The sequence below is a fragment of the Thermoplasmataceae archaeon genome (assembly GCA_038729425.1).
Classification (GTDB): domain Archaea; phylum Thermoplasmatota; class Thermoplasmata; order Thermoplasmatales; family Thermoplasmataceae; genus B-DKE.
In genome coordinates this window covers 22,571-80,241 of record JAVYSB010000006.1, presented here as the reverse complement: position 1 = coordinate 80,241, position 57,671 = coordinate 22,571, and the positions used below count along the sequence as shown (strand labels likewise).

Annotated in this window: 60 protein-coding genes, 2 tRNA genes and 1 rRNA gene (1 of these 63 cut by a window edge); 30 read left to right on the top strand and 33 right to left on the bottom strand. The window is 45.3% G+C overall.

Annotation, left to right across the window (positions count from 1 at the left end; all coding sequences use genetic code 11):
- Positions 1-1,664, bottom strand: partial view of a hypothetical protein gene (locus QW597_06455; GenBank protein MEM0156218.1) — the 5' portion only. It extends 100 nt beyond the left edge of the window; only the first 1,664 of its 1,764 coding nucleotides appear in the window; it begins with the start codon at positions 1,662-1,664; the stop codon falls past the left edge of the window.
- A 331-nt stretch (positions 1,665-1,995) separates the two neighbouring features.
- On the opposite strand from QW597_06455, the gene QW597_06450 reads away from it, so the two are divergent.
- The gene (locus QW597_06450; GenBank protein ID MEM0156217.1) at positions 1,996-2,529 is read left to right on the top strand and encodes a hypothetical protein; all 534 of its coding nucleotides are present in this window, start codon (positions 1,996-1,998) and stop codon (positions 2,527-2,529) included.
- 110 nt (positions 2,530-2,639) lie between these two features.
- The gene (locus tag QW597_06445) at positions 2,640-2,981 is read left to right on the top strand and encodes a hypothetical protein (GenBank protein ID MEM0156216.1); all 342 of its coding nucleotides are present in this window, start codon (positions 2,640-2,642) and stop codon (positions 2,979-2,981) included.
- A 225-nt stretch (positions 2,982-3,206) separates the two neighbouring features.
- Here QW597_06445 and QW597_06440 read toward each other — a convergent pair whose 3' ends face one another.
- The gene (locus QW597_06440) at positions 3,207-3,476 is read right to left on the bottom strand and encodes a hypothetical protein (protein MEM0156215.1); all 270 of its coding nucleotides are present in this window, start codon (positions 3,474-3,476) and stop codon (positions 3,207-3,209) included.
- 458 nt (positions 3,477-3,934) lie between these two features.
- Here QW597_06440 and QW597_06435 point away from each other — a divergent pair, with 458 nt between their 5' ends.
- Positions 3,935-4,843 carry an ABC transporter ATP-binding protein gene (locus tag QW597_06435; protein MEM0156214.1) on the top strand — a complete coding sequence of 303 codons (909 nt, stop codon included), beginning with the start codon at positions 3,935-3,937 and terminating at the stop codon, positions 4,841-4,843.
- A gap of 1 nt (position 4,844) precedes the next feature.
- Positions 4,845-5,939, top strand: a complete 1,095-nt coding sequence (locus QW597_06430) for an ABC transporter permease (GenBank protein MEM0156213.1) — start codon at positions 4,845-4,847, stop codon at positions 5,937-5,939.
- 291 nt (positions 5,940-6,230) lie between these two features.
- Here the strand turns inward: QW597_06430 and lysS are convergent, their stop codons facing one another.
- Complete coding sequence (lysS, locus tag QW597_06425) at positions 6,231-7,748, bottom strand: lysine--tRNA ligase (GenBank protein MEM0156212.1); 1,518 nt, start codon at positions 7,746-7,748, stop codon at positions 6,231-6,233.
- 8 nt (positions 7,749-7,756) lie between these two features.
- Positions 7,757-8,353 (bottom strand): orotate phosphoribosyltransferase-like protein, encoded by a 597-nt coding sequence (locus QW597_06420; protein MEM0156211.1) that lies wholly within the window; start codon positions 8,351-8,353, stop codon positions 7,757-7,759.
- 255 nt (positions 8,354-8,608) lie between these two features.
- Here QW597_06420 and QW597_06415 point away from each other — a divergent pair, with 255 nt between their 5' ends.
- The gene (locus QW597_06415; GenBank protein ID MEM0156210.1) at positions 8,609-9,673 is read left to right on the top strand and encodes an NAD(P)/FAD-dependent oxidoreductase; all 1,065 of its coding nucleotides are present in this window, start codon (positions 8,609-8,611) and stop codon (positions 9,671-9,673) included.
- Between the two features lie 529 nt (positions 9,674-10,202).
- Here QW597_06415 and QW597_06410 read toward each other — a convergent pair.
- Positions 10,203-10,634 (bottom strand): HIT family protein, encoded by a 432-nt coding sequence (locus QW597_06410; GenBank protein MEM0156209.1) that lies wholly within the window; start codon positions 10,632-10,634, stop codon positions 10,203-10,205.
- A 303-nt stretch (positions 10,635-10,937) separates the two neighbouring features.
- Positions 10,938-11,222 carry a ferritin gene (locus QW597_06405; protein MEM0156208.1) on the bottom strand — a complete coding sequence of 95 codons (285 nt, stop codon included), beginning with the start codon at positions 11,220-11,222 and terminating at the stop codon, positions 10,938-10,940.
- Positions 11,223-11,552: 330 nt separating this feature from the next.
- Between QW597_06405 and QW597_06400 the strand changes: the two genes are divergently transcribed.
- The gene (locus tag QW597_06400; protein MEM0156207.1) at positions 11,553-12,884 is read left to right on the top strand and encodes an MFS transporter; all 1,332 of its coding nucleotides are present in this window, start codon (positions 11,553-11,555) and stop codon (positions 12,882-12,884) included.
- A 68-nt stretch (positions 12,885-12,952) separates the two neighbouring features.
- Here QW597_06400 and QW597_06395 read toward each other — a convergent pair whose 3' ends face one another.
- Complete coding sequence (locus QW597_06395; GenBank protein ID MEM0156206.1) at positions 12,953-13,261, bottom strand: hypothetical protein; 309 nt, start codon at positions 13,259-13,261, stop codon at positions 12,953-12,955.
- On the bottom strand, positions 13,258-13,431 hold the full coding sequence (locus QW597_06390) for a hypothetical protein (protein MEM0156205.1): 174 nt from the start codon (positions 13,429-13,431) through the stop codon (positions 13,258-13,260). The genes QW597_06395 and QW597_06390 overlap by 4 nt, the downstream gene beginning before the upstream one ends.
- Before the next feature lie 183 nt (positions 13,432-13,614).
- Between QW597_06390 and QW597_06385 the strand changes: the two genes are divergently transcribed.
- The 3 genes from QW597_06385 to QW597_06375 all read left to right on the top strand — a co-directional run bounded on the left by QW597_06385 (position 13,615) and on the right by QW597_06375 (position 16,420).
- A complete protein-coding gene (locus tag QW597_06385) occupies positions 13,615-14,451 on the top strand; it encodes an Mrp/NBP35 family ATP-binding protein (protein MEM0156204.1) in 837 nt (278 codons plus the stop codon).
- A 49-nt stretch (positions 14,452-14,500) separates the two neighbouring features.
- Positions 14,501-14,998, top strand: a complete 498-nt coding sequence (locus tag QW597_06380) for a hypothetical protein (GenBank protein MEM0156203.1) — start codon at positions 14,501-14,503, stop codon at positions 14,996-14,998.
- 66 nt (positions 14,999-15,064) lie between these two features.
- Positions 15,065-16,420, top strand: coding sequence for a hypothetical protein (locus tag QW597_06375; protein ID MEM0156202.1), 1,356 nt, complete (start codon positions 15,065-15,067; stop codon positions 16,418-16,420).
- On the opposite strand, the gene QW597_06370 is transcribed toward QW597_06375, so the two are convergent.
- From QW597_06370 to QW597_06360, 3 genes are all read right to left on the bottom strand, one after another.
- A complete protein-coding gene (locus QW597_06370) occupies positions 16,404-17,135 on the bottom strand; it encodes a protein phosphatase 2C domain-containing protein (protein MEM0156201.1) in 732 nt (243 codons plus the stop codon). The two genes, QW597_06375 and QW597_06370, sit on opposite strands and share 17 nt — an antisense overlap.
- Entirely contained in the window at positions 17,132-18,022 is an 891-nt protein-coding gene (locus QW597_06365; protein MEM0156200.1) for a VWA domain-containing protein, read from the bottom strand. The genes QW597_06370 and QW597_06365 overlap by 4 nt, the downstream gene beginning before the upstream one ends.
- 198 nt (positions 18,023-18,220) lie before the next feature.
- Positions 18,221-21,141 (bottom strand): 23S ribosomal RNA (locus tag QW597_06360).
- 371 nt (positions 21,142-21,512) lie between these two features.
- Here QW597_06360 and QW597_06355 point away from each other — a divergent pair.
- Positions 21,513-22,115, top strand: coding sequence for a DUF99 family protein (locus QW597_06355; GenBank protein MEM0156199.1), 603 nt, complete (start codon positions 21,513-21,515; stop codon positions 22,113-22,115).
- A 7-nt stretch (positions 22,116-22,122) separates the two neighbouring features.
- Here QW597_06355 and QW597_06350 read toward each other — a convergent pair whose 3' ends face one another.
- Both QW597_06350 and purM read right to left on the bottom strand, forming a co-directional pair.
- Positions 22,123-22,473: a hypothetical protein gene (locus QW597_06350; protein MEM0156198.1), complete on the bottom strand. Its 351-nt coding sequence runs from the start codon at positions 22,471-22,473 to the stop codon at positions 22,123-22,125.
- Between the two features lie 82 nt (positions 22,474-22,555).
- The gene (purM, locus tag QW597_06345; GenBank protein MEM0156197.1) at positions 22,556-23,572 is read right to left on the bottom strand and encodes a phosphoribosylformylglycinamidine cyclo-ligase; all 1,017 of its coding nucleotides are present in this window, start codon (positions 23,570-23,572) and stop codon (positions 22,556-22,558) included.
- A gap of 243 nt (positions 23,573-23,815) precedes the next feature.
- Between purM and QW597_06340 the strand changes: the two genes are divergently transcribed.
- The 3 genes from QW597_06340 to QW597_06330 all read left to right on the top strand — a co-directional run bounded on the left by QW597_06340 (position 23,816) and on the right by QW597_06330 (position 24,634).
- On the top strand, positions 23,816-24,247 hold the full coding sequence (locus tag QW597_06340) for a ferredoxin family protein (protein MEM0156196.1): 432 nt from the start codon (positions 23,816-23,818) through the stop codon (positions 24,245-24,247).
- Positions 24,248-24,357: 110 nt separating this feature from the next.
- Positions 24,358-24,430, top strand: a tRNA-Gln gene (locus QW597_06335).
- A gap of 9 nt (positions 24,431-24,439) precedes the next feature.
- Positions 24,440-24,634 (top strand): MoaD/ThiS family protein, encoded by a 195-nt coding sequence (locus tag QW597_06330; GenBank protein MEM0156195.1) that lies wholly within the window; start codon positions 24,440-24,442, stop codon positions 24,632-24,634.
- Here the strand turns inward: QW597_06330 and cca are convergent, their stop codons facing one another.
- Both cca and QW597_06320 read right to left on the bottom strand, forming a co-directional pair.
- A complete protein-coding gene (gene cca / locus QW597_06325) occupies positions 24,635-25,930 on the bottom strand; it encodes a CCA tRNA nucleotidyltransferase (GenBank protein ID MEM0156194.1) in 1,296 nt (431 codons plus the stop codon).
- The gene (locus QW597_06320; protein MEM0156193.1) at positions 25,927-26,292 is read right to left on the bottom strand and encodes a nascent polypeptide-associated complex protein; all 366 of its coding nucleotides are present in this window, start codon (positions 26,290-26,292) and stop codon (positions 25,927-25,929) included. Before QW597_06320 ends, cca begins: the two co-directional genes overlap by 4 nt.
- A gap of 112 nt (positions 26,293-26,404) precedes the next feature.
- On the opposite strand from QW597_06320, the gene QW597_06315 reads away from it, so the two are divergent.
- Positions 26,405-26,477, top strand: a tRNA-Phe gene (locus tag QW597_06315).
- A 59-nt stretch (positions 26,478-26,536) separates the two neighbouring features.
- On the opposite strand, the gene QW597_06310 is transcribed toward QW597_06315, so the two are convergent.
- A complete protein-coding gene (locus QW597_06310; GenBank protein ID MEM0156192.1) occupies positions 26,537-27,601 on the bottom strand; it encodes an isocitrate/isopropylmalate family dehydrogenase in 1,065 nt (354 codons plus the stop codon).
- A gap of 202 nt (positions 27,602-27,803) precedes the next feature.
- On the opposite strand from QW597_06310, the gene QW597_06305 reads away from it, so the two are divergent.
- Entirely contained in the window at positions 27,804-28,427 is a 624-nt protein-coding gene (locus QW597_06305) for a helix-turn-helix domain-containing protein (protein MEM0156191.1), read from the top strand.
- 90 nt (positions 28,428-28,517) lie between these two features.
- Here QW597_06305 and QW597_06300 read toward each other — a convergent pair whose 3' ends face one another.
- From QW597_06300 to QW597_06245, 12 genes are all read right to left on the bottom strand, one after another.
- Complete coding sequence (locus tag QW597_06300) at positions 28,518-28,829, bottom strand: hypothetical protein (GenBank protein ID MEM0156190.1); 312 nt, start codon at positions 28,827-28,829, stop codon at positions 28,518-28,520.
- On the bottom strand, positions 28,826-30,091 hold the full coding sequence (sat, locus tag QW597_06295; protein ID MEM0156189.1) for a sulfate adenylyltransferase: 1,266 nt from the start codon (positions 30,089-30,091) through the stop codon (positions 28,826-28,828). The genes QW597_06300 and sat overlap by 4 nt, the downstream gene beginning before the upstream one ends.
- A 9-nt stretch (positions 30,092-30,100) precedes the next feature.
- A complete protein-coding gene (gene aprA / locus QW597_06290; protein MEM0156188.1) occupies positions 30,101-31,927 on the bottom strand; it encodes an adenylyl-sulfate reductase subunit alpha in 1,827 nt (608 codons plus the stop codon).
- Entirely contained in the window at positions 31,928-32,392 is a 465-nt protein-coding gene (aprB, locus tag QW597_06285) for an adenylyl-sulfate reductase subunit beta (GenBank protein ID MEM0156187.1), read from the bottom strand.
- Positions 32,393-32,397: 5 nt separating this feature from the next.
- Positions 32,398-32,562 (bottom strand): hypothetical protein, encoded by a 165-nt coding sequence (locus QW597_06280; protein ID MEM0156186.1) that lies wholly within the window; start codon positions 32,560-32,562, stop codon positions 32,398-32,400.
- Between the two features lie 282 nt (positions 32,563-32,844).
- On the bottom strand, positions 32,845-33,492 hold the full coding sequence (locus QW597_06275) for a helix-turn-helix domain-containing protein (protein ID MEM0156185.1): 648 nt from the start codon (positions 33,490-33,492) through the stop codon (positions 32,845-32,847).
- 121 nt (positions 33,493-33,613) lie between these two features.
- The gene (locus QW597_06270) at positions 33,614-34,780 is read right to left on the bottom strand and encodes a CaiB/BaiF CoA-transferase family protein (protein MEM0156184.1); all 1,167 of its coding nucleotides are present in this window, start codon (positions 34,778-34,780) and stop codon (positions 33,614-33,616) included.
- Entirely contained in the window at positions 34,767-35,816 is a 1,050-nt protein-coding gene (locus QW597_06265) for a hypothetical protein (protein ID MEM0156183.1), read from the bottom strand. Before QW597_06265 ends, QW597_06270 begins: the two co-directional genes overlap by 14 nt.
- Before the next feature lie 490 nt (positions 35,817-36,306).
- A complete protein-coding gene (locus QW597_06260) occupies positions 36,307-37,725 on the bottom strand; it encodes an MFS transporter (GenBank protein MEM0156182.1) in 1,419 nt (472 codons plus the stop codon).
- 186 nt (positions 37,726-37,911) lie between these two features.
- Positions 37,912-39,057 (bottom strand): M20 family metallopeptidase, encoded by a 1,146-nt coding sequence (locus QW597_06255; protein MEM0156181.1) that lies wholly within the window; start codon positions 39,055-39,057, stop codon positions 37,912-37,914.
- A complete protein-coding gene (gene menC / locus QW597_06250; protein MEM0156180.1) occupies positions 39,047-40,144 on the bottom strand; it encodes an o-succinylbenzoate synthase in 1,098 nt (365 codons plus the stop codon). Before menC ends, QW597_06255 begins: the two co-directional genes overlap by 11 nt.
- A gap of 77 nt (positions 40,145-40,221) precedes the next feature.
- Positions 40,222-40,830, bottom strand: a complete 609-nt coding sequence (locus tag QW597_06245; GenBank protein ID MEM0156179.1) for a helix-turn-helix domain-containing protein — start codon at positions 40,828-40,830, stop codon at positions 40,222-40,224.
- Between the two features lie 369 nt (positions 40,831-41,199).
- On the opposite strand from QW597_06245, the gene QW597_06240 reads away from it, so the two are divergent.
- From QW597_06240 to QW597_06170, 15 genes are all read left to right on the top strand, one after another.
- Positions 41,200-41,550: a TusE/DsrC/DsvC family sulfur relay protein gene (locus QW597_06240; protein ID MEM0156178.1), complete on the top strand. Its 351-nt coding sequence runs from the start codon at positions 41,200-41,202 to the stop codon at positions 41,548-41,550.
- Positions 41,551-41,850, top strand: coding sequence for a hypothetical protein (locus QW597_06235; protein ID MEM0156177.1), 300 nt, complete (start codon positions 41,551-41,553; stop codon positions 41,848-41,850).
- Entirely contained in the window at positions 41,850-43,031 is a 1,182-nt protein-coding gene (locus QW597_06230) for a hypothetical protein (protein MEM0156176.1), read from the top strand. The genes QW597_06235 and QW597_06230 overlap by 1 nt, the downstream gene beginning before the upstream one ends.
- The gene (locus QW597_06225; protein ID MEM0156175.1) at positions 43,028-44,101 is read left to right on the top strand and encodes a hypothetical protein; all 1,074 of its coding nucleotides are present in this window, start codon (positions 43,028-43,030) and stop codon (positions 44,099-44,101) included. The genes QW597_06230 and QW597_06225 overlap by 4 nt, the downstream gene beginning before the upstream one ends.
- Positions 44,102-44,134: 33 nt before the next feature.
- On the top strand, positions 44,135-44,896 hold the full coding sequence (locus QW597_06220; protein MEM0156174.1) for a respiratory nitrate reductase subunit gamma: 762 nt from the start codon (positions 44,135-44,137) through the stop codon (positions 44,894-44,896).
- Entirely contained in the window at positions 44,893-46,278 is a 1,386-nt protein-coding gene (locus QW597_06215) for a (Fe-S)-binding protein (GenBank protein MEM0156173.1), read from the top strand. Before QW597_06220 ends, QW597_06215 begins: the two co-directional genes overlap by 4 nt.
- A gap of 3 nt (positions 46,279-46,281) precedes the next feature.
- Entirely contained in the window at positions 46,282-46,659 is a 378-nt protein-coding gene (locus tag QW597_06210; GenBank protein ID MEM0156172.1) for a hypothetical protein, read from the top strand.
- Positions 46,660-46,664: 5 nt separating this feature from the next.
- Complete coding sequence (gene cobA / locus QW597_06205) at positions 46,665-47,435, top strand: uroporphyrinogen-III C-methyltransferase (protein MEM0156171.1); 771 nt, start codon at positions 46,665-46,667, stop codon at positions 47,433-47,435.
- A 64-nt stretch (positions 47,436-47,499) separates the two neighbouring features.
- Positions 47,500-48,186, top strand: coding sequence for a bifunctional precorrin-2 dehydrogenase/sirohydrochlorin ferrochelatase (locus QW597_06200; GenBank protein MEM0156170.1), 687 nt, complete (start codon positions 47,500-47,502; stop codon positions 48,184-48,186).
- A 207-nt stretch (positions 48,187-48,393) separates the two neighbouring features.
- On the top strand, positions 48,394-49,056 hold the full coding sequence (locus tag QW597_06195; protein MEM0156169.1) for a GPR1/FUN34/YaaH family transporter: 663 nt from the start codon (positions 48,394-48,396) through the stop codon (positions 49,054-49,056).
- A gap of 212 nt (positions 49,057-49,268) precedes the next feature.
- On the top strand, positions 49,269-49,433 hold the full coding sequence (locus QW597_06190; GenBank protein MEM0156168.1) for a hypothetical protein: 165 nt from the start codon (positions 49,269-49,271) through the stop codon (positions 49,431-49,433).
- A 97-nt stretch (positions 49,434-49,530) separates the two neighbouring features.
- Positions 49,531-50,331: a hypothetical protein gene (locus QW597_06185; protein MEM0156167.1), complete on the top strand. Its 801-nt coding sequence runs from the start codon at positions 49,531-49,533 to the stop codon at positions 50,329-50,331.
- Between the two features lie 72 nt (positions 50,332-50,403).
- On the top strand, positions 50,404-51,606 hold the full coding sequence (locus tag QW597_06180) for an MFS transporter (GenBank protein MEM0156166.1): 1,203 nt from the start codon (positions 50,404-50,406) through the stop codon (positions 51,604-51,606).
- A 44-nt stretch (positions 51,607-51,650) separates the two neighbouring features.
- Positions 51,651-52,001, top strand: coding sequence for a hypothetical protein (locus QW597_06175; protein ID MEM0156165.1), 351 nt, complete (start codon positions 51,651-51,653; stop codon positions 51,999-52,001).
- A 61-nt stretch (positions 52,002-52,062) separates the two neighbouring features.
- Positions 52,063-52,494 carry a hypothetical protein gene (locus QW597_06170; protein ID MEM0156164.1) on the top strand — a complete coding sequence of 144 codons (432 nt, stop codon included), beginning with the start codon at positions 52,063-52,065 and terminating at the stop codon, positions 52,492-52,494.
- 81 nt (positions 52,495-52,575) lie between these two features.
- Here QW597_06170 and lipB read toward each other — a convergent pair whose 3' ends face one another.
- From lipB to QW597_06145, 5 genes are all read right to left on the bottom strand, one after another.
- Positions 52,576-53,244 (bottom strand): lipoyl(octanoyl) transferase LipB, encoded by a 669-nt coding sequence (lipB, locus tag QW597_06165; protein MEM0156163.1) that lies wholly within the window; start codon positions 53,242-53,244, stop codon positions 52,576-52,578.
- On the bottom strand, positions 53,210-54,529 hold the full coding sequence (gene lpdA / locus QW597_06160) for a dihydrolipoyl dehydrogenase (protein ID MEM0156162.1): 1,320 nt from the start codon (positions 54,527-54,529) through the stop codon (positions 53,210-53,212). Before lpdA ends, lipB begins: the two co-directional genes overlap by 35 nt.
- A gap of 12 nt (positions 54,530-54,541) precedes the next feature.
- On the bottom strand, positions 54,542-55,699 hold the full coding sequence (locus QW597_06155) for a dihydrolipoamide acetyltransferase family protein (protein ID MEM0156161.1): 1,158 nt from the start codon (positions 55,697-55,699) through the stop codon (positions 54,542-54,544).
- Between the two features lie 4 nt (positions 55,700-55,703).
- On the bottom strand, positions 55,704-56,672 hold the full coding sequence (locus tag QW597_06150; GenBank protein MEM0156160.1) for an alpha-ketoacid dehydrogenase subunit beta: 969 nt from the start codon (positions 56,670-56,672) through the stop codon (positions 55,704-55,706).
- The coding region (locus QW597_06145) for a thiamine pyrophosphate-dependent dehydrogenase E1 component subunit alpha (protein ID MEM0156159.1) at positions 56,669-57,671 on the bottom strand (1,003 nt) is incomplete at its 5' end. The genes QW597_06145 and QW597_06150, both read right to left, overlap by 4 nt.

Genomic DNA, 57,671 nt, shown 5'->3' with positions numbered 1-57,671 from the left:
AGAAATTTACTGAGTGGCTCCACATGTATCAATCGGAGTATTGAACTCATAACCTCTCTTGCCCCCTTCGGATCTAAGCCCTTTGCAACTTTTGGCATCCGCTTCAGGATCTTTACGACCCGATCATGTCCCAGTACTTCCATCACTTCGCTATTGAAAACAGCATTGATAAACTCAATGATTTTCTCCAACCCCGGCTTATCGTCCAGGAACCCGTTCAGATACTGCCAGAGAACCTTCTCCTGTTCGGCATTCTCCAGTATCATCGCAAGGGTCTTGATTCCACCCTTTGGCAGTTTACCGTCTCGGACTATACTAATAAATGTCTTCATCATGATCTCGCTTGTCGAGATCACCTTGCTGAAATCTTCAACGGATAGGTCGACAGCCATGATCCTTTCCACGGTGCATCTGGCTAGATCCAACGCCGCATCACTCTTCAGTGTATTCAGCAGATCTTTCAGAACCACGGTCAGATAATCAACACCAGTTCCTGAAAGAAGCATCAGATCCAGCATACGCTCTGAGACCTTTTTCCTGGCATCTGGAGAACCCTGCAAACTCCTAATCCTATCAGCGTAGAAGGCGGAAACAATTCGAAAACCATCTCCATTCGAATCCAGGCTTGAAAAAAGGCTTTTTAGCAGCCTTAGGTATTTCCCCTCCCTCTGAAGTTCAATTTCTGAAGCTTCCAGCGCCACTTTGATCTTGTCCAGTAACGCCGCATTGCTACTCAGAAAGGAATCTGAAAGAGAAAGGAAGAGCCTGTGAGGGGCCGCTATCTCCCGATCAATCCTTGTAAAATTATTTTGATATGCTGAGATTTCTGCGTGCTTTCCTGAGAACACCAGGGACGCCACATAATTTGAAAGAAGGGCCGCGGCCTCATTTTTGCTTGGAATATGCGTAAAAGTGCCATCAAGTGAAACAATGCTGTAACCGTCAAACTCTTCCTGGCTGGCAGAAGATACCAGAGATATTGAAAACGACAAGTCATCTCTAACATTGTATAGCGAGGTTGAGTGTGAAATGTATCTCAGATCCATCGGAAAAAGGCGGAGCAGGGTCCAGATAAGTTCATACTTTGATTCAGGTCCTTCGGTAACAACCAGGAGGCGTATTCGGGGGAAGACCAGGTTAATGATCATCGCGTAAAAAATGTCAGTAAGCGAGGTCAGAGTCAATTCATTCTTGAGAGTGTTGGCGCCCGCGTCCTTACCCCCATCTTGGGATGGCTTGAATCTGACCTTTGGCAGCTGGTAGAAGTCTCCATCCTTGGTTCTCAATTTTTCGAGGTCCTTGAGGCTGCTCACCGAGTGTAGCAGCACACTATCCATGGAGGCAAAATCCCCCTTGATGGAGTGAAGAGCCTCTCTGTCCAGAATTATGAAATGGCTCATTAAGGCGCCTTCTCTCCCCTGCAGATCCTTGCCAATATTCTTTACCAGATTTAGACAGTACCGGCCAGCACCAATCTGAAAGAACCTGATACCCTCCTTGAATTTCACATTGCTTATGGAGACTGGAAGATTCCATCTCTGCAAGTACGATATTTCCTCTCCCGTAACACCTGAACTAGTCGATATCAACTGATGGCCCAGCTGTCCCTTTTTTTCCACCCATCCAAAAAGGGCCTGATCGCACTCCGGTCCCTCTGACACCAATTTCATACCTCCCCTGCATGGCAAATAAAATGTGACTGAATTGGTATGTAAATACGATTACCAGCGTAAAAAGTATCACAAATTAAGTTGGAAAACGACACCGCCAGATACATTACCTTCACCGCTTGCTGGACCATAGAGCCAGCGTTCTAATCTAAGCTTATGCGTGACTATACTTTTAAGCTATTAATAATTTTGATTAAAACTTCTTCAAGGTTAAAATGGTTTAAAATTGGAATTCGATGTAGAGGCTTAAATCTCTTGAGAAAATTCATATAGAAACGTCTGATATATTTTAAGTAGATTTTATATCTTATAGAGGTGAACTAAGATGTTGTTCGACGGCGACGAAAGAAGTGTTTATCAGGAACACAGTGTTGTTTTGGATGATGACAAGAGGAAAGCCGGTACGCTTATCCTCACGAATAAGAGACTTGTGCTAGAAAAGGTCACGATTGAGAAACATCTCATTGGAAAAGATAAGAAAAATGAGATCATTGTTTTCGTCACACCATTGACAGAGATCATGAAGGCAGACGTTATAACCAAACGCTTCGGTAAGCCCATTTCGTTCAAGATAACTCACTCAGGGCATGATTCCATGTTTACGGTCTCTGATCCAAATGTCTGGTTAAATCAAATACTTAAGGCCAAAAGTGAGGTTGGAATGCTGCATCCTTCCGTACAGCAACCGGGGCAAGGGTATGGAGTGAACATAAACCTGAGTTCACCGCCTCAAGGTGTTCCTCAGGCATCATCAACGCAGACCATAGAGAGACAGGTGATCAAGATCAGATGCAGATACTGTGGAAGCCTTTATGACGAAGTCGAAACAAAGTGTCCAAATTGTGGAGCTGGGAGATAACATAGCGCTCGCCTACGCAATTGTGCCCTGACAACTATGACCGCGCCCAGTAACGGTTATGTCAAGAGCATTTCTGAAAGGTTCTTATGTGTGTTCGCGCTATTTGAGCCATGAAGTTTGAATTTGAAGTTTATGGATCAGTCGAAGACCTGCTCATGGTGGCGGCAAACAGTTTTTCCCTCGGCATGAAGCAGATCTCAACGTTGTTCGTATATGGGGGTCATGTAATTTCTTACAGCCCTACACTTGCTGGCGAGAAAGATGAGTCACTCTGGATCGTAGCACTTGCAAAAGGTTCTCTGCCACTTGGGCTTATCGAATTTGACCCGGAGACGAAACAGATTGCAAAAATACTAAAACCTACAAACCCTGAAAAAAGTCACTTTCTCGTGGTGAAACCTGAAAGATCGACCATACTTGAGAAGGCCATGGAGTCGTTCGGAAAAAAGTAGATTTGGTAATCCAGAAAGGGCAGATATGTGTTGGTTTCCGACTTTTTCACATTACTTCATCATCCTTTTCCAGATATAGACCTTGTTCGCCAATCTTTCAGATCTTTTTATGTTAAAAGCACCATAGGTGTTGTGACCCAAAGAAGTTGTGACGCATTCTCTCCTTCGTCCAGGCCTTAAGTTATATGGGCTCATTGCAGGCGTTCAGTTCTTCAGATCTCTTTGTTAAACTCCTTCGCCAGTAGGCCGTAATATAGCTGATCGAAATATTCGTTCCTGAACATGACGCGTTGCCGGAGGTTCCCCCAGCGTAAACCCAAGCTTTTCCAGGAGTCTGGTTGAAGGCTTTTTCAAGACGTTCCATAACGTGAGTCTGACCCTGTATATTTCTTTATAAACTGCAATCCCAGCATTACCCTCAAGCGGTTGATTGCACGCCCATAGGCCAAGGTCGTAGTATTCCCTGAACATGACGGAGAATACCGCCACCTTCACAATAATTATTCCACTCAGTGCGAATGACCATCACATAGTTAACATACCCATAAGAATCCCGCCTATACTTCTTATAGAAAGCTGATACCAAGTGCAATGGTATCGATCTATTCCTCAGCACACACTGGAGGTATCCACGTGCCAAGGAATGTCTGAAAAATGTCATTGTCAATTTCGAAAGGCCAGAAGTTCCTTAAGAAAACAATCCGCATCTGAGAACATTTTTTTCTGACAGTCCCATTTACCCTCAATTGATTATTGACCCATATTGCATCTGAAAAGCGCCAGCGCTATTCTTAAAAATACTCATTTACGTGGGTACAGTAATACCGTTACTCTCATGAACTCGCTGGTGAGATGATTTTGTATATTACAAGATGATACAAATCTTCCCCAAACTCACGCCTGCTGAATGGGAGAACAAAGGAATATATATTACTCTATAATAATCACGAATAATGAGGGAAGTAGCCATTGCCGTGGAGGATCTACATAAAAAATATGGGAGAATCAAGGCAGTTGATGGCCTCACATTCAATGTTTTTAAAGGAGAGGTGTATAGTTTACTTGGACCAAACGGAGCGGGCAAAACCACAACCGTAGAAATACTGGAGGGTATTAGGGAAGCGGATATTGGGAGAATATCAGTGCTTGGACTGGATCCCCGACAGAGCGCATCACTCCTGCACAAAGCTGTTGGGATAATGCCTCAGGATTTCCGGTTTATGGATCGAATTACTCCCAGGGAAGCCATTTCATATTTCTGCTCACTGTTTGGTGTTCCTAACAGGGCTGAGGAGTTGTTGAAACTTGTTGAACTAGAGGATTCTGGGAACGTCCATTTCACGGACCTTTCCGGAGGCCAGAAACAGAAAGTTGGTATATGCCTGTCCCTAGTTAATGATCCTCAGATTGTCTTCCTTGATGAACCAACGACAGGGCTCGATCCTCAGGCTAGAAGGAAGATATGGGACCTTATTAAGAAACTCAGATCTGAACAAAGAACTGTCATATTGACCACACATTACCTAGAAGAGGCGGAAATGCTTGCTGACAGGGTCGGCATCTTGGACCATGGTAAGATGGTAGTGGAGGGAAGCCCGGACGAGATAATAAGGAAAATGGGAAGCGGAAGAACGTTACATATCCCAAACACCGCCGGCCTTGCAGATTACCTGAAGAACGATCTGAATCTTAAACTGACTGTTTCTGGTGGTGATCTTGTTATTCCCATGAATAACAACCACGATCTCATCAATGTGCTCTCATATGCTGAGAAGAAAGGGATTGACTTAGCTCGGCTTTCCCTTAAAGAAGACACACTTGAAGACATATTTGTCAACCTTGTAAAGGAGGATCAGGATTAACATGAAACCAAAGAATGTGGCTGCTGACCTGAAAATATATTCAAAGAATTATATAAGGAGTGGGTCTGCTGTATTTTTTGTATTCATATTTCCTGTAATACTGATGTTGATATTTGGTTCGATATTTTCAGGAACATCAAGTTCACAGGTCCCCTTGTATGTGCAGAATCAGGGTACTAACAACCAGAACGTGTCTGAATTTTTGTCCCTGCTCAACCAAACTCAGGTTGTGAACGTCCACATGGTTTCATCGGATGTTGACATACACACATACATTTCCCAGAATTCTATTTCAGCGGCGCTCGTTGTTCCCGCGGGCTTCAGTCAGAATTTGTCCACGAATCATGCCAGGTTGATTCTCTATGATAATCCGGCAGTCTCGACCAGCGGTGCTGTCCAGCAAGCAATCGGCGTTGCGATTCAGCTTATGAACAACAAAATTACGAACAAGACAGATGCCATAACACTTATGACCAACACTTCGTTAACGTCCAGGTCAGCGAGTTATGTGGACTTCCTTATGCCAGGCCTCATCGGATTCGTTGTCCTTATCTCGCCCATGTTCTCAATGACATATGTTGTCAGTTCATACAAGAGAGACAAGATCTTCCGGCAGCTTTCCCTAACACCCCTTACGAAGTCAGAGTGGTTTCTTTCTAAATTTGCTTGGTACCTGGTGGTGTCTGCTCTATCCGCTGTTGAAATTGTTGCAATTGGCACTTTTGTCTTCAATGCAAGTATGGCAATCAACCTGTTTGTAGCCGCGTTCATCGTCATTGGGGTGTTCATGTTCACGTGCCTGGGAATACTTGCAGGCGCAATTGCGAAGACGGAGGAGGGAGCCTCTGTTGTCGGGAATATAATCACGTTTCCGATGATGTTCCTTGCAGGAACTTTCTTCCCCATATCCATCATGCCTTCTTGGCTTCAGACTGTTGCTCATGTGCTGCCGCTTTATTACATAATAGACGGTCTGAACTCCGTCACTATATACAGTAATTACTCCTCTGCCTGGTTCGATCTTGCCGTGAGTCTTGCTGTAGCGTTGGTAATCTTCGTCCTGTCTATATGGAAATTTAACTGGAAGGAGCAGTAAACCCATTCAACATTTTTTTTTAATTCGATTTTAATGAATCTCTGGGTCCGTAAAAGGCCTATCCGCAGCATATATTTTGGAAATGCATCCGAATCGTTCCTTCACTTCCCCGTATGGTCTCATCTCCCAACGGCTGCTTCCATCGAAACGCGATATTCTCTGCATATCACATCTTGCTATTCTAATTTCCTTTGGTCAACCTGCGAGAAATTGTGTTGGAAAACACGCATGCCCTGGAAACAAAGACGAAGCATTTCATGGAACCCATCTTTCTTTGAGAGTTGAAAGAATTCAGTACGTGAGGGATCTCTCAATCCGTTTCCTTACAAAATCCTTTTCAAGATTCGATAAAAAGTATCCAAGCCTAGGTCCCCTCTCCTTATTGATGAGTATTTTGTAAAAGGAACTGAATCCATCTTGCGGCTTCACTTTACGCTCACTTATTATCTCATATACGAGATTGTGGAGTGATTCCGGCTCCCACGAAACACCGTCCATCTTCTCCGAAAAGTCCTTCAGTACTCCCTTCTGAGTTTCATCCAACTTGACCTTAGTATCCACGGGCTGCAATCTGAACTTGATTTCATCAGGAGCATAAGTATCGAGCCAGTTGTTCAGCGTCACAATCCTCTGTTTCATTCTTTTTCCTATAATGTCGTTCGGATATCCATTTCTCTTAAGGGCTTTCAGCAGTTCCTCGTCTTTCCTGTAAATCTGTATAAGCGTTAGGAGGTGCCGATATCCAATGGTTTCGGGTTGCTTCACTTCGCCGGAAACTGTGGATAATTCATAAACCCTCCTAAAATCCTCGTCCGAAACAGTATCCTGCCCAAAGTAAGCCCGTTCGTATTTTTCAAACTCATCGATCAGATTCAGGATCCCGAGCTGTGGATCGAAAGTAATGTGCCTGCCAGGATTATTGCGCATAATTAGGAAACGCAATATTTCTGGTGGTGAAAATTTCATCATCTCAGATGCCGCTATAGCGATGCCAGTCGATGAATGCATTGCCCCTTTCCCCTTAAGCAATATGCGCTCATAGATCAATGGCACTGGTGCCGGATGCCCCAATACCTCTTCCGCTATGCGCTTTCCGGTGTCATATGACCCCCCGGGTGCCCCGTGATCCTTCCCGAACGGCTCAACCGTAACATTCAGGGCAAACCACTTTGCAGGCCACTCGATCCTCCAGGGCAATTTTCCATCATCCTTACGGATGTCCGATTTGCCACTGTATCCACACGTGCAGTGGTAACTTATATATGGGTTTTCATAACCGTCAACAATCGGGCCCTTCAGCCTGCCACATCCCTTGCATATAGGGTTGTAGGGAAACCAGTTCTCTTCAAGCTCCCTGCCAGAAACTTCCGAAAGGATTCTTCCTACTTCTTCCTTATGCTTTATGACCATATCAGTTGCAGCCGCAAACACTCCGGTGGCGTAGAGATCATGAGTTCTTATTACATCCACCCTGATATTAATCTTGTCTAGAGTGTCCACGAATGGCTTCAGAAAATATTCGGAATATGTACCCTCGCCATCTGGTGCAGGTATCTGGTATAGCGGTTTCCCAACGTGTTCCGCATAGGATTGCGGAAGGAATGGATAGATCTTCCTGAGCGGGTCGATGTCGTCACACAGATATATGAAGCGTGCATCCAGTCCTGCCGTCAAGGATGCCTTGAATATGGCGTCGCCAGTCAGGATTTCACGCATATTTCCAACGTGTATTGGACCTGAAGGGGAGATCCCGGTTGACACAAGTTGCTTGCCACTTAGCTTCGAGGCAATAACATCTGCCCAGTGCATTATCTTACCTATTGATTTCCCACAAGCGTCGCTCTGAAGAGAGATCTGATTTTTATGCCCAGGAGCTCATCGGTATTGAGTTTGGAAGCAAGTACAATTCCAAGGACAACCTTCCCACCCTGACCCTGAACATCCATTATGGTCCTCTTAAGCGTTTCACCGGTGTCAGTTACATCATCCACTATGACAACCTTCTTTCCCTTGACCCTGGCGAAATTGCTGCTGAAAAATCCCTCCTGCCTTGAAGGGTGTGGCCTGTATACTATGAGTTCCTTGTCAAGGAGAGTTGATGCAAGAGTGGCATAAGGAATACCATTGATGGATATTCCTAGGATTGAGTCATACTCAAAATCATTTGTAGCAGCCTCCTCCTCGATGATGTCTGCCATTATTTCCGCAATGGACTGCATCCTGCTGCCATAGACGCCCACACTCCTCCACCCAATTCTAACGTCCTGGACCCTGCCTTCCTGGAGGAATTCCTTTCCAAGAAGCCAAGTAACGGTATTCACTGATAAATGCAGCTCAGTCGATATTTCCTTATCTGACATTCCCTTCGACTTGAGTTCAAGGGCTCGTTTGTAGAGTTCTTCAAGACTTTTCATAACTCACACCATCGACAATTTCTTATTTTCATTTGCAAATAATCGCCGAGTATTATAATCTTAGCGATGCCACATTAATGACGACAGAATGCAGAGGAGTAGGAGTGCCTTCGTATATACTTCGTGCCATGGCAGTATTCCATACTACTGCTTAATGCGATAATATATAATTGCCAGTTTCTTATTGCTGTGCTACGACGACGTATTTTATCATCGAGAAAGATCAACAACATATAGTTCGCTCCAATGAACCATATGAGTGACAGGATGATATCATACAAACCTGAAAAAAAGGACCTAGTGATTATAGGAGCCGGACCTACCGGACTTTTTGCCACATTCTGCGCAGGATTGAGAGATATCGACAGTGTCACGCTAGAGGCAATGGATTCTACCGGTGGCCAGTTGACTGCCCTGTATCCGGAAAAAGATGTGTACGATGTTCAAGGAATTCCGAAAATTAAGGCGGAACAGCTTGTTAGGGACATGACGCGACAGGCCGAGTTTTTTGGAAGTAAAATTTTGTTGAATTCAAAAGTGACAGACATAATTTCCAGGCCTGATTCAATGTACGATGTTGAGGTCAACGGAAAGATAGTGTTCACAACAAAAACCATCTTAATCTCATCTGGAATCGGGTCATTCGATCCCGTGAAACTTGGAGTTGAGGGGGAAGACGAATATCGTGGAAAAGGCGTCGTTTACACCGTGAGAAATGCCGAAGATTTCAGAGACAGAAAGGTGGTAATTGTAGGTGCAGGTGATTCTGCATTTGATTGGGCTGAAGAGCTGTCCGCTGTTGCTAGCAAAGTTCACATTGTGCAGAGGGGTACAAGGATAAGAGCAGCAGAGAGAACGGTCAAAGCTGTCCTGGATAAACCCAACGTCACGCTCAACATGAACAGCTCCCCCATTAAAATCCTGGGTGATGCAAAAGGTTTGCGAAATGTTGTGACCAGAAACGCCCTGAACGGTGAAACCACCGAGTACGAAGCTGACAGGATTTTGGTTGCAATAGGACTTCGCAGCGCACCCGTATCTTTTAGATCGATCTCTCTTGACGTGGACGGTAAATTTATTACTGTGAACGAGAAATTTGAAACTAACCTGAAAGGCATTTATGCTGTCGGCGATGGATCAAAGGCAAAAAACGCGCAAAAGGTTCTGTTAATCGCTGTTGGTGGTGCCGAAGCCTATATGGCCATCAACAATATCAAGAAATATCTAGACCCGAAATCATCAATATTTGGCGGGCACAGTTCAAGCATGACGGGGCAGCCTGAGGCGATCGAAACGCAACATACCACGACCCGCCAATAAGATGCCAGCTTATCTTTAACCATGCTTTCATAAGATATGCATCACAAAACGATTTGAAATCCATTATCTGACAGACAACATCTGCAGATTATGCTCTATTCAGGTTAGGCCAGAGCACCAGAACAGAATTTACTATTCCTTGCTTGTCCATTTGCTCTTTTCTTCTTTTGCTCGTTACCTGCAGGGGTCAATCGTATTCATAGCAGTAATATTAGAGTGCAGGCATATCTGTTCAACTGCTTTTGGAACTCCTTAGTAACAAGTCTTCTGAGTTACCGATGCGAAACACATATCTTTAGCTATTCAAGCGAAAACCATATGGTTTAGGGTATTTATCCAGATCAAGCGGGGTGTGTCACATATTCTATGACATCAATGCTTCAGTGAACCTGCCAGAACCCATGTATAAACATACTGTCGCTGAAATATTCCCATCATCATGATACTTTACCAATGACAAGCCGCACGCCAGTATAGGTGGAGTGAGGAACTACAGGAAGCAGGGAAAACAATTGTGCTGAATGTGCTCTTATTTTAACATATCTACGCGCCTAAGCTCGGCCCGTATCTTTGACGCGGTCTCTCTGAGTTCTTCAGGGCTTGCCCGCTTCCTGTTCCAGCTAAGGTTGGAATCACACCATCTTGGAATTATATGCACGTGATAATGCATCACAATCTGGTTGGCGCACGGGCCATTATTCTGACCTACGTTTATGGCATCCGCGTTCATAGCGTCCTTTACGGGCTGGCAGAGGTCCTTGACGACGCGCTGGACTTTCAAGAAATCCTCGGGGTCAATATCAAGGATGTTAACAAAATGCTTTTTCGGTATGACAAGAAGATGCCCCTCATCAACTGGCGCATAATCCAGGAACGCCATAGTATCATTGTCCTCAAAGACGATCTCGGCGTTCCTTTTCTGAACTATCTCCCTGCAGAAGACACATTCCGTGCCGGACATACGAGGTGATATTGTTGACATTAAATAAAACATTTGACAATGGCAACGCATCTATCAGTTCATTGGGCAAGTTTCATCCATCTCGCTGCATTGTGATTCTGAGACTTTAGGAGAATTCCAGATATATGCGTCCATGACTCAGGTGTGGCAGGAACTTAAGCAATTAGAGGTGATAGGGCCTGGAACAAGATTTGCGAGATTGTAATGAAGACTTTGCGCCCGTGCGAATTGTTCATACAGCGAAGGCTGTTGAATTATTCAAGCAACACCAATGGCGGGTACTTGATTGGTAGAAAGATGACCCTAGTCTCCAAGTTCCTGAATTCTTTTCTTGCTGTACAGGATCTCTTTAAGCTCTTTGTCAAGCTCCGGATCATTTCTTCTGAGAAATTCTAGGATCAATGAAAAATGCTCCTTTTCGTCGTCTCTGTTATGGGCCATAACGCTTTTCAGCTCTTCGTTTTCAGTCGCGTCTACGCGCTCATCGTAGAACATAATGGCTTCCATTTCTTCTATAAGGGACTGCCTGGCCCTGCTCAAATCGTTCATTTTTTTGCTAAGGTTTTCTGATACCTCAAATCTCGGCATTCTATCACTTCACTGAGGAGAGGTTGACCATGGGTCACACTCTTCCTCCATCATGTAATCTGATTTTAGCTATATACGTTACTGTTAAATCAGAACATTATTACTAAAGCAACGCTGTATTTTTTTCTAGGATACAATGACCTTTCTTTGTCTAGTACAAGAAGCAACTAGTGCTTAAATAATGAGGATGTGGTTTTTCTGATCTAAGTCAGTCAAAAAAAACATCGGAAAACGGCCCTGAACCGAGAGAACGCCGCAGATATAGATCCTTAAGGAATAGGTTTCTGGTTTTTATCCTGCATTTCGATACTTTATCGGAGATGGCTTGCGATGGATGATTGTACGGAAAATCCTTATACTTTGTCAGCGGAGCAACTCTCGCCATACAGGTGGGTAATGGCCGCTGTTGCAGGGCTGGTAATGACTACTAGTTTCATCTCACTGACGTCTTTCAGTATTGCCGCCCCATCCATAGCAATAAACCTTGGCGTCGGAAGCAATACAATTGAGGTCTATGGAGTGGATGCTTTTTCCATAGGTCTTTTTGCGGCATTTTTTGTCGGGCATGGGGGGATTTTTGATACCAGGCTGAGAACTGGGGTTCTGCTTGCCCAGGCCGTCCTTATAATTCCTCAGTTCCTAATACCTATCGCCAGTGACCTTTACACATTAACCCTGTTGAGATTTTTCCAGGGGCTTACCATAATGATGATAGCACTCTTCACGATTCAGCTTTCTGGATGGTTCAGGCAATCTGAACGTGCCAGATCTTTAGCCTTCACCCTCGGAGCCGTTCCACTGGGAAGTGCCGTTGGCGCCCTTCTCTCCAGAATATTCGACTCAATGAGCTGGCAGGAAACTTACTACGTTACGGGAGTGGTCATGCTAGCCGGCGCAGCGGTGTACTTTGCTTTTGCCAAATCCCCAAAGACGCAATACTGCCTCGTGAAAAAGGCAAAATCCAGAACCCAAGGCGGAGCCTGGGAAAATCCTATGACATGGGTAATGGGAGCTCTCCAGATTCCACTCACATGGACGCTGTTCACCATTGGTGGTTTTCTGCCTACATTTTCCAACCACATCGGTTATGATTTTCAGCAAACAAACTATCTTATTATAATATGGGGGACTGCGAGCTTTGTCACCGCATTTATCGGTGCCATTGCAGGTGACTTGCTGGCAAGGAAAGGAAGGACGAACCGCGAGATATTTGACGCAAGGGTTAGAATAATTGCGGTGGCAGACTGCCTGATGGGTGTAGGCGCACTTCTTATAGTAACAGTGGGAGGATTATCCTTCCAAATCATGGTACTCGCGATCCTGGTGAACGCATTCTTGATGATGATACCCCCTAACCTGTGGGCATCCACGACAAGCGTGTTTCCACTAGCAATGATGGGCGCTGGAACGTTCGGGATGGGCCTCATATCGAATTCTGCAGACGCTATCGGGCCACTTGTATCTTCATTTCTTGTGCCTGATTTTGGGTGGGATGGTGTCTTCTTAATAATGGCAATTATGTCATTTGGCGGCGCCGTACTCAGCTTAATGGTGCTGAAGATGAACCTGAAGCTTGCCCCAGATTCCCAGAATCCTGAACTCCGGAAGTCTGCCTGGAATAAACTCGTGAACACGCCCCTTGATTCAAATTCTGGGAAATAACCTGCGAAACTGTGGCCTGTGACTTATTCCTTGGAGAAAAAAAAGGATCGCTATCAACTTCTAGGCCATTATTTACTGCTCGTAAGTTCATCAACAGCCCTGGCGCTGTGTGCATAATCATCCACTATGATGGCCAGGTAAATGTATGAGTATAAAATCAGTATGAATGTCACAATAAGAAATATTATGGAAATCCAGCTGTTGAACAAGGAAAGCAATATTGTGATTATGGCTGGGAAAATTATCAGCATACTCAACTTCAGGGAAAGTGATGCGTAGTGCTTGTTTCCTATAATCCCTGAAAGATTGAGCCCTGTTGCCATGAAGGAAGGCACGAACGTTGCCACATCAAGTATACTGGAATAACTGGGCATCATTTTCCAAGAATTCTCCTTGCATATTCCATGATCCTGGGGTCCAACATTTTTATCGATTTGTTCACTGCCTCTACCTGATCAATGTTTTCTACTGTTATCTTCCCTTCCTTTACCAGCCCGTCCGCAACCTGATATTGTCTTATGAATGTTCCGAACCTGACTTTTTCCATTCCAATATAAATTGTAAGAATGCTATTTAACGATTTCCTGTTAATTGCCCTTAGACTTTGAGTAAAGTTTCTTCCCGTGTAACCTCATACCAAAATTTCCAGGCTTATTTTTCTGAAGGCGAATGATCTGACCTGCGATCATATGAGCGGTTAAACCTAAATCATAAGATGAAATTCAGTTCCATGACCAGTGGAACAATTAAAGTAAATAAACCCCCCCCTCCACCTATTGTCGGACCGCCGCCAAAGTCTACCAAATACAAAGACGTGAAGCACACTATCATGGTGATGAGCGGCAAGGGAGGAGTCGGAAAATCTACCATAGCAGTTAACCTTGCAGTTACACTTGCCAGGCAGGGATTCAAGGTAGGAATTATTGATGCCGACATAAACGGGCCAGATGATCCCAAGATGCTTGGTGTAGACAAGGAAAAAGTATACGCCGATGATAGTGGCATTTCTCCTGTGAACACTAAATATGGCGTTAAGGTCATATCCATGGGGTTTTTGCTGCCTAATGAGGATACGGCAGTCGTCTGGCGAGGAGCCCTCCGGCATAAAGCAATACAACAGTTTTTGGAGGATGTGGTATGGAAGGATACAGATTATGTTATACTTGATCTTCCGCCAGGAACTGGCGACGAGGCCCTAAGTATTGCGCAGATCGTTCCGGAAGTTGAAGGTGTCGTTATCGTGATTACCCCACAGGAAGTTGCGTTGCTTGATGCAAAGAAAGCCATAAACTTCGCCGATCAAATGAAAATCAAGGTCCTGGGGATCGTCGAGAACATGAGTGGTTTCATCTGCCCGCACTGCGGAAAAGTCAGTTATATCTTCAAGACAGGTGGAGGCGAGAAAGCAGCAGAGACTCACAGAGTACCGTTCCTGGGAAGAGTCCCCCTCATTCCGGAAGTGGTTGAAAAGGCAGATGAGGGTATACCAATCGTTGAAACCAACAAGGATATGGAAAAGATCTTTTCCGAGATTTCCGCAAAGATAATTGAGCAGGAAAAAAAGTGATTCCTGCTCACTACCATCAATTTTATAATATTATACGTTCTTAAACAAAATGACTGCCATGCAGAATGAGCTTGTCTTCAGCCTTGAGATTGCTCTTGTCGCCATCTGGTTAGCGGCTATCCTCACTTATCCGGTCTTTGCCAGCTCATTTGTGACAAAGGCTCAGAAAATTGCTCCCGGGTCCATAAGAGAGGTTATAGGAAGAATATCCCATTTGGTTAGAATATTCGGGCTGGTGAATCTCATATTCTTTCTTGCTGTAGAGCTGTATCCGGCTTACTCCCTTGCCCATGTATGGTCTCTTCTGTTGTCACCAGGGTTTGATATTGTACTCATATTCATGCTCATGGTTTATCCAGTCCTGGCTGAAGGATTTGTGAACCCATCATTCAAGAGGTATTCGGTTATATCCGCATACAGGGAAAAGAATCCTGAAGGGAAGTCCTTTGTCCATGAAACTGTGCTTGAGCAGAGAATGCGTATTTCTACCACCATTTCCGCCGTGATCGCCGTCGCGCTGATAGTTGTCATTTCATATTTCTTTTAAGCTGGAAATGATTGCACAGCAGATATAGGAACAAATTTATAGCTTTAGGTATAGTCGGTGATAACCATGGCCGAAAATAGAAGTCCTGCAATTCCTGATTCCAAAGTTGCTAAGCAATCAAGAGGGGCCATGGTCTACATTCAGTTCAGTAAAGAAGTTGAATCTGATTCGGAGCAGGTCGTCTCTCTTAAAACTAACAACATGGTAAATCGTGCTGAACTTGCTGTTATTCTTCCTGGAGGAAAAAAGAAGCTCTTCCATGGAAAGGTGAAATCCGGAAGGTGCGTTATCAGTTTCTTTCCAGGAACGTTGGGGGAGGCGCAAGCATCGCTTGCTGCGTTTGGAAAAGGAGAGATGGTTTATCTTGAGGATTTTACATTCTTAATTAAGGCGCCTGATGCTTCCCGTGGTCCAAAAACCGAAGTTTCACCTGTAATATCCGAAGTAGGTGCGGCGCCCATCAGGAAAAATATAAAGCTGCCTGATGGTTTTAGAAACGAGATAATTAAGTCGTGGCCAAATTCCTCGACATATTCACAGGCACTGCAAAACCTCTCCTTCAGCGTTTCAGAGAAATACGCCGAAATAAGATCGGGCAACCTGGTCCGCAACCAAAACGTGAAGTTTATCTCGTACATACTTGGTTCCGGTAATTTTGGGACTGTCTTCAAAATAAATACCAACTCGAGGGATTATGCGCTTAAGTGTTTCACGCGGGCCGCACCTGACCTCGCTGAAAGATATTACCTTATAAGCGAGTACCTGTCAGGCATATCCCTGCCGTTTCTCGTGGGTTTCAAGTACCTCTCTTCCGCAATAAGGATGATTAACAAGCCTGCGACATATTACCCGATTCTGCAGATGGACTGGGTTGAGGGTGTAAGCCTTAACTCTTTCATTGTGTCCCATCTAAACGACGCAAAATACCTCAGATCCGTTGCGGACGAATTCCTGAATTCCGCAATTGAACTGCGAATGTACGGAATAGCACATGGGGACATATCAGGTGATAACATAATCATAGACCCGTCTGGGAAGGTCCGGCTCATAGACTATGATGGGATGTATGTTCCCCCATTCAATGGAAGGATCGCTCCAGAAAAGGGCCATGAACATTTCCAGCATCCTCTGAGAGGTGATCATTATGGCGAGAACCTTGACAATTTTTCTGTGCTCGTTGTATACCTCTCCCTGTATGCCTTATCAAGGGATCCTTCCCTGTGGAAATATAACGGATACGATGGAGATAAGCTAATACTGGATGCGAAGGATTTTATGGATCCTTCCGGGTCAGAGGTGATAGACGAACTGAAAGGGATTGGAGGAAAAACGAGGAAACTTACAGATATCCTTGTCCAGGCCTGCGGGAAGGATCCGCTCTGGGAAGGGACAGAACCATCCAGGATCAGGAGTCTAAAGTAATCATTGCCATTGTGATATCGTCGTTTCTCATCTCCCGCTTTCTCCGCAGATCATCGAAAAATTCCAAGTAGTCTCCGCAATCCATGAGTGAGTCCCATGCGGTTTCACTGTTCTCAAGCATCCACTTTGCCAGTGCGTCAGTCGCCAGTATGATGCTGTCCCCCGGGCTCAGATCAAATGAAAATGTTGAGAATTTAGGTTTCTTCCACCTGAACTCTCCAGTGAAAGGAGCACCATAACCACTCCACAACAGATTTGGTGTGTTTCCGAATTTTGATGGATCGTCAATGGGAAAAGATTTTAGAACGCTGTCATGATGGAAAAAAATGCAACTGTCCCCCACAGCTACCACATCTATCCTGTATTTACTTTCGATACGAAATGCGTCCATGCCGAGAAAGGTTGAAAATGATCCTTTGACTGCCTTGTTCTTTACAAAAAGGCTGAGTTGGTCCCAATTTATGTCCCTGTACCATGAATCCCTCGAACTGCTGATCAGCGAGTGTAGAGTATCTTCAGTAATTTCAGCCACCCTAGTCTCCTGGTTCACGAATGTTTTAACCAGATTCCGGGCCCATATGCCAGAAAAAACAGAGTCACTTGCTCCGTCTGCAATAGCGTATCTATTTCTGTCCCCGGAAAAGTAGAAAGCGTCCTCGTACTCCCGTTCGTCATTTCCCAGCTTTGGCCTATGAGCCTCTGTGACAAGGTTCATTTCATCAACGTAGAAGCTGCGCGAGTGCCTATATCAAGCAGTTTTATAAGATCCTCCAGCTGGGCATTGAATACATATCCTCTTGCCCCTGTGGATACCTCAGTGTACTCCTCCTTCGCTATTGCTATCATCCCTTCTGGAAGTTCCGAAGACATCTCAAACAGGATTCCTGCATACTTATCTTCGGGGAGGACATGAACGCTTGACGGAAAAGAAACAGGTTTTGTGCGGTTTTCTGAAAGATGACAATTCCATATCAGGACCTTTCCATCGTTTGTGGACACGGACTTCAGCTCCTCCATGGCATCAACGGGGTTGCCATCTGTGGCCTCACCGTCTGTGAGATTTATCACTATTGGTGGAAATGAATCAGAATGGCTTGAAGCCCATTCCCTTGCCCACTGTGTTGCCAGATCAATTGCTTTGACCATTGGGGTATCACTTGCAGCCACAGGCTCGAACCATACAGGGAATTCATAATCAATCTCCTGGCCATCGATTGACTGCTTTCTAGTTTCCGTCTTCAGTATTCTGGATTCCATTTCATTGATCGGAACCACGGTGGCACCCGAAAGCATCGATGTGGCTTCACCTCTTCTTGCTCCGTAGCCGATTATACCTATGTCAAAGTAGTGCCTGACACCCTCAGACTTGGTGCATCTGTTGATTATTTCCCCGATCTGCCTATTTATTGCGTCAGCTGCCTCTGCCGCCTTCGATCTGCTACCGCCACCGAGTTTGTGGCTCATTGACCTGGACTGATCTATCATGAATATGAAAAGTCCAGGATTATTCCTGCTTATTTCCGAAGAATATGTCATGTTTTCCACTACCATTATTCCCTTTATAACACTATTGGTGCAAAGATACGTGACAATGTCCGACATAAATAGAAAATATTGATTATTACTAACAAAACCACACGGCATTGAAGTTCAATGATACTTTGATCTGAAGTACAAAACCGGGGCCATTTGGATTTAACATACAGAATATGCTGAACACAATCATCAATTGCTGATTCAAAAAAAAATAAAAAATAACGCTTGGTATGATAACCAACCAATAATCAGGTCTCTGAAGCATGGATTGTGCATTCGACCGATTAGTAACTGTGGACTGAATACCTCGCAAAAGCTCGGTACTTACATCCCAGTTCTATCAACCTCCTCTTTTAGGAGTGGTCTCAAACGATGTCTATTTTCAGGGGCGGCTTCAAGCTTAGATGCTTTCAGCTTTTATCCGCGAATGACGTGGCTACCCGGCATTGCCTTGCCAGACAACCGGTAAACCAGAAGTCACGAACCCCCGTTCCTCTCGTACTAAAGGCTCCTTCCCTTCAGACATCGAGCACTCCCACGGAGAAGCAACCCTACTGTCTCGCGACGTAGTGAACCCATCTCAGGATTCCTTTTAATGGGCGAACAGCCCCACCCTTGGCACCTTGTTCGGCGCCAGGATAGGAACAGACGACATCGAAGTAGCAAACCCCCGGGTCGATGTGAACTCTTGCCGGGGACAACTCAGTTATCCCTGGGGTAACTTCTCTCTTATCACCCGCCTCCACTAAAGGGGGACAGGGTGGTTCGTTAGACCATGCTTTCGCATCTGCGTTCCTTATTGTCCGGAACACAGTCAAGTTAGCTTTTGCTCTTACACTCTACGGAGGATTACTGACCCTCCTGAGCTAACCTTTGGGGGCTCCTGTTTAATTTTTGGGAGCGTGGCGCCCCACCCAAACTGCCCACCAATAGTTGTCCCTCTTTCAAGGTTAGTAACGCAATTCCTAAAGGGAAGTGTTTCATCGTTGCCTCCACCAAAGCCAAAACTCTGGCATCGACGGCTCCTTCCTACACTACGCAATAAAAATCGTATTACAGCTACAGGCTGCAGTAAAGCTCCACGGGGACTTCGCTTTCACGTGGGAGAGACTGGATTGTGCACCAGTGCATCAATTTCACGGGGCTGAACGCGGGGACAGTGGGACTCTCGTTGAACCTTCATGCAAGCCGCCAATTAAGCGGCTAGGTATTACGCTACCTTAAGAGGGTCATAGTTACCCCCGCCGTTTATCGGCCCTTCTTCCTCTTGTACGAGGCTTTCAGGTACCGACACTGGGCAGGTTTCAATCGCTATACACATCCTTACGGACTAGCAGCGGTCTGTGTTTTTGGTAAACAGTCGGGGTCCCCTTGCCACTGCGACCTATTCCATCACGGGATAGGCACTCCTTCTACCTAAGATACGGAGCTATTTGGCCGAGTTCCCTCGCGTCCATTATTCCCAAACGCCTTGGACTTCTCATCCAGGGGCACCTGTGTCGGTTCTTGGTACGATCTTGAGCTTGACCCGTATATACCTTTCACGGACTCCTGGAATAGAGTGAATACCCAGAAGGGTACTCGTACACTTTCGCAGGTTTCTCGTCATTACAACTCTCCCCCCGTTTATATGCACGACCACGTTGACTCCCATGGTCTCCCTATCCGGAAGTTTATACATACGGCAAAACACTCAAGGCACTGGAATATTAACCAGTTTCCCATTCGGTCATCTCCTGTTAAGGATGACCTTAGGATCGGCTAACCCTCGGCTGACGAACATTGCCAAGGAACCCTTAGCCCTTTCGGCGGAATTGATTCTCACAATTCTTGTCTGCTACTTTTGCCAGGATCCACGATACCGTGCGGTCCACTCCTCCTCTCAGAGAAACTTCTGCCCACACGGTACGCCCCCCTACCAGATCACCTTTCGGTGCTCGAAGGTCTCGGTAACTGACTTTAGCCCCTTCCATCTTCGGGACATGTAGCCTCGGTGAGTGAGCTGTTACGCACTCTTTAAAGGATGGCTGCTTCTAAGCCAACCTCCACACTGTCTTTGGCCACAAACCCCTTTAATTCGCACTTAGTCAGTTTTAGGGACCTTAACCCTCGTCTAGGATGTTCCCTTCACGAGTGCAGGGCTTATCTCTGCACTCTAGCATCCAGCTTCTACGATCTCAACAAGTTCGGAGTTTGATAAGTCGGCGCAGTCTTTCGACTGCTAACCAACTATTCAGTCGCTCTACCTCGCTGAGCATCTCCACTGAAGTCTACCTGCGGGTAGTATCGAGGGGAACCCGCTATTACCGGCCTAGATTAGCCTTTAACCCCTACACCCAAGTCATCCAAACGATTTGCACATCAGAACTGGTTCGGTCCTCCACCCTACTTTCGTAGGGCTTCAACCTGCTCAGGCGTAGATCGACCGGATTCGGGTCTTCCACAAGTGACTAAACGCATTTACTACGTCATCCCTCCATTGCTGTGCGGATATTTGCTTTCGCTACGGCTACTCCTTAAAGGATTAACCTTGCCACTCGTCAAAACTCCCTGGCCCGTTCTTCAACACGGATAATAGAACACCGGTCCACCGTCGTTAACGGTATCACCCCTTAAGTGCCCTATAAGTTTTTCACTGCCTGGTTTCAGGTACTTCTCACCACCCTTTCGGGTTACTTTTCATTTTTCCCTCACGGTACTTGTTCGCTATCGGATTTGGAATGTATTTAAGGTTGGGTGTTAGTGCCACCCACATTCCCGCGCGAAATACGACGCACGGTACTCTGGATACTTCTTCTTATGACCTTCGACTTTACTTCTACGGGACTATCACCCTCTGTGATCCAACTTTCCAGATGGCTCGAATTAGGTCGGTAGGTGTTAAAAAAAGTCCAAACTCCACATCTCCTCCTTATTACTGAGGAGGATTCGGTTTGCCTTTTGCCGGTTTCGGTCGCCCTTATTAACGGCATCTCTATTGATTTCTTTTCCTCCGGGTACTAAGATGTTTCAATTCCCCGGGTGCCCTCTCCTTACGGAGTGTCTTTGAGACAGGAAGTCCCATTCGGAGATCTTCGGATCTAAGGCTCCATGCGCCTCCCCGAAGCTTATCGCAGCTTGGCACGTCCTTCATCAGCTTCCAAACCAAACCATTCCCCAGGCAGTTTAGCAGTTTACACAATCCATTTTGCTGTTACTATTATTGGTTGGCGTCACCGGTTCTAAAAAAGAACCTCATACCCTTCCCCTCTAAGTATTACTCAGAAAGTGCATTAAAGCGTGTAAGCTTGGTATATCTTTGCCTGATATAAGCGTTTTGGTAAGAGTACCGGAGAAGCTGTGCGTTACGAATCTCGGCGTTATTCATGACGATATAAAATGTCAAAGATTAACTGGAAATTGGTGATTAAATAAATGGGCAAGGAGGATCAAGTAGATTATTTGGATGAAATTTTTACATCTACTGTCTTTTGAATGATACGTTACAATAGGTCCGGATAACTGAAACATTATGGCCTATTCATCTTCTATTAGAGAGACAAAAATTCAGGCGTAAATGAAAGCAGCAAAGATGTTATTAACCAAACTTCTCATACTAATAAATATGAAACCCAACTTCAGGGCGGTTGGCATTGACGACGGTTCATTCATGAAAGGAAGGGACAAAAACTGCATGATAGCTGGAGTACTGATTAGGGCAGATTCACTCGTTGAGTCCGTTTCTATCCGCCCTATTGAAGTGGATGGCCTTGATTCAACCGAGACGATCATTGAAATTGTGAATGGTGATTTTAAGAGAAATGCGTCCATAATAATGGCATATGGCGTTACATTTGGTGGCTTCAATGTTGCTGATCTCTTCCGCATATTCAATGCAACTGGTATTCCGGTGATTTCTATAACTAGAAAAAGGCCTGATCTCGAAGCTATTGCAGATGCCATTGAAAAAACGCAGGACAACTGGAGGCAAAAGATAGACGTAATGCAGAGATACTCCCCAGAGGAACTGTATCTTCCCAACCGATCGGTATTGTTCATAAATCGGGCTGGAACAGAACAGAGATCAGCGATGGTTTATATCAAAAAATTGACAAGGACCGGAAACATTCCAGAACCTCTTCGCCTAGCAAACATGATAGCAAAATCCATTAAAAAATAGGAAGAGATTACTCTCTGTACATGTCCATGTTGAGCTCAGGCACTGCTTGTTTCTTTATTTCCGGAAGGTTTTTCATGACGTCATCCAGTTTTTCTTCCTCAACCGGTATGTATTTCATCTTCCCAAGGGACATGTGATAAGAGCCGGGACAGAGCGATCCTTCCTTCACAATTATAGCGTCTGCATTCAGCGTTAGAATTGCTGCCATCGCGCGTTCTTTTCCGCCGTAGGGCGATCCAAAACCTGGATTTTCATATTCCTTAATTTCCTTCGTCTCATCATCAATCTGGAATATGGAACTTCCGTATTCCAGCGGAGTGATCATATTGTCCTCATCTACTACTGCTACAATTTTCATAGGAAAATAAGGTAAACCCTGGATTTAACCTAAATGTTATATCGTATACTACACAAAAATAATAATAAATTATAGTGGTGAATCAGTAATACTCGGCAAGTTCAACCGAGAATTTTGGAATACTGATTCCCGTTCCTGCTTCCACGTGACCAATTTCTTTTATGGAAACCCTGCTTTTCAGGGTATTAATAAAGTCAAGCCTGCTCTCCGGATCGATTATAACCACATACCCTGTACCCATGTTGAAGGTTTCGTACATCTTGTCGTAACTGAGACCGCCGAGTGACATGAGTTGCTTGAAGACGTTTGGTGGATCAACCGGGTCTTCTATGACATAGTGCATATCCTTCATCCTCGGTAGATTCTTGAATCCACCGCCGGTTATGTTTGCCATTCCGTGAATGTTAACAATATTCAGAATGTCAAGGATCTCTCTTACATAAATCCTTGTTGGCTCAAGCAGAACATCAGCAGTCTTCTTATTATCCCCAGGAAACTGTTCATCCATGCTAATTGAATTCTCTCCAAGAATATGCCTGACGGTGGTAAATCCATTGGAGTGCAAACCACTGCTTTGCAGGGAAAAGATCAGGTCACCAGGCTTTATATTCTCACCGTTCACAATCTGGCTCTTTTGCACTATTCCAAGAACCGCACCAGAGATATCAATGCCCTTGACGAGATCTGGCACGATGGAGGTTTCCCCACCGACTATCGTGATGTTCGATATCTGCGCCCCCACGTTGAAGCCAGTACCGATCTGTCTTGCGACCTCACTGTTGGCCTCATTAAGTGCAATGTAGTCTACCATGGCAATGGGTTCTGCCCCTACGGTTATTGCATCATTTACGTTCATAGCAATGCAATCTATACCCATTGTATCCCATCTTCCTGTCTCTTCAGCAATCAGGACCTTGGTCCCTACTCCGTCGTTGTTGAACGAAACTGCAAAATTTCCGAGGTCGATCAGAGCTGTGAAACCACCGATGCTTCCTACGGTTCTGAAGTCCTCTCTCTTGAACTTTAATTGTCTGATAAGGGAGCTCACAAACTCTCCCTGCTGCTTTCTGTCGATTATTCCACTCTTGACTGTGGGCATGTATATATATCGCATCATGGGTTAAATTTTTATCATATCATAAATCCAAGAGCCTAGAAGCAGCTCTGGTCCATTTTTTAATGGCTGAGGCCAATAAATTTGCATCATTCTGCCTTTCCTGAGATGACACTGGGCCATTACGCAAAAGTGACCAAACCGGATTAATGATAAATTTTCGGTTCATTATGTAAGATACTTAACAAACATTTTATAAGTTCTTTGGAATCTCTGATTGGTGATAGTTTGGTAAAAGTTGAAACACTTGACTACAAGCCGAAACCAATACAAGAAAATTTTATGGATGATACCAAGGATTACCCCATAACTGGCAAACACCATGATCACGAGGTAAGAGGAGAGGGAATAAAGAGAACCGATGCTGATGGAAAACCCATGCCCATAAGCTTGGGTATACACGGCACAAAGGTTGCTGTCGACTGGGATGCTTGTGTTGCGGACGGGGCATGCATGGATGTCTGCCCGGTAAGTCTGTACGAGTGGGAGCTTAACCCCGGCCAGATGGGAACAGGAAATGACAAAGACATATCAAAGGATAAGTCCCTCTTTGCGAAATACAGAACCGACAAATGTGACCCGGTGAGGGAGAGCGAGTGCATATTCTGCATGGCTTGCGAGAGCGTCTGCCCAACCAGAGCCATAAAGATAACTCCATAACTACAAATTTATCTTGGAAATTGTTTCCGATCGGTGCCTCGCGTCGCAGCGGGGAGACATTTATTTTGGCAAAGGATTAAGAGTTCTGTTACTATTCATTTTATCGGGATAGCCCCGTGGTGTAGTGGCCAAGCATATCGGACTTTGGATCCGACGACGGCAGTTCAAATCTGCCCGGGGCTGTGAGACAGTATGATAAGGATAGTAGGAAGAAACAGGGAAACTTATCCTATACAGGGACAGACCACGGTAGGAGAACTGGCTTCGCAGCTGCGTATTACAGAAAGCGCTTACATAACCCTAAAAAATGGAGTTCCTGTAACTTCCGATGAACCGGTTTCAACCGAGGACGATATTGTATTCATGGAAGTTTTTTCCGGCGGATAACTATATTATCCTTTTAGAATAGAACCTGTCTAATACTTCCATCCTAATGTTATCCATTAATGGATCATGTATTTCTAGCCCTTCTTTTAAGCGGGAAAGGTTCTTCCCGATAGAGAGTTCGTCAATGTGACTACTAACGAAGTCGGCTATGCTTTCTGGAAGTGCTCTGACCTCAACCCATATCCTGTTTCCCCTGATGTATGGACCACGTTCCGCCGTGCATCTATATTTCTCGATAAAATCAATAACGTTTGGAGAATCTGCGGGAGGGCCCTCCTTGAAAATTATTTCCGGACTAAAAGGATTCCTGCATTCAATCAGAACCTGTATCTGGCCGTCAGTAGCGATCTCGGAAGAGAGAGGATGAAAACCGCCTGATTCGAGCAGGGTCAGTAGTGAATTTCTGAACTTGACTGCCTGCGGAAATATGGTATCGTCCACCACATCTGGCCTTGGAAGGGTAAATACCCTGATGGCTGTGCCACGATCAGCATACTTCGGCCTCTCAATCATTTTCTTCTGATCAAAAAATGAGGCGTTTGGTTGGAACAGGAAAAGTTTTGACGCTACCTTCATTGTTGACAGACTTTCTTCGCTCAATGCTGCCGCAGCGTTCCTGCTACTGTCAACGGGATCGACGATAAAAACTGGAGACTCCGGGATATTATTCTTTCCGACTTCGCCCACCATAAGCCTCCCAGAGAGTTCAGCAAATTTCCTGACTACATTCTCAAAGGAGCCATATTTCCATACTAGGAGTTCACAGACATAACCTGAGAAACCTGATACCTTTACTTCAGAACCGTATATTCCAAAGTGCTTCATGAACAGCTTGAGAAGGATGACTTCATCCTTCATGCCTTCAGACAGATTTCTCAAGACGAATTCTGTATGAAGGGGGGTTCGATCTACGGAACTTATTTTCTTCTCTCCCGGGTTCAACCTGTAACTTGGCACAATGTCCATTTTGAATCCTTTATAGTGACCGGTGACGTACGGATGCTCGGCGTACTTTTCCACCCCGTCCTCAATTATGAGCTTCCCTATGGAAACCCCCATTTTTTCCATTTCGCGTTCCTTGTATAGCCTTGAGAATCTTACGAAAATGTCAATGTCCGCTGACTTCAGGTTAGTACCCTTTGCCGCCGACCCAACCAGAACTGGGTCTGCATCAATACCCATGTTTCTGCAGTATTCAGAAATCCTTTTGCCCACCTCAAGGACAATTAATCTTATCCTTTCGCGCTCCCCTTCATCGGGTTTATTCCTCAAAAGTATGGAAGAGTAATCTATCATTGCCCGGTCAGGTCAATTATAGCCTGTGCGGGCTGGCCATTTGCCCTTTTAAGTGCTTCAATTGCTTTTTCTCTACTTACCCCCGTCTGGTCAGTCACCAGTTTCAGGTCATCTTCGTTGTATTGGGTGGAGGGTATTTCCCTATCTGCACTGGACTTTGCGACTTCTTTCATTGTCCCCATTATCTGGAAAGTCTTCTCCCCGCGAGCTTCAATCACCATTACCTGAGCGTTTGAAATAACGTAATCCTTGGACGTACCCTTGAGTATGACTGTTTTTACATCAGGCATGTCCTCAGATTTTATGCCCATCTGTGCCATCATTCTTTTCATTTCTCTGGAATTCATTTTTCCCGGAATCATGATAAAAACAAATCACGAATGTGAATATATAAATTTCACCTAGGCGACAGATAAGGCGGAATTTCGTGGCTTAATGACAAGTTAAATAAACCACAGAAATATAGAGTGTAAGGCCTTGATAGCTCAGTAGGGAGAGCACCAGACTGAAGATCTGGGGGTCGCTGGTTCAATTCCGGCTCAAGGCATTTTACCTAGGACTCAATAACGTATGCCTGAGACAAATAATTTATACAATTTTTGCAGATTATTCCTTTTCCATTTCTTTCAGCAGCCGGTCTATAAATGCCGCCGTGCTCAAGCTGCCAGCCATATCTGGCGTACGAGATCCTTCTGAGATTAACCTGAAAAGGGAGCGTTCTACAATGTCGCTCACTTTCTTGTATCCAAGCCACTCAATCATCATGAGGGTAGAAAGGATCATCGCGGTTGGGTTGGCGATTCCCTTCCCAGCTATATCAACAGCGCTTCCGTGTACAGGCTCAAACATTCCTTTTTCATTCGATAAATTTGCACTAGAAGCAAATCCAAGCCCACCGACAGTTGCAGCACCGAGGTCCGATAGGATGTCGCCGAACATATTCTCGGTGACCACAACATTGAGGTCCCCGGGATGAAGGATCATGTACTGTGCCATGGCGTCGGCGTACATATATCTGGTTTCCACGGACTGAAATTCCTTTGCTACTTCTTTGAAAATGGCCCTGAAAAAGGCGAATGACTTGAGTACGTTGCTCTTATCAACGCAGATGACTTCTTTCTTTCTGTCAGAAGGTTTTCCGGAACTCTTCAGCGCCACATCAAATGCGAATCTAGTGATCCTCTCTGTACCATTTCGCGTTATGATCTGGTTGTCGACCGCCACACCTTCTTTCAGCACCAGACCTCCGAAATGACTTGAATATAATCCTTCACTGTTTTCCCTCACAATGGTATAGTTAATTGAGCCGGAAGTATCCACACCGCGTAAAGCTGAGGATACACCAGGCAGCAATCTTATCGGTCTTATGTTCGCAAAGAGCCCAAGATTGAACCTGAGACCGAGAATTACATCCAGGCCCGCCTCAGTTCCGTCCCTATTCCTGATTCTGGGATCACCCATGGGTGCCTTGAGGATGGCCTTGAACTTTTCGGCTTCTTCCAAGATCTTTTCTAACGTCCATTTTCCACTTTTCACTGTCTCTGCCCCAATATCATAGGAAATAACATTCAGATTCAGGCCATAATTTTCCCTGAGGACCTTGAGTATCTTTATGGAGCTGCTCATTATCTCTGGTCCGATCCCGTCCCCCTGAAGAACCATAATCTCCATGAATGTCTATCAATTTCATCTTATTACAGCTTACGTTTTTCTCTTGTAATTGCAGGGTTGCCAGAAACTTCGTTCGAACACAAAATCGAAAGATAGTGTTGATGCCCATTTAGACTTTCAATGGTTTTGACCTACGTCGTCATGTAATACCCTCACATATAAGGGACAAAGAATACCTTTTATGTCGTAATACTAAGGCATTATGATAGAACTCAGGGGACTCAAGCTGGGACAAGTTGAGGCAGTTATAGAAGTGATCAGGGAAGATTGCGCCATTTCCCGGGCATTATCTGATGCCAACTGCCATACTGAGAGAATCAATATAGGACCTAATACAACTGTCCACAAGATATCTTTCGATGGTGACGGCCTTGATATAAAATCATGCCTTACTCGAAGGAAGATTAAGTACAGAAACGGTGGCGTCAATTCTCTGTGGGCAGAGGTCGATAGTTGCTCTACCTGTGCTTTCTTCGCCAAGTCATTTGCCGCGATACTCGGAACCAGAAGCCTTGGCAATAATACAGTTCAGTATCGAGTTCTTTTGCCTTCAATGAAAGACTTAAAAACTCTGGAGTCCAACTTAAAGAAAGAGGGGATAGATTACAACTCAATAAATGTGTATCCGTATGTCCACCAGGAACTGACTGAAAGGCAAAGAAGCATTCTGAGAATCGCCATGGAGCATGGATATTTCGATGAGGATAATAGAACATCTTTGACTGAACTGGCAGAAAGGCTAGATATGGCGCCTTCTTCTTTATCTGAGATCCTGCGGAGAAGCATGAAGAAAGTCGTCATGTTTTACTTCGACCATTTGCCATAAATTCAGCCATATTGTACAGTATTACTTTTAGAAAAAGGCCTCGGTTCCCCGTTTTCAGGGAAACCGATTCATTAAAATTTAGGCTCAGGACTATTTCTTTGCCAGGAATCTGTCTATTACTTCTGGCCCTGTTGACCTCATATGAACTGCCAGATCGAAGATCTTGTCCTTTGCTGCTTTTGGAAGCAGCTCTATGGAATGAGTCGTTGAAGAGTCGTATTTGGCAGAAGGATACTGCTGTTGAATTGAGTTCTTCTGGTCCTCAGTACAGTTAATCTCAAGCAGCATCATGCCAGCGAACTTCTCTCTGGCCATCTCTGCCAGGCCAGCTTTCTTCAAGGCTTCCAGTCTGTCATCGTTTATCCACACATTTATTTTGATGGCGTTTTTGTCGGCGTTCATTTTGCAATCACTTCCATCTGATTCAGCGAGAAAACAGGCTGCCTGACTTTAAGGTACTGCTCAGACACAAATGGAGACCCTTGTCCATATTTTGCAGCGCTTTCCATTACGACATCGAATACTTCTGGTCTCATGACCTTCCTGGTAGGCTTGACTCCATCGGTAAGGATGCTTCTTATGACAGTGCCGCTGAAGCTCTGTGCCTTTGAGTCATGACTGCAAAGTGCAGAGTTTGTAACCTCAGCACATTCCGGACAGTACCAGTTTTCCATGAGGAATACTGGCTTAATGGACAGCTTGTCCCTGTACTGCTTCAAAAGATTTTGTGCATCGTATGGTTTATAAAAGTCACCTACTCCCGCGTGATCTCTGCCGAACATATGGTGGGTGCAGCCAAGATTTGTCCTCAATATGGCATGGAATATGGCCTCTCTGGGCCCAGCATATCTCATGTCCCAGAGCGTAAACGTTACCTTGTGCACGTTATCCCGAAAATACCCATATTTTCTCAGGGCGTCCTGTGAAAGTAGTATTGCCTCATCAATGTAGTCTCCTACCCTCTTCTCCCCTATTATTGCATTGACAAGCACGCCAGTCTGCAGGTTATCTATTGGCATATCCTCATTAGCAGCGAACCAGGCCTGCTTCATGAGCGTCTCATGACCAGTGTGTGGAACATTTCTTGTCTGGTGTGCGACCACATGTTTCCACCCCTTTTTCTTGAATTCCTCAATGTGCTGTTTTGGAGTTGCCCAATAACTCCTGAATGGTTCATTGAAGACCGGCTCATTAATAAGCGTAATTCTGCCACTTATGAACCTATCCTCATATGATCTCGTTCTCTTCACCCCAGGATGTTTTGCGTCCTTTGTACCATACGTCTTTTCAGCCATACGCTCGGTGTCGTACTTATAAATACTTTCAATGTCGAAGACCGCCATTGGTGATTCCATGTAATCCAGAAGCACGCTGTCCCCCTCTTTCAAACCGTACTCCTTGATCTTCTGAGAAGACATATCAAATACTATGGGGATACTCCAGAGTGTCCCGTCAGGAAGTTCCATGTTGTCGAGGACTCCGTCGACTTCATCCTGATTCATGAAACCAGACAGGGGAGTGAAAAAGCCGTATGAAAGGCTAATTATCTCATGGGCTATCTCTCTCCTCACTGGAATCCTTTTCATATCCGCCGTTCTGCTTACCACGTTTGCGGTCTCCACTCTCTCTACTATTGGTTTTCCATTATGCCCTATATAGCTCATATTTCTACCTCATTCTCCAATTATGGTTTGCACTGGCACTTTCTGCAGTGACCATTTGTCCTGATCACCGTCGTACTGAGATACAACGAACACATGCCAGTTCTCATCGTCTATCTTCGGGAAATCTGACCTGTAATAATATCCGGGCCATCTTGTCTCTTCTCGGTACAGCGTGTGCTGCAACACAGCATCAGCAGTCACTACCCTGTGATGAAGTTCCCAAGCTCTCTGAAGCTGGTGAAGGTCCTCTGCACCCAAGAGCTGCAGGTCCTCCTTTAGCATGTTCAGCATCATTATCCCCCGACTCATTCCCTTCGCATTCGCCCTGTAAAGGGTTGAAATACCTCCTGCGTACTCGTCCATGATCTTCTCAAGCCTCTTCAGCCCCATACTTGGGTAGAGATAATACGGTGAAACCGATCCTTTGGAGATGAACTGCCTGCCAATCTCGTATGTCTCGAATGGCTGGAAAATTTCTGTCTTGTAGGCCTCTATTTTGTCTTTATCGACTTCAGGCAGCCTAGCGTCGGTGTCGCTTATAAATTTCACTGCGGATTTCCCGGCTATTCTTCCCTCTGTGAACGACCCTGATGAGAATTTGTGAGCTGCCCCGCCTGCCGCATCGCCTGCGGCAAAAAGTCCTGTAACCGTTGTCATTCTGTTGTATCCCCACTGGTAATCCCTTGGTGCCAGATCGGAAGGCCCACTTACCCATGTACCTGCGTTGCACGCATGAGAGCCCATAATGTAAGGTTCTGTCGGAACCAACTCGGAGGGCATTGTTTTTGGTTCTATATTCTGAGCCGCCCATATTCCAGCCTGACTTATTGTCATATCAAGGAAGTCTTCCCACCCGGCTTCCTCCTTTTCCCTATTATCAAGAACTTCTTCTGTGTGCATCAGAATTGGCCCTCTTCCTTCGTTTATCTCGTCCATCATCAGGTCGTTTCTCAGGCAGGTAGGCATGGGCTTAAGATCAGCATACTTTCCATATTTTGCTCTGAGTTTATCCCTATTAGTGTCGTAGGTCTCCCCGTATACGTTTGTGGCCTGGGATTTAAGGTGCAGGAACCACGCACCTACTGGACCGTATCCATCTTTGAATCTAGACGGCACAAGCCTGATCTCCATCTGCACCATCTTTGCACCTGCCTGTATCGGCAGCGCATATGCTGATCCCGTACTCCATGGAGAATACCATGTCCTTCCCCAACCCTCTCCTACTGACCTAGGACGGAATATATGAGTTGCTCCACCAGATGCTACTACCGTTGCCTTGCTTCTGAATATGCAGAAAGATCCATCTCTGACATCGAACCCAACCGCTCCAGCAACCCTGTTCTTCTCTGTGGAAGACATCATCAGATGCGTGATCATTATCCTGTTGTATACCTCTGTTGCAGCCTTCTTCGCAGCTTCGGCAACTATGGGTTTATAGCTCTCTCCGTGAATTAGAATCTGCCACGGGCCCTCTCTCTTATAATGCCCTGTCTTTTCATCTTTCATTATGGGAAGCCCCCACTCTTCAAAGAGATGAACAGTTGAATCCACATGCCTTGCCACATCGTACACGAGATCTTCTCTGATCATTCCCATGAGGTCTCCCCTGACGTACCTCACGAATTCCTCTGGCGTATGCTCTCCCCACCTCATTCCAATGTAGGTGTTTATTGCGGAAAGCCCCATTGCAACCGCTCCACTTCTGTCAATATTTGCCTTTTCAGCTATAACAATCTTTAGGTTCTTCCCCCAGTACCTTGCCTCATAGGCAGCTCCGCATCCAGCCATTCCGCCCCCTATGATGAGAATGTCTGAGTCCACTTGTTTTACTTGCATTTACTCGCCCCCTATTCCCTTTATACCAGATTTTCTTGTTGGCAGGGGTTTTCCCGTCATAAGCCTCTCTGGTTCCTCAGAAAGCTCCTCTCCATCGATTTTGTTATTTTTATCATCTGTAGGTTCCGGGAGTCTTATAGCACCCCATGGGGTGGTCCTGATGGCAAACTCAAAACTTTTCTGAATACTCTGGTCTCTGTATTTTATCTCCCATTTGATGCTGTTCCTTGTCTCGTCCCTGTCAGCCTTTATCTCTGCCCCCAGTGGAGCTACGTCGGCGTAGGGCCGTATCTCACAAGCTTTCTCTGGGCATGCTTTGACGCATGAAAGGCATTCCCAGCACATGTCTGGCTCTATGTTGTAACCTTTTTGAAGTTCCTTATCCACGCGCATTATATCGCTTGGACAAATTTCTTCACATTTTCCATTGTTCTTGCATTTTGCAGCAACCACGAAAGACGGCATATTTTTCACCTATTCTCGACATAAAATGTCGTGGATGGAATGCACACAAAGATCTCAGCAAGATGCAGAATTAGATCGGTGGCATCCAGTCTCGGGTTGAACACCCCAGTCTTCGAACCATGGAAGGAGATGTTCTGGACTCTATTCTGAAATAGCGAGAATTCCATCATGCATTACACCCGTCGGTATCATTCTGAAATCCGTAATAAAAATCAAACCTCTCAGGTGAGGTATAACCCTCTAGCTCCAAGATCATGTGCACGTGCAATAAAATGCAACTATATCCTGATAATGCGTAATAAGCGGCGAACATTGCAAAGTGCGATATGGTTCTGGCGCAGCCCTATATTCTGGAATCAGAGATGCCCTTGGAAGAGCTGGCTTTAAAAACGATCCGCTATAGATATAAGATCCGAATTTCTTGAAATTATTAGGAACATCAAAAAAGGTGATCAGCCGAATATCATCTGCATTATTTTTCTTTCGGCGTTTCTCATGTGATATAGAATGGTCGGCTTCGAGAGGTTATAGTCACGTTTCATGAGATCAAGGTCGTACATCCTTGGCCATTCGAAAAATCCATGTTTGTAAGCAGCTTTTATGAGATCCCTCTCCGCATTTGTGAGGCTTACAGTGCCAAGTACCCCCCACTTTTGCGTGACGTCGAGAATAAGTCTCTCTCCTCCGACCTTATCGAAGAAAAAATCATCCAAATTGTTTCCGTATCCCAGCGAATCTTCCAGGGCAGAGGGGGATCTATCAGACAGGGACATAAAATTAAGAACCTCAATATCGCCCCTGGCTAACAGGGGGAATGAGGGTACCGCTCCACTGTCCACTATTGCCTTGATTAGTCCATGACCACGTTTTATACCCTGGAGCAAAATGATTCCGTTTTCGGAGTGAATTTTATAAGACACAAAATCGTTCAGAAGAAGCGGTTCCAACTCTTCACTTTTTCGGGAGTTTACTATGGAAAAAACGTAATTTTTCCCACCGTCGAGTGGGGCAGCATAAAGGGATATTACAGTCTCGCCGAGTGCTTCAGAAACTTTTGCCAGTCCGCATTCGCTTTTAACACTGAAACTGCCGTAGATCATTAATAATTTATATTATACCTAATCGTTTATTAATCTTTCTTAGGATCGACAGTGGAAATCGCAATATTACAGGGGAGATAACCCAAAGCACTGAGTTCAAATATTCTGGAAAGAAACAAAATCACAGATTATGAACTCGCTTTTGTTCAATTATACCTGCAAAAGCAACTGCCCCAATATTTTTCAATTTTTCCATATCCAGCTCAGAATACCCCAATTCCCTTAGTAATTCATCCGTATCCTGCCCTATATTTGGAGGGTCCCTTGCGATGTGTCCACCCCCAGGAATGGCTGGCACCCTGATTCGATCTCCCAGGTAATCCTCAACCACCAGATTATTTGCCGCCTGCTCGTCTGAAAGCAGGTCCCAAGGCCTTTTTAGCTCAGAATATGCAATGTTGTTTGCCTGCAGAAGGCGAATTAGATCAACTTTCTTCATCTTAGTAGTTCTTTCTGCTATCAGGGCGAGAAGATCTCTCCTTTTTGTAAACCGATCTTCATTTCTTTCCAGGTCTGACCTCTCGCAGATACCAAGATTCATTTCTCTGCAGAACACCTTCCACTGGGCGTCCGTTGTAACTGCAATGAAAACCTGGTTTCCATCACTGGTATCGAAGAAGTCGTATATTGCCCATGCAAATCCCTCCTCATTGATTGGTTTCAATGCCCTGTGGATGATCTGGTATGTTGCAATATGCTGCCCCATGAAGAACATTGCAGTCTCGAACAATCCGATATCGATGAACTTCCCCTTTCCAGTCTTCTCCCTTTCCATAAGAGCGTCCAGAGCCTGGATAACGCCGAACATGGCCGCCCCCATATCAATCATGGAGCCACCAACCCTCATTGGCCTGTTTGTGAGACCGGTCATGTATGCAACACCACTGTGAATCTCAATTGGAAAATCAAGTGATTTTCTTTTCTCCATTGGCCCTGCAGCATACCCCTTGATTGACATATAGATAATCCTGTTGTTTATGGATGAAAGGTCACTATAGGAAAGGTGCATTCTATCCATCGCGCCATATCCCAGATTATCTATTATTATATCAGTCTCCCTGGCGAGCCTCAGGAACACCTCTTTTCCCTCCGGTTTTCCAAGGTCCACCGCAAGGCTTCTTTTGTTTCTGTTATAGAATGGAAATGCACCCGCGCTGGAATCTGTGAGCCGTCTTGCTATATCTCCATCCCCTGGCTTCTCTATTTTTATAACGTCGTACCCCAACTCTGAAAATATCAGGCCTGCAGATGGGCCAGCGACTATATGGCCAATCTCAATGACTCTCACCAATGATCTCACCTGCCATCTTCACGATCTCGTCAACCCCCAAGCACTTCCCCTCGTTCGCCGATCTGTCCTTCACAGCATTAAGCAACTTCCTAATCTCCTGATCATCTGTCTTCACACCAGAAAAATCCAGCACACGCTTTATCATGGATTTTCCAGCGTACACATTGAAACTCATCCCTCCTGCAGTGAAGATGTCCGAAAATGCAACGTGTGTTCCCGCAGTGTTTATGGAGACGTTATCCCCTACGGAGGGGAAGTTCCGGAAGAAGAATCTCTCTCCAGCCTTGGTCAATATCACATCCAGTATCTTTTTGTAAGCCTCCCTGACAGCACTTTCTTTGATTCCTGTGGATATTCCTTCTGATTCAAGTACTGCGGAAAGAGATGCAAGGTCTGCGATGCCGTTCCTTTCTCCGATTCCATAAACTGTTGCATCCACATGGTCTGCGCCACCTTCTAGTGCTGCATAAGAGTTTGCCAGCGCAGCCCCCATGTCGTTATGGCAGTGTGCTTCTATTTCGACCTCAAGGGATGATCTTGCCTCGGAAAACAGCGATCTGATTCTTTTGGGCGATCCCATACCGGTCGTATCGGGTAGCTGTACAACATCGGCACCCGCCTGTGAAACCAGTCTGGCGATCTTGATAACATCCTTGATATCATTTTTCATGACATCAACCACTGCCACTTCCAGGATTCGTCCTTTGGAGGAAGCATACTTCACCGCATCTAAGGCTTCGTCAAGCTTCTCCAGTCTGAAAGGGAGATGGAGGGAAATGTTGGAGCCAGTTTCCGCAATGCTATCCACATCCTCCTTTATAGCTCTACCAAGCGCAAAGATTTCAGGGAAAATATGATCGGCCACAATCCTTTCCGTAGCCCTTACTTCAGATGTGTGGGCGGGTGGGTATGCAACCAGCGCACGCTTTATTCCACAAGTACTGATGATTCTTGCAATCCTAACTTTTTCATCCACGGTGAACGCCATTCCTGGAGCCTGCATGCCCTCCCGAAGGGTATCATCCGTTATCATGATCTGCTATAGCGTGCAAATATTATAATAGTTGATCTAACCGGTTAGGAGAGGTTTTCCATAAACAAATTGGTGTAATGCACTGAGGAGCTTTTAGGATTAAAAAATAATTAGTGTGTCTCAACATGTTGCGTTTGAAATCCAGGGTGCGTCGTTTCACACAAAACTAAAGGGTCTTCCCCACAGGACTTGTTCTTGAGCGCGATATTCCCCACTGCACCTATAAGTGCGAATTTTACAAATTTAGTATTTGACATTCCGATTTAAAGAAGGCTTAATTGATCAACTAACAATGGGATGATTCTCAATCTAACAGCCCATCTGAAAAAAATTAGATTTGAGAACTGATCATAGAGAATTGGACCAGCCGTTTTTATGCTGCTAACAGCGCCTTGTGTCTAAAAAGCCTTAAACATAAAAAAGCCAAAAAGTATACTGGATATTACGTTGTACAAAAATAAAAAAAGATGATTTTTAAAAAATTATGGAATTATACTGCTATTTCTTCGACATATTTCTGAGTAGAATTAGGAAGAAGGAACAATATTATGGTAACTATTACTATGAATACCCATACAACCGAGAATATTCCGAGTGCATTTTTTGATCCGATGTATGCAGCGATGAACAGGACTATGATTGTAGTGGAAATTCTGCTTATTGAGTAAACAAAGCCGGCTGCTGTCGTTCTCACCCTCGTCGGGAAAATCTCTGCGTTATACTGATGGTAAAAGTTTGAGAAATTCCAGAGCATGAATGCTGTTATGAACCCTAGTATAACGGCCTCCGTAAGTCCGCTACCCACTGCAAACAGTGTTCCAAAAATGCCGCCAAGGATAGCGAACAGTATTACACCGAATCTCCTCTCTATTTTATCAATTATAAACACATTGAAAATACTTCCCACCAAGAAGCCACTGTATATGACTGCTGCATAACCGAGGACATCGTACGAAGGAAGCGTAACCTTGCTTACGAGCAGCCCTGGCGCGAATGTGACGAACCCATAGAATATTCCAGACTGGAAGAACATAAATATAGCCATCAAAATTGTAGTCTTCCTGACGTCTTTGGCAAAGATGTCCTTGTAGGCGGAGATCTTAACTGGTGCTTCTAATTTGTCTGTAACGGGAGGTAGTTCTTTAAGTCCGGTATCCCTCTTGACCTCGACTTCTATGTCATCCATTTCTTTCATTGCTTCATTCATTTTACCATGGGTGGCCAGCCATCTCGGAGATTCCTTCAGACGGAACCTTATTAACCAAACCAGTATACCGGCGACTCCCATGAACCAGAGAGGTATCCTGAACGAGTAATACCCAACAGGTGCAACATAGCCGGGCATACCAGGAATTCCTACCCCACCAATTAGTGGACCTATGCTTTTGGTGAGATAAGTTATAAAAACAATCAGTGGTGCAGCAGTTACAGCTATGGTGTATATAAGTGCCAGCCACGCTCCTCTTTTCTTCCTGACAAACATCTCTGTTCCGTAGCTATCGACCAGAGGAAATTCTCCGCCAACTCCAATACCCCCAATCAGGACAAATATACCGATCAACTGCCACGAGTTCATGAAACCGGCTATTATCATGCCAATTCCGAAAACGAGCTGATTGGTCAGAAATACTGCTCTTCGTCCTCTCGTATCAGCGATCCTTCCAAAGAGAATCGACCCGATAAATTCACCTGCGAAAAAGAAAGCAGGAATTCCATAGGCCGACAGGTCTCCAGTTATTCCATAGGCGACTGCTACCAGCGTGAGAATTGCTCCATTTCCAAGAAGCATCAGGCTCTCAGCCCATTCTCCGCTTGCGAGCATCAATGCAAACTTAGTGTGGAAATTGCTATAAGGCAACCTCTCAAGCCTGCCCGCTATGTTTTCTTGATCGTTTGTGCTTTCAGCCATAGAAATTTATAAACGGTTAACGTATTTTAAGGAGGATTCTAACAGGTTAGATTTTGCCGTACGCAACGCTGGTTTCAACTCCAGAGAGCATTTCGTCGTTCAACGAAAAATCTGACCCTGCCCTTCGTGAAAGACAGTCAGTTTTTTCCCGATGATCAAAGCGACCATAGAATATGTGGCCTATTTTCAATCACAATACTTCATAAGGATATGAGTCAATAGGGCAGTCCTTAAAGGAATGGAAGACATAACCACAAACTCCGTGTCGGAATGCGCCCCCGAACCTACTGCTCCCAACCCATCTATAACAGGAAGCCCAAACTGCGATATTATGTTCCCGTCGCTGCCTCCCCCCACCGATACGTCCTCTATCTTTATGCCAATGTCATTACCTATCTTCTTTATCTCTTCAAGCACAACTGCGGTGCGTTCGTTCTTGACCATCGGTAAGCGGTTGATTCCTCCAGCCACATTGATCCTGGCTTCGATGTTCTGCGGCCTCATAGATTGTATACTCTCGTCAATTCTCTTAGCTTCATCAAGGTCAGTTACCCTTACATCCACAGTTATTGTAGCCATATCTGGAACTACATTTGCAGCTGTCCCACCAGAGATTGTTCCAACATTGATCGTCGTTCCCTTGGAGATGTCCTGTAGCTCACTTAGCCTTTCTGCTATATGCACAATCTCCCATATGGCGCTTATACCGTCTTCCGGATGTAATCCAGCGTGAGCTGCCCTGCCCTTTACCGTGATGTTGTATGTACCCACACCCTTCCTGCCAGTTTTCAGTTTTCCACTTTCACTTGGCTCAAGCACAAACCCAAGACTGGCATTTTTGCCGGCTTCTTCAATTAGTTTCCTCGAATAGAGACTCCCTGTTTCTTCATCTGGAGTTATAAGGAATAGAATCCGTTGATCGCAATGTGCGTGTTCCCGCAGGAATTTTATTGACCATATCCCCTGAACAAGACCTGTTTTCATGTCAAAAACACCGGGTCCCTCGATCATGTCATCCGAAACGCGGAATGGCCTTCTCTTCAGGGTGCCCTCCGGAAATACGGTATCGAAATGGCCCAGGATAAGGATACTTTTCCCGCCTTTTCGACCGATGGATAGGCTTAAAGCCCGAGTTCCATCTTCAAGTTCTAAGATGTCTGGTTTGATACCGGTTCTCTTTCCTATGACTTCTAAAATCACTTTTGCACAGGCATTTAGCAATGCAACGTTCCCAGACGGGCTTTCACATTCTGTTAGCCGTTTCAGATCAGAAATCATCTCATCTTTGTTGTCCACAAAGTATTTCACTAATACATTGCCGTTACCACTCAAAGATGGTGCCCTCCTCTATTGTGTAAGACACAAATGCGTCCATGTCAAGATCGTATCCAGCCCCTGAAAGAGAAGAGGGGGTTACTTTTCCATGTTCCATCATAAATGGATTCCTGACAATATCCCTGTGAAAATATCTCGAATTTGGGGATGTATCCCCAGGGTAATCTACCAATGCTGATGATGCGAGGCTTATGTTGAAAGAACGCCCTATTCCGGTTTCAAGCATGCCTCCAATCCATATGTGTGCCTTGAATTCTCTCGCTATTTTTGCGATTTTTAGGGAATTCGAGAAACCCCCAACCCTCCCTGGCTTGATGTTTATGACACTGCATGCACCTATCTCCAGCGCTTTTCTTGCCTTTTCGGGAGATGTAATGGATTCATCCAGGCATATGGGTGTGCTGATGTCTTTTGCAAGTCTACTGTGATAAATAAGGTCATCATGATCGAATGGCTGCTCAATGTATTCCATATTGAATTTATCGAGTTTCTTGAGCAGATCAGCGTCCTTAGTGCTATAATCTGAGTTAGCGTCTGCAGTCAACCGAACATCCGGGAATGAGTCCCTGACAGCTGATAGGATTTCCATTTCCCTTCCCCTCTTAATTTTGACCTTTATCCTTCTATAACCCGAATTTACTGCGTTTCTGACCTTGTCCAAAAGCCCTGGTATTGTTTCCATACCTATAGATATACCCACTTCGGCATATCCCTTGTTTTCCCCAAGCATGCTGTGCAGAGGTATCCCGGACATCCTGGCAGAATGATCCCAGAGAAGCATTTCCAGGGCTCCTTTAGCCATGTTGTGACCTTTGATAACTGCAGCTCCATCAATAAAGTCCTGCGGGGTTTCCGCATTCTTCAGGATCTTTCCCAGGTAATTCTTTATTATATAAAGGGCAGTGGAATTTGATTCATAGCTGTAGAACGGATCAACATCGGTTACGCATTCGGAATAACTTGTTATCCCGTCCTTTTCCATTCTGAATATAATCGGCACCCTTTCAGTCTGCCTCCCAAAACTTGTCTCAAAGGGATAGATCATGGGCATCCTCAGAATACGGTATGTCACCCTACCTTTCATGTTCACCCAATACATATTCCACAATATTAATTATTCACCGAAATTCTTGCAAAATACTTTCCTTAAGATAGAAAGAGTTACTTTTTATTTTCCATATAGTATACAACTGCTTTCTTTGTTCCGCGGCGAATAGTCTCCGATAGCGATGAAGGAGATATTCCTATATCCTTTGCAATTGCCGTGAGGGAGGTCCTGTTCTCGCAATCGAAGAAGTGCCTCTGAAGTGCCGTGGAGACCATTTCTCTCTCCTTATCTGTCATATCTTTAGGCTGGAATGGCCTTTCGCTGAGAATTGTATAGTCTATTCCAGATCTTTTCATCTTTGATTTGAAAAACCTGACGTCTCCCCTGGATGGTATAACGAGGTGCACCTGTATCCTGTTCTCGGTTAGTGGAATGACCCGCAGTACCTTAACAAAAGGAAACTTTGAGATAAATGAGCAAAATGTGCAGCTTGATCCTTCTACCCATATTTCTCCTCTTCTGGCGGTTCTAACCTTCATCCCGTTATAGGACATATCCCTGATGATTTCATGGCAATCTTTTGACTTTATAGAAACCAGTGTTCTATCTGAATGCACAGAAAGCTGTTCAACAGAACACTCGTGGCCGTGAATAGCCTTGAGGATTTCGCAGTCGTTTCTTTGAATGTCCAAAACTATTTCTGTTGAACATTTAGATGCCATGATAATTTTTAGATCGGTGTCTGGCTTATTACAATGATACCTAACGTATGCGGTAATATAGGATGGTACTTACTTTCCTGAGTTTAACCCCCTTTTTATCACCTAAGTCACAAATGAAAGCAGGCAGTAGCTATTAAGGTGTTCTGCTTATACCGATTCGCACATAGATCCTGAATGTCCTTGTATCTGTATTTAAATAATGAGATGTAGGAAAAAATTGCAATTTATACGAAATTCATGGAACCGAGTGAAAACCGGTGTTGAAGCCTACTGAAATGTGAAAAGATTGTTATTTTGCAGGAAATACCTCATGGATAAGGCAACCTCCTTATTTCCACGCTCCCGATTTATAAAATGGGTGTGCGAAAAATGGAATCCAACGAAAGCAAACGCTATGTTTCCGTTAAATCAGCAGACGGATCAGAGAAGAAAATTGAGATCGATGAAGATGGCTTTCTTGTGAACCCGGAGGACTGGTGTCCGGAATTTGCGGTTGCCATTGCTCCAGATGAAGCCGTCAGTCAGCTTACCGATGAGCACTGGAAGATAATAAACTATCTGAGGGGATACTACAGAGAATTCGACAGTTGCCCGCCGATCAGGATGCTAGTAAAGAACACTGGAACAGAACTGAAGAAGATCTATTCTCTCTTCCCAACAGGACCAGCTAAAGGAGCATGCCGGCTTGCTGGTGCACCAAAACCAACGGGGTGTGTTTAAGTGATTTACCTGACCTGCCCAAAATGCGGATACGCAATTGATATATTGTCTGAGGAGGAACTTAACAACCCGGTAAAGGCTAAGCGACTAAAATATCTTACAACAAGGGATCAAGTATGCCCTAACTGCGTGAATACCATTGGAAGGTGCGAGAGAATAGATGCGAAGGAGGAGGATACCCCACTGATGCGGGTAACGATTCAAGGCCAGGAGAAAGCCAAGTTTGCCGAGTTTTGCAGGGATCATGGTTATGCGGTGGCTACAGAGTACGCGCTGAATCAGTTCAAAGAGGTGAAGTGATGTCTGAAGTTTTGCCAGAAGTGAAAGAAGGAAGAAAAATACTAGAAGAGATAAAGAAGGGAGATTGGCCTAATTATATAAAAGAAGCCGAGAAGACGAGATACCCAGTTGATCTGTACGCAGCATCCCTGTATCTCAAGAGAGACCTTTTTACAACGGGGGGATACGTTTCAGTACCAGGAGCGCCCACGGGGATCCTAATGAGAGTTTCCAGCAGGCAGGATATAGGAGAAAGTACAAATGTTGTTAGGGTTCTCATACCTTCGGGGAATTTTGTCACTTCGGATATGCTGGATGGATACTGTGACTTTGCGGACAAATATGGTGTCGGAATGATTCATGCCCTCAGCACGGGCGAGGATATCGAGATTCCTGGCATACCCAAGGAAAGGATCAAAGATTTCTTCGTAGATTTCAGGAAAGCTGGTTTCGAGATCGGATCGACGGGTGATGCCTTCAGGAACACGACCACATGTGTTGGGTCAGCACTGTGTGAATACGCCAGATTTGACACCATGAAGGCCAGGGACGATTTCTATGAAAGATTCAACGATTACGCCAAATATCCTACATTCCCGCACAAAGTCAAGCTGAAGATATCCGGTTGTCCACTGGATTGTGCCAGGGCAACCCAGAAAGGTGACATAGCTCTGGTTGGATCCTGGGAAGGTGCACCAGAGGTGCGTGAGGAATACCTGAAAAAGCTGAGCAAGGAAGAAATTGACGACGTTGTACATTCGTGCCCTACGCTCGCAATAAGGGCGACAAAAACAGGCGTTGAGATAAAAGGTGAGGATTGCATACAGTGCATGGAATGCGTTAAAAAAGGACATGGAGCATTTATGCCAGGAAAGAAAGCTAAACTCAATGTTTACGTGGGTGGAAAGCTCCGCGGGAAAAAAGGACCACTATCTGCGAAACTCCTCGATAGAGTGGATACAATGGATCAGGGTATGGACTACGTCCAGAAGATTGTTGACGTGTTCCAGGACCATGCTGCGAGGAAAGAGAGACTTGGCGATTTAATCTTCAGAATAGGCATGAAGGGTTTCCTGGATCTTATGGGAATGGAACCAAAACCCATGAACGTGAAAGATCTTAGGACAAACATATTCTACGGAGTATCAGAAGAGGAGAGGAAAGAGATACCGGAGAGCGTATCAAAGGAGGTAACATCATGACAGAGACAGTAATTGAGGGCCCACCGAGGCCATACACCAAATATATTCCCTCTTTTCTGCAGGATTCTGTAGGGAAGTGGATAATGCATGAAATAGTAGAACCGGGTATCATTGCTCACACTGACACCTCAGGAAAGAAAATATTTACCGTCAAGTCTCCCTCGACTCCCAACGGAAGATACAGTACTGAGACCATAAGAAAGTTATCTGCTATTGCGAGGAAGTACGGGGAGGGATCGATGCGATTTACGCAGGCCTATAGCATTGAGTTCATAGTGAAGGACCTTAAGACAGCAAAGAAAGTTAAGGAAGAAATGAACAGTATAGGCTTCCCGGTGGGTGGATGGGGAGGCCATCTCTGGAACATGACAAGCTGTGCTGGATTCTTCCACTGCGCCCTTGCGGCCGTTGATGCCCCATCGCTTCTACAGGCCATAGCGAATGATCTTTCAAAGTATTACAACGAAGAGGATCTGCCTGCCAAACTTGCCATAGGCGTTTCCGGTTGTCCCAGTTCGTGTGGAAATACCTTCCTCCCTGACATCTCCATAGGCGGAATACACACTGAAATACCTATTGTGACTGATGCTGCGAAGACATGCGATATGCAGGGGACGGCATTCTCGTGCCCGGTTGGGGCAATACAGCTCAAACCTCTCCCCGACGGGACAAGGACTCTTGAAATAAGGGAAAACCTCTGCATTGGATGCGGACTCTGTCTCGCTGCCTGCGGCGGGATCATCTTCAGGACACCTGAAAAAACAGATGGTCATGCATTGATGGTTGGAGGCAAGGCCGCGGCTTCCAGGCAGGGTACGACCCTTGGAAGGATCGTTGTGCCATTCCTGCCAAATGAAGTACCACATTATCCGAAGACTGTGGCTACGGTGAGGAAAATTGTCGAAACCTGGAAGAACGATGCGAAGAAGGGAGAGAGGATATCAGACTGGATTGAAAGGATAGGGTGGGAGAAATTCTTTGAGAGAACCGGTCTGCCGTTCTTCGAGCAGAGCCTCGAGTATCTTGATGTCAGGGGTATTACCACATTGAGAAACGGGAGCGGGAGGTAAACGCTCCCCATCCATTCTCTGGGGTGAACTCCTGTGTTGTCCATTGAATCATTATTGTTCATAGCAACTGCCTATCTTGCAGTATTGGTATTCATTGTCGGCGTTTTAGCAGTTCTCCTGAAATGGATATTCAGGCGGAAAGGGCCAAGTGGTACTTACCTTGGACTTCCATATCTATTTGTATATCCAGGGCAGGATACTAGACTGAAGGCCTTTGTAAACATCTTAAAGCGTATATTCCTCTTTTCCAGTATGAAGAGAGATCCTAAGGTCAGATATTCTTCACTTGCTTTTCATTGGAGTCTCTGGATTGTCATTGCCGCACACTCAGACCTCTTTCTTTATTCTTATTTTGAGGCAGCAGGGATCAGTCAGGCTACGCTTGAGACGATTGGAGACTACGCAGGGACATTCTTTGCCGTCGTCATGGTTGTCTTTGGTATTGTTCTTCTTTACAGACGTATTGAAGATAAGTACCTGCGGCACCTGAATACAGCATCGGATTATTTTGCAGTTTCCCTTATCGTTGCAATTGGAGTGACCGGAATATTGGAGAGATTCATGCTCCCAGGGAATTACGCTTATTCTGCTGTGTCTCCGTTTATAATGTCACTCGTAACATTCTCGCCAATCAATATTCCAACAGAGTTGCCTTTCCTTATTCACTTTTCTGCAACACTGGTTCTCTTCTTCTACTTCCCATTCAGCAAACTGATGCACCCGTTTTCCTTCTTTACCAATCCAACGATGTATTCTCTCCATCACACAGGGTTAAAGCAGGGTGAAGCAAGATGAAGCCAAAAATAAGGGACATTTTGCTTGAGAGCCCCAGTGGCAAAGCAGAAGACTGGCTGTCAAGGCAGAAGGACATAGAGTGGGCTGCCAAAACCGGAGAGCGCCACGCAAAGGAGAAGCAACTTAATGAAATATTCCTGAAGAAGGATGATAACCCAGAACATTTTGTGCAGAAGTTCATAGAAATGAGGGGTAACCGAGCATTTGCAAATTTCATGGAGAGCTGCACCCACTGCGGCATTTGTGTGGATAAATGCCAAATGTTCATAGCCACCGGCGACGTGAATAATACGCCAGTCGGTAGAGCAGAGCTTGCAAGGAAAATGTACAACAAGGGGAAGAGGCTAACACCCGACGCAGTTGATCTTGAGAAACTCTACAATTACTATTACCAGTGCACGGAATGCCGTAGATGTTCCTTTTTTTGTCCCCAGGGCATAGACCAATCGGAAATAACGAGAAACATAAGGGACATCCTGACACAAATGGGGCAAGTGCCTGATTACGTCGCAAGTACAGCAGCCCAGGTATATAAAACAGGCAACAACATGGGTCTCCACGATAAATTCCTTAAGGATGTTGGTTCGTTCATTGAGCAGGAAATTCTTGAAGAGACAGGCAAACAGATCAATGTCCCATTTGATAAGCCAAAGGCTGAAACACTCTTTATTCCATCATCGGCAGATCTGTTCACAAACACGGACACGCTGAAAGGTTACATCAAGGTGATGCATGTCCTCAAGAGAGATTATACGTTTTCCTCTTACACCACAGAAGTCGCCAACTTTGGTCTTTTCCTTTCTGAGAAACATCTCAGGGATTTCGGAAACCGAGTGGTGGAGGAGGCTGTGAGGAAGGGTTCAAAAACCGTTATCTGGGGAGAATGTGGCCATGGCTGGAGATCTGCGGATCAGTATGTAAGATACGAACTGGCCAAGAACGGGATTGAATTGAAGCACATTCACCAAGTGACTGATGATGCCCTAAGACGTGGACAGATAAAGGTGGACAAGAACAAGAATGATGATCTGTACAATTATCATGATCCCTGCAACTATGCGAGGGGCGGCAATCTTATCAATGAACCTAGGAGGGTTCTCAGTGCAGTAGTCAGGGAGACGGTGGAAGCCGAATACACCAAGGAGCAGACATTCTGTTGCGGTGCTGGAGGCGGGTTGCTTGCGGACGAGAAAGATTGGAATGAATACAGGGCCTGGGCAGGCTGGCCTGCTGTGTATTATGGCTGGAAGACAGGGGCGCACAACTTCGTGTCACCTTGTGCAATAGATAAGGCACAGTTCCCGCACGTAATAGGGTACCATAAGGTGGACATGGTGACCAAGGGGCTGATGGATCTGGTTGGATACGCAATTGAGGTGTGAAATATGAAGGTTGGGATTATACTTGGAACTAACGAGTTGTCTGGACTGATGTTTGCGTCAATAGAGGGTGGCATGAGAGCATCCATGGGCGATGAAGTGATTATTTTTGTGACCATGGAAGGATTAAAGGCTTTCATGAAAAAGCCAGAGATAAAGATCACAACGGCCAGTTCGAAACTCATAAGCCAAAAGGATCCGGAATGGACTAAAAATATCAAGGAAGGCAAGGATGACGGGTACCTGAATGTTTATGCCTGCTACTACGCATGCCAGATTTATGGCGTGGACAAGAAGGACATGGGTGACCTCATCAGCGACGTGTGGGGAGTTACTAAATTCGCAATTGAAACTGAGAACGCCCACATGATTTCAATATGGTGACGGGCATGCCAACTGGTAAGGTTTATTTTGTTGGTTCCGGCCCTGGTGACCCTGACCTTCTTACTGTCAGGGCACTGAGACTCTTGAAGTCATCTGACGTAGTGATATACGACAGCCTGGTTACCCAGGGCATACTAGATCTAATACCTGAAAGCGCGATCTGCGTGCCCATCCGAGGGACTCCACGCGCACACGGCCTGAAAATGCATGAAGTAGCAGACCTAATGATCAAGCATGCTCAGCGAGGAGATATGGTGGTGCGGCTCAAAAGCGGCGACCCTATTATCTTCGGAAGGCTGTGGGAGGAAACCGCCTTCCTCGAAGAGAAAAACATACCTTACGACATTGTGCCAGGCATAACTTCCGCCCTATACTCCGCTATGGTCTCTAGAACTCCGCTAACAGATCGCAGGTTTTCATCTTCCTTTGCAATTGTGACTGGACACGAGGCAATGGAGAATTCTACACACAGGGTAAATTGGGAAAAGCTTGCAGGTGCAGTAGATACTCTTGTGGTTCTAATGGGTGCAACTACCATCAAAGACTATGCTGTAAGGCTCCTGGATGCGGGTGCGAATCCTGAAGCAACGACCCGCATTATATTTAACGCCTCCAGAGATAATCAGGAAGTAATTGAAACGACTCTGGAAGAAGCTTCTAATGGAATTCAAAACGGGCACGGAGATCTTTGTGTCGTTATAATCAGCCTTAGCAGCGGTTTCGAGAATATGAAGACAAGATCCATTGAAGGGCGTCAGATAACCTTGCAGGATTAATCGCAACATATTACGGGAAAACGTTCTATCTTCGTTCTCTATACCTTCAATGCTGGTGTTACAGTTGGACTCAACCCCTGAGAGAGCAGAATATATTCCAATAATGCTGAACGTTTCAAAAGGGAAAGTCATAGTTATAGGGGGAGGCCAAGCTGCCCACAAGAAAGTAATAAACCTTATTCCGCACTGCAAATCGATTATTGCGATAGCTGATGAGTTCGATCCAGAATTCTCTGGACTCAGCATTGAGAAAGTGAAGTTGCATATTGTCCTCATCGATCAGATAAATGAATACCTTCGCAAGGAGAACATAATCATCATTGCTACAGATGACAGAAAACTGAATGACATGATATCCAGAGAGTGCTTAACCCGTGGTGTTCTGTTTAACCGTGTTGATGATAACCGGAGCCCTTTTATATTTCCAGCTTCGTTTCAGAAAGAGGGGATAGTTGTTTCCGTTTCCACTCTTGGGAAATCTCCATCGCTTTCAAGGTTTATAAGGGATAGGCTTGAAAAGGATGTTGCTCAATACGCCAAGGGATTTGATGTTATAAAGAGACTTCGTGCCGATATTCATGCTCCGGATTTACACACTAAGGCGCTTTTTTTCAACACACTTTTCCAGTCGAAAAAATTCTGGAAACTAATATCTGAATGCAGAGAAGCTGAAGCTTACGATTTAGGGAAAGAGGTATTTTCTGATATGACCCCTAAACAGGGCAGCAGCAAGAAGATCGAATCTTCCTAAACGAGATCTTTGTAAATAGTTTTGGCCTCCAAAAATTGAAAGGTGTTGTTATCTGCCGACGTTAGATTGGTAAAAAGGATTTGCGGTCCATTTGTTCAGGTGGCGTGTGCTACACTGTATCATCTATACCTGACCTGTGAGGAACTACTGTTATTAGTACATGATCTATATTTAATTTAAGGAGCCGTCTGGCTCTTAGGTGAAGCTATGGTAAATGACGTAAAGAAGGGGGACCCAACAGCTCTTGGTATTTTTGCGTATGGCTTTGGGTTAATGATACTGTCCTGTTATGGAGCGGGAATCTTTCCATGGGGAGAGCACCTTGCGCTGATGGCGCCAGCACTTGCTTTTAGTGGGTTGTTGCTTCTTGTGGCAGCAAACTGGGAATATAATAATGGCAACACGTTTGGCGCGACAGCGTTCGGAACTTACGCAGGCTTTTTCCTGACATTCGCAGTGTTGACATTCGGCTTGTTTTACGGCTTTATATCTGACGTACAGCACGCTCATCTGGTAGGAATGATGGCTTTTGCCTTTGTCCTGATGACATTCATATACATGATTGCGAGCCTAAAAATGACCCTCATGCACTTCCTGATGCTATTCTTCCTTTTCATAACTTTCATACTGTGGGCAATTCCACTGCTGAGCATGACCGCAAGCAGTACCACTCTCCTTGGAGCAATGCCAGGTGCAGTTGTGCCGGCCGGAGTCGTAGGCCTGATTGACGTAATCTTCACGACATATCTAGCTGGAGCTGCCGTGATCAACGACAGGTGGGTTCAGGCTGGCCAGGAGCCTATCCTTCCTCTGTTCCCATTCAGGAAAGGGAGCAAAAAAACAACGGAAGCACAGAAAACCCACGCATAAATTTTCAATTTTTTCTTTTTTTTATTTTTCTCTGATTCTGTTTTATACGTTGATTTCTCTTAGTCTATGAGCACCCATGATCCATATACAGAACGCCAGATAGAAATCTATTTCCAGTCTCCTACTTTTATGATCTGCCATCTGTTTTAGAAAGAATCTTAATCAATATCTAGAAACATTTAATATATCGTACTAATTGGGTTTTGTATCTCATGATCTGCCCAGCTTGCAAAACTGAATCTGACAGGAATCCCTACAAGGAGTGGTCGAGTGGGGAATTCAAAGTTTCGAAATACAAATGCCCAAGGTGCAGGGAAAAATTCACCCTGTACGTTTCGGAGGACGGATCCAGTTTTACTATTCCATTTGCCCTCTGAAAATGGCCGTGGTATCGTATAAGATTTAGCCGGCAATTTTTTGTTCGCACTTGTTCCTGAGGCACAAGATTTAATCAGACATTGATCATTTATGGGCATGCGCATAGCTGAAGTGCACGATCCTGATGCAGTGAAGGGGATTGTCCCCATTATAAAATCTGCCTGGGGATTCGAAAATCTCGATGGGCTCATAAAAGATATAGTCGTCGCAATGAAATTTCACGGCGGCGTAGTTATTGGAGCTTATGATGAAGACAAGCTAATAGGCATGAGTTTTGGATTCCCTGGGAGGAGGAAGAATTATGATTATTTCTATTCGCATATGACAGGAGTTTTGGAGGAGAGGAAATACTCTGGGATAGGGTATCAGCTTAAGATGTACCAGAAAGCGTGGGCGAAGAGGCAGGGGTACAACATGATTGCCTGGACCTACGATCCCCTCATGGCATTGAATGCAAGATTCAATATCCATAAGATTGGTGCCTTTGCCAGAACGTACCTACGGAATTTTTATGGCCAGATGGATGATAAAATAAATGTTGGAATGAGAACAGACAGGTTTGTCGCTGAGCTGTGGCTTGATTATCAGAGACCTGAGATTGAAGATAATGGAATAACGGCGCTTGACAGAACCGGCATTGTAAGCGAGGATATGCAGAGAATAGCCAGAGAAGAATCTACTGTCCGCGTACACATACCTGGTAACTTCAAAGCGATCAGAAACAACAGCATGGAGGAAGCAATGAGGTGGAGAGAATCAAGCGACAAGGTCATGAAATTTCTCTTCTCCCATGGCTTTGTAGCTGTTGATTTCAAGTCGGGCACAGACAATTTCTACCTGTTTACCAGAGACACGTTTCTTAATGGAATGATGAAGGAGAACGTATTTCAGCCGTGACCTTTTCATATCCAATACCCGACGACCTCACAGGTAAGAATAAAACTTAGGAGATCATGCTGTCGAACATAGATGTCGGTTTCCACTTACAGAAGAATAATGCCTCTGTTTCTGCAGATAATGATCCTCCAGCTTCTGGCCAACTTCACGAATAACTCCTATTCGCCACTCTCAGTTTTCATAAAGGGAACGTTTAGCCTCAACTCCTTTGAACTGGGCATTATAACCAGCGCCGTGTTTGCCGGTTCATTGCTGGCGGCCAATATTGGGGGATTTATGGTTGACAGGCTGGGTTCTAAAACAGCCTTGAGGATAAGTTTTTTCCTTCTTTCCACAGGATCATTGATTGCCCTTTCGGCGCATTCCTATTACACGGTTGTGGCTGGTTATTCGATCATAGGCTTTGGATATGGCATCGTAACGCCTGCAACTAACAGCGCGATCATTGAGCTTTATTATCCAAAACACACAGTACCCATGGGAGTGAAACAGGCTGGAGTTCCACTTGGAGCGTTAGCCGCAACCCTTGCGCTACCAGTGATTGCCATCGATTTATCCTTGAGGTACGCGTTTCTTGCGATGATGCTACTGGCGCTTGTTATTGCACTGGTAACCAGGGGATCTTGGGACAATAAGAAGCGTGCCCCTGTAAAGGTTCAGGTCGGAAAAACAATGCGTGAAGCTCTCCGGAACCGTAAACTAGTCGTCGTCAGCACTGTGGCGGTTTTTCTCTCGCTTGGGCAACAGGCCATATTTACCTTCCTTGTGGTATTCATGAAATTCAGGGGTTACGATGTGCTCTTCTCCGAGATACTTCTTGGCACAATGTTGATTGGTTCTACGATTGGGAGGATTGTTTGGCCCTTTCTGAGCCAGAGATTATTCGCCAGCAGACAGATTGATGTACTCCTCGTGATTGTAGTCCTTTCGGGAATCATGCTCATGTCAGTACCAGTTGATGCTTTTATATGGTATACAGCCCTTGCAGGTTCATTCTTCCTTGGATTCACGTCAGTTTCATGGAATTCAACATTCGTAACAATAGTATCCGAAGAAGCACCCCGGGAACATGTGGGCGTATATAGCGGGGTTTCGCTGACAATAATGTATCTCGGCGTGATCATTGGAATCCCACTCTACGGGTATATTATTGACGTTACAACGTACACAAATATGTGGATTATTGGAGGATCTCTAACGCTCATTGCCGCCATTCTGCTATCAACCTTCAGGGTGAAAACGCGCGGCAAAGAAAAAAAGATGCTGCAGAAATAGAGCGTATCCAATAATTTTTATCATTTATTGTTATAAAAGGAAAAGTGACCGAAACCGGTGAGGACTATTCAGATATTGTTATTTATTTTTCGAATCTGTTCATGCTAAAGAGAATCAGGGAGGTAAATATCGATAAATATTCCATATACTACACGTCCTGTGAGCTGTTTAAGGGAAAAGATATAGATGACGTCCGCGCCAAGGTTGAATTTCCAGAACCCGCTGATATTGACAGGATCAGGAGTATCAGCTTTCAGGTAAAGGGCATCTCTTCTGGTAAGACCACGGATGTTAAGATATCCTGGGATTCTGTCGAAATGATTCCCACGCCTGAGGAAAAAGATGCAGAGCAATTCATGGATCAGCTTGACAGATCCACGTTCAGGTATTTCTGAAAACCTAGGAATGGGAACGTACAGAAAAGGTTTAAATACAATTCTTGAAATACAATTCTGTATGAATGATCCTAAGAGTCCCGGATATGCTGGAAGTGTAGCGGCTGGTACAGTGGCCGGGATCATTCTGGCGGGTGTGCTCGTAAATGCCAGCGTGCTTGCGATAGTTTTCGCAGGTTTAATTGCAGGACTCATTGCAAGAGGGACTCTTAGAGGGACAATAGCTGGTCTGGTTTCTGGGATAATAATGGCAATTGTGGTTATTATTTTCTCAATTCTCGGATCTACAGCGTTTGGTGCGTTCTCATCAATTAGCTCTTACTCTTCACTGGTTTCCAACGATCTTTCACTGATCTCCTATCTGGCGGGGCTCGCGAAAACGGCGATGTATGTGAGGATTTCTGTGTTTGGAATTGCTTTCTGTGCGCTTGGTGGCTTTGTTGGTGGTTCTCTTCTTCCACACTCCGTGGGCGTAGAAAGCGAGGAAGCTTAGATATAGGGTAATTTACATCTCACGATAGATCGGTTAACAGGGCAGCATTATCTCTGTCCTCCCGATCATGGCGAGCAGATCTCATGCATTCAACTTTCTTACCGCTTCTTCAAGGTCGTTTTTGTCAATGGCTATGAAATTTCCAAATCTGCTACCAAAGTTCTTCAGCAGTTCGCCGATCAATGAGTTTCTGTCCACAGGAACATAACCCATCACTCCGGGATCAAGGCCGCAAGGATTGACCTGTCTGAAACCTTCTAGAGGTTCATCAGTAAAGTTCAGCGAAAACCCGTGATAAGAAACGAACCCGTCGATTGCCATCCCGATGGAAGCAACCTTCTTATTCCCTTGCTTTATCCATATCCCTGGTTCGTCTCCAACATAGGGATCATACCCGAAACGAGCTATTGACTCCATTATTGCACTTTCAACTGCATGCACAAACTTCCGGACATCTCTCTTTCCGTCACTTTCAATATTGAAGATCAGGTATACCACAAGCTGGCCGGGCGAATGATAGGTTACGTCACCTCCCCTGTCAGTCGCGACTACGTTTACTTTTCCAAAATTTATAGGATTGGATTTCCTGCCTGTGGTAAACACAGGGGGATCATGCTCCAGGAATAGCATGATGTCCCCTATTTTGCCACCTTTCCTCAACTTTAACAGCTTGAGCTGCAATTCCAGGCATTCCTGGTATCCTATCCTGCCAAGATCAGTGTGCAGGTTTGAAGTGGAGAGGTTTTCCATAAGCGGCTTCCGCTGACTCCTTAACTCCCTCCGAAACAGTCGGATGTGGATGTATTGTCAACCCTATGTCCATTGCGTTGAGCCCAGATTCAACTGCCACGGAGATCTCGGATATTAATTCCGATGCATGCGGAGCCACTATTCCTGCTCCCGTAACTTTGCCACTGGGATCATAATAAATCCTGAAGCCTCCAGTGCTTGCATTCATGCTCAGGGACCTGCCGTTCGCGGCCACCGGGAAATATGTTTCAGCCGTGGATTTTGAACCAGTGTAAGCTATTTCCGGGTCAGAATAAATCACGTATGGCATGGCACGATAGTCCTCCTCCGCGTTTATACCACAGATGTTGTCCACAGCAATGTCTGCGTCATAATATGCCTTATGCGCCAGCATAGGCTGACCAGAGACATCACCAATGGCGTAAACGTTTGGAACGCTGGTTCTCTTTCTTTTATCAGTTTTTATGAAATTTCCATCCATGGCCAGGCCAAGTTTCTCCATACCAAAACCTTTGGTATTCGGCTTCCTGCCAACGGTCAGCATCACAACATCAGCTTCAATGACATCCCCGTTTTCTAGCGTAACTGAATATTTAGAGCCCTTCAGGACTGACTTGACCTTTGTTGCTGTGAGCACTTTTATTCCAAGTTCCCTGATCTTTCTCTCCACAGGTCTCACAAGGTCAGAATCGACACCAGGCAATATGGACGGCATCATTTCAATTACAGTAACGGCAGAACCCAGCTTTGCCATGGCCGTTCCAAGTTCTATTCCTATATAACCCCCACCTATGACCACAAGGTTCTGTGGTATGGATTGGATATCCAGCATTTCCCTGTTGTAGATAACGCCCTGAAAACTGTCGAATCTAACGGGGGACGATCCAGTAGCGATTATGAGATTCTCGGCCTCATAAACGATGCTACCCACGGATACATGATTCCTGTCTACAATCATTGCCTCTCCCTTAACGATTTCGACGGAATAATTCCTGCATAGAGTCTCCACTCCGCCTGTGAGCCTGTTAATCATGCCCCATTTCCATTCCTGCCACTGGGACATGTCAACCTTCACGTCTGCCTGCACACCCTTCATCCGTTTCAGGTAATCTATGGAGCTGGCCAGTTCTATAATGGCCTTGGATGGGATACAACCATAATTGAGGCATTCGCCTCCAATCTTGTCCTTTTCAATGAGTACAACCTTCTTACCTTTCTGGCCCAGTCTTATAGCTGCAGCATATCCACCTGGACCAGCACCAATTATTATTGCATCATACTTCATTCTCATCACCAGTTACTGCGAGAGTAATACCACGGGATTCTCGACGTAATCCTTAATGTCTTTAATAAATCTAGCAGCCTCTGCACCGTCTATTAGCCTGTGATCACATGAAAGCGACAGGAACATATTTTTTGCCTCGCCCGATGATATAATTCTGTGAACCCCAAGGATCGCGACCTCTGGATAATTAATGATGGGCGTGGACATTATGCCGCCTATTGATCCAACATTAGTCACCGTGAACGTTGATCCCTGCACTTCCTTAAGCTTGAGTTCATTCTTCCTGGCCCTCTCAGCAAGATCCTGGATCTCCGACGAAATCTGCACAAGACTCTTCCTGTCAGCGTCCCTGACGACGGCAACAGTCAGCCCGTCAGGCGTATCTATTGCAATCCCAATGTTGTATTCCTTCCTCAGGGTATAGTTCCTGTTTTCCTCGTTGTAAACTGCATTTAGATATGGATGCCTCTTCAACGCCGCAACCGCAGCTTTCACAAAGAACGGCGTGAATGAGACCGACAATCCATACTGCTTGAGATTTTCCCTCGCACCGAGAAGGGGCGAAACGTCAACCTGCTCCATCACAGTGAAATGAGGCATGATCTGCTTGGATTTTGTCATCTTATCGAAGATGATCCTCCTCAGGCCACGCATTTCAATGACCTGATCCCCGGGGGTCATCTCGATGATCCTTTCCGGTACCTTCTGTGCCGTGGATGGTGGGATCTCCCTTGCCATATCGAGATCTTCCAGCGTGATCCTTCCCCCAGGACCCGTTCCATGAAGTGACGCAAGATCAATACCTCTCTCCCTGGCCATTCTCCTGACTGCGGGAGAAGCCGTGGTTACCACAGGCGCAGCCTGCGGTTGGATTTCTGGTTGTTTCTCCTCGGTCTTGATCTCAGGTTTCTCTTCAATGATCTTCTCAGTGCCGGTTCCGTCATCGACCTGCAGCAAGACCGACCCTACCTGAACGACCTTTCCCTCTGGGTACATGATCTTCGTGACCTTCCCATCCACCGGAGACGGAATTTTAACTGTGACCTTGTCGGTCATGACCTCGACCATGTCCTGGTCTTTCCTTATGGCATCGCCCTCCGCTACATGCCACTTGACTATTTCCCCTTCTGTTACACCCTCTCCTATGTCCGGAAGCTTGAATGAATACATATGATCACCTGAACTCCATTACTTTCCTGATAGCTTTCATAATGCGCTGTTCATTTGGGATGTAATGATCTTCCATTCTATACGGAAATGGGATGTCTGGACCTGTTACCCGTATGATTGGCGCATAAAGGTATTCAATAGCCCTTTCCGAGATGAGTGCAGATATCTCAGCACCCATTCCCAGTGTTTTCGGGGCTTCATGGACTATCACTACTCTTCCCGTTTTCTTCACCGACGCAATTATTGAATCAATATCTAGTGGAAGAAGTGTCCTGAGGTCGATCACGTCAGCACTCAGCCCGTTCTTTTTCACAGTTGCAAGTACAGTCGGAACCATCGACCCGTATGTTATTATGGTTACGTCATCACCTTCAGCGGATCTGGCAGCTTCTCCTATTTTAACCCTAAAATCCTCCTCCGGGACGTCCATCTTTGTGGATCTATAAAGCCGCTTTGGTTCAAGGAAAATCACGGGATCATGGCTATCAAGAGACGAAAGGAGTAATCCCTTTGCATCATAGGGATTTGACGGCGTCACAACAACCAGGCCCGCAGTATGCACAAAATATGATTCCCCGCTCTGTGAGTGGTACAGTCCACCCCTGATCCCGCCGCCATAAGGGGTTCTGAGAACCAGAGGAACGGTGTATGAACCACCGGATCTGTAACGCATCTTGGCCATCTGGTTAACAATCTGATCAAATGCAGTGAAAATGAAATCCTGAAACTGGATTTCGGGAACGGCTTTTACCCCCATCATGGACATCCCAATGGACATCCCGACGATTCCCAGTTCCACAAGTGGAGTATCAATAACCCTTTCGCTGCCATATTTTGCCTGCAACCCCTCCGTAACCCTGAAAACTCCGCCATCTCTGCCAATGTCTTCCCCAAGGAGAATTATATTCTGATCCGCTGACATGGCATGATCAAGCGTCGAGTTGAGAGCCTGGACCATGTTCATGGTGCTCATATAATATCATCCTCTTCTTCTTTTTCAATCCAGTTCTTATCTGCGTATACATCCTCAAACATCGTTGACAGTTCAGGTCCCGGTACCTTCTCCTGCGTGTCAAACTTCTCCGTCACGACCCGGGATGCCTCCTCCCTGATCTTTGCAATAAGTGCATCGTTCAGGTATCCCATGGACTTCAGCTGATTCTCGGCCACGGTTATGGGGTCCTTCTCACTGCCCTCCTCAACATTTTCAGACCTGTACTTTCCAGGATCGTCAGAGGTTGAATGCGGGCCCATCCTGAAACTTATGGCATCTATGAGCGTCGGGCCATTTCCGGACCTTGCCCTCTCAACGGCCCCGGCCATTGCTCTGTATGTATCAATGAAATTATTCCCATCGACCTTGATCCCCTTCATTCCGTAGGCAGACGCTTTCTCAGATATCTCCACTTTCGTCTGCCTCTCCGTCGGCATGGATATTGCCCATCCGTTGTTCTCACAGACGAACACTACCGAGAGGTTGAAAACTGCCGCAAGATTCATTGCGGCATGGAAGTCCGGCGTTGATGTCGATCCGTCGCCAAATGTGGCCACTACTACCTTGCTTGCTTTCTGGTATCTCAGGGCATATGCAGCCCCAACGGCGAGGGGAAGATTTGTTGCCACTGGACTCTGCACGGACATGAAGTTGTACTGTTTTGCCTGGTAATGACTTGGCATCTGCCTTCCCTTGGACTCGTCCTGAGTGTTTCCCATAATCTGGTTCAGCAGAATCTCAAGTGGAACGCCACGATGTATCATGAGTGCCACGTCCCTGTAGTACTGAAATATGAGATCTTCCTGGTCAAGAGCCATTGATATGCCTACCTGTGTGGCTTCCTGGCCAATGGAAGGTGTATAAAACCCGATCCTTCCCTGCCTCTGCGCCGTTACGATTTTCTTGTCAAAGGTCCTTGAGAGCACCATTGCGGTATATGCCCTCACGTACATTTCTTTCTCGTTTTTTTCATTCACC

Excerpts from the sequence above, each read along its gene's own strand:
- QW597_06375 (MEM0156202.1), top strand. The coding sequence starts at position 15,065 with ATGGCCGAAAATAGAAGTCCTGCAATTCCTGATTCCAAAGTTGCTAAG.
- QW597_06305 (MEM0156191.1), top strand. The coding sequence starts at position 27,804 with ATGATAGAACTCAGGGGACTCAAGCTGGGACAAGTTGAGGCAGTTATA.
- purM (MEM0156197.1), bottom strand. The coding sequence starts at position 23,572 with ATGCCCACAGTCAAGAGTGGAATAATCGACAGAAAGCAGCAGGGAGAG.
- QW597_06310 (MEM0156192.1), bottom strand. The coding sequence starts at position 27,601 with ATGGAGATTATGGTTCTTCAGGGGGACGGGATCGGACCAGAGATAATG.
- QW597_06260 (MEM0156182.1), bottom strand. The coding sequence starts at position 37,725 with ATGGCTGAAAGCACAAACGATCAAGAAAACATAGCGGGCAGGCTTGAG.
- QW597_06240 (MEM0156178.1), top strand. The coding sequence starts at position 41,200 with ATGGAATCCAACGAAAGCAAACGCTATGTTTCCGTTAAATCAGCAGAC.
- QW597_06365 (MEM0156200.1), bottom strand. The coding sequence starts at position 18,022 with ATGTCGGACATTGTCACGTATCTTTGCACCAATAGTGTTATAAAGGGA.
- QW597_06430 (MEM0156213.1), top strand. The coding sequence starts at position 4,845 with ATGAAACCAAAGAATGTGGCTGCTGACCTGAAAATATATTCAAAGAAT.
- QW597_06170 (MEM0156164.1), top strand. The coding sequence starts at position 52,063 with ATGAATGATCCTAAGAGTCCCGGATATGCTGGAAGTGTAGCGGCTGGT.
- QW597_06445 (MEM0156216.1), top strand. The coding sequence starts at position 2,640 with ATGAAGTTTGAATTTGAAGTTTATGGATCAGTCGAAGACCTGCTCATG.
- QW597_06380 (MEM0156203.1), top strand. The coding sequence starts at position 14,501 with ATGACTGCCATGCAGAATGAGCTTGTCTTCAGCCTTGAGATTGCTCTT.
- sat (MEM0156189.1), bottom strand. The coding sequence starts at position 30,091 with ATGAGCTATATAGGGCATAATGGAAAACCAATAGTAGAGAGAGTGGAG.
- QW597_06415 (MEM0156210.1), top strand. The coding sequence starts at position 8,609 with ATGAGTGACAGGATGATATCATACAAACCTGAAAAAAAGGACCTAGTG.
- QW597_06245 (MEM0156179.1), bottom strand. The coding sequence starts at position 40,830 with ATGGCATCTAAATGTTCAACAGAAATAGTTTTGGACATTCAAAGAAAC.
- cobA (MEM0156171.1), top strand. The coding sequence starts at position 46,665 with ATGCCAACTGGTAAGGTTTATTTTGTTGGTTCCGGCCCTGGTGACCCT.
- lipB (MEM0156163.1), bottom strand. The coding sequence starts at position 53,244 with ATGGAAAACCTCTCCACTTCAAACCTGCACACTGATCTTGGCAGGATA.
- QW597_06410 (MEM0156209.1), bottom strand. The coding sequence starts at position 10,634 with ATGTCCGGCACGGAATGTGTCTTCTGCAGGGAGATAGTTCAGAAAAGG.
- QW597_06400 (MEM0156207.1), top strand. The coding sequence starts at position 11,553 with ATGGATGATTGTACGGAAAATCCTTATACTTTGTCAGCGGAGCAACTC.
- QW597_06185 (MEM0156167.1), top strand. The coding sequence starts at position 49,531 with ATGCGCATAGCTGAAGTGCACGATCCTGATGCAGTGAAGGGGATTGTC.
- QW597_06190 (MEM0156168.1), top strand. The coding sequence starts at position 49,269 with ATGATCTGCCCAGCTTGCAAAACTGAATCTGACAGGAATCCCTACAAG.
- QW597_06370 (MEM0156201.1), bottom strand. The coding sequence starts at position 17,135 with ATGAACCTTGTCACAGAGGCTCATAGGCCAAAGCTGGGAAATGACGAA.
- QW597_06155 (MEM0156161.1), bottom strand. The coding sequence starts at position 55,699 with ATGTATTCATTCAAGCTTCCGGACATAGGAGAGGGTGTAACAGAAGGG.
- QW597_06275 (MEM0156185.1), bottom strand. The coding sequence starts at position 33,492 with ATGATCTACGGCAGTTTCAGTGTTAAAAGCGAATGCGGACTGGCAAAA.
- QW597_06280 (MEM0156186.1), bottom strand. The coding sequence starts at position 32,562 with ATGATGGAATTCTCGCTATTTCAGAATAGAGTCCAGAACATCTCCTTC.
- QW597_06405 (MEM0156208.1), bottom strand. The coding sequence starts at position 11,222 with ATGCCGAGATTTGAGGTATCAGAAAACCTTAGCAAAAAAATGAACGAT.
- QW597_06195 (MEM0156169.1), top strand. The coding sequence starts at position 48,394 with ATGGTAAATGACGTAAAGAAGGGGGACCCAACAGCTCTTGGTATTTTT.
- lysS (MEM0156212.1), bottom strand. The coding sequence starts at position 7,748 with ATGCACTGGGCAGATGTTATTGCCTCGAAGCTAAGTGGCAAGCAACTT.
- QW597_06450 (MEM0156217.1), top strand. The coding sequence starts at position 1,996 with ATGTTGTTCGACGGCGACGAAAGAAGTGTTTATCAGGAACACAGTGTT.
- menC (MEM0156180.1), bottom strand. The coding sequence starts at position 40,144 with ATGAAAGGTAGGGTGACATACCGTATTCTGAGGATGCCCATGATCTAT.
- QW597_06350 (MEM0156198.1), bottom strand. The coding sequence starts at position 22,473 with ATGAAAATTGTAGCAGTAGTAGATGAGGACAATATGATCACTCCGCTG.
- QW597_06435 (MEM0156214.1), top strand. The coding sequence starts at position 3,935 with ATGAGGGAAGTAGCCATTGCCGTGGAGGATCTACATAAAAAATATGGG.
- QW597_06330 (MEM0156195.1), top strand. The coding sequence starts at position 24,440 with ATGATAAGGATAGTAGGAAGAAACAGGGAAACTTATCCTATACAGGGA.
- QW597_06300 (MEM0156190.1), bottom strand. The coding sequence starts at position 28,829 with ATGAACGCCGACAAAAACGCCATCAAAATAAATGTGTGGATAAACGAT.
- QW597_06385 (MEM0156204.1), top strand. The coding sequence starts at position 13,615 with ATGACCAGTGGAACAATTAAAGTAAATAAACCCCCCCCTCCACCTATT.
- aprB (MEM0156187.1), bottom strand. The coding sequence starts at position 32,392 with ATGCCGTCTTTCGTGGTTGCTGCAAAATGCAAGAACAATGGAAAATGT.
- QW597_06355 (MEM0156199.1), top strand. The coding sequence starts at position 21,513 with ATGAAAGCAGCAAAGATGTTATTAACCAAACTTCTCATACTAATAAAT.
- QW597_06420 (MEM0156211.1), bottom strand. The coding sequence starts at position 8,353 with ATGAAAAGTCTTGAAGAACTCTACAAACGAGCCCTTGAACTCAAGTCG.
- cca (MEM0156194.1), bottom strand. The coding sequence starts at position 25,930 with ATGATAGATTACTCTTCCATACTTTTGAGGAATAAACCCGATGAAGGG.
- QW597_06225 (MEM0156175.1), top strand. The coding sequence starts at position 43,028 with ATGACAGAGACAGTAATTGAGGGCCCACCGAGGCCATACACCAAATAT.
- aprA (MEM0156188.1), bottom strand. The coding sequence starts at position 31,927 with ATGCAAGTAAAACAAGTGGACTCAGACATTCTCATCATAGGGGGCGGA.
- QW597_06390 (MEM0156205.1), bottom strand. The coding sequence starts at position 13,431 with ATGGAAAAAGTCAGGTTCGGAACATTCATAAGACAATATCAGGTTGCG.
- QW597_06180 (MEM0156166.1), top strand. The coding sequence starts at position 50,404 with ATGTCGGTTTCCACTTACAGAAGAATAATGCCTCTGTTTCTGCAGATA.
- QW597_06230 (MEM0156176.1), top strand. The coding sequence starts at position 41,850 with ATGTCTGAAGTTTTGCCAGAAGTGAAAGAAGGAAGAAAAATACTAGAA.
- QW597_06265 (MEM0156183.1), bottom strand. The coding sequence starts at position 35,816 with ATGATAACGGATGATACCCTTCGGGAGGGCATGCAGGCTCCAGGAATG.
- QW597_06150 (MEM0156160.1), bottom strand. The coding sequence starts at position 56,672 with ATGAGCACCATGAACATGGTCCAGGCTCTCAACTCGACGCTTGATCAT.
- QW597_06210 (MEM0156172.1), top strand. The coding sequence starts at position 46,282 with ATGAAGGTTGGGATTATACTTGGAACTAACGAGTTGTCTGGACTGATG.
- QW597_06215 (MEM0156173.1), top strand. The coding sequence starts at position 44,893 with ATGAAGCCAAAAATAAGGGACATTTTGCTTGAGAGCCCCAGTGGCAAA.
- QW597_06395 (MEM0156206.1), bottom strand. The coding sequence starts at position 13,261 with ATGATGCCCAGTTATTCCAGTATACTTGATGTGGCAACGTTCGTGCCT.
- QW597_06320 (MEM0156193.1), bottom strand. The coding sequence starts at position 26,292 with ATGATTCCGGGAAAAATGAATTCCAGAGAAATGAAAAGAATGATGGCA.
- lpdA (MEM0156162.1), bottom strand. The coding sequence starts at position 54,529 with ATGAAGTATGATGCAATAATAATTGGTGCTGGTCCAGGTGGATATGCT.